Below are 57,671 nucleotides of genomic sequence, written 5' to 3'. Positions count from 1 at the left end.
TCTCCCTCGAGGAGCTCGGCGGCGCCCGCACGCACAACACCAAGTCCGGCGTCGCCCACTACCTCGCCGAGGACGAGGCCGACGCCCTCGACTACGTCAAGGCACTGCTGTCCTACCTGCCCAGCAACAACCTCGACCCCCTCCCGGCGCTGGACGTCGCCCCGGTCGAGACAGTCCTGCCGGACGCGCTGACCGACTCCGACCTCGAGCTCGACACCTTCATCCCCGACTCCGCGAACACGCCCTACGACATGCACACCGTCATCGAGCACGTCGTCGACGACGGCGAGTTCCTCGAGGTGCAGCCGCTGTTCGCGCCGAACATCCTCATCGGCTTCGGCCGGATCGAGGGCCGGCCGGTCGGGATCGTGGCCAACCAGCCCACCCAGTTCGCCGGCACCCTCGACATCGACGCGAGCGAGAAGGCCGCGCGGTTCGTGCGCACGTGCGACGCGTTCAACGTCCCGGTGCTGACCTTCGTCGACGTCCCCGGCTTCCTGCCGGGGACGTCCCAGGAGTGGGAGGGCATCATCCGTCGCGGCGCGAAGCTGATCTACGCCTACGCCGAGGCCACGGTCCCGCTGGTCACGGTGATCACCCGCAAGGCCTACGGCGGCGCCTACGACGTCATGGGGTCCAAGCACCTCGGCGCCGACGTCAACCTCGCGTGGCCGAGCGCGCAGATCGCCGTCGTCGGGGCCCAGGGCGCGGTCGGGATCCTGTACCGCAAGGAGCTCGCCGCTGCCGACGATCCCGACACCCGGCGCGCGGAGCTGATCGCCGAGTACGAGGACACCCTGGCCAACCCCTACATCGCGGCCGACCGTGGCTACGTCGACGCGGTGATCCCGCCGTCGCACACGCGCGTGCAGGTCACCAAGGCGCTCCGGGTCCTGGCGAACAAGCGGGAGACGCTGCCGCCCAAGAAGCACGGGAACATCCCGCTGTGACCGAGGAGCCCCGTCCGCTGCTGCGGATCGTCACGGGCGAGCCCTCCGCCGAGGAGCTCGCGGCGCTGACCGTCGTCGTCGCCGCGCTCTCGCAGCGCCGCGCACGTCGCCGTCCGGCTCCCGTCGGCGCCTGGGCGTCCTACGGAGCGGCCCACCGCCGTCCCCTCCCCGTCGGTGTCGGCGGCTGGCGGGCCGCGGGAGGCGCGCGATGAGCTCCGACCGCAGGCTCGTGCTCGCTTCCGCGTCCCCGGCCCGCCTGTCGCTGCTGCGCCAGGCCGGTCTCTCCCCGGAGGTCGTGGTCAGTCAGGTCGACGAGTCGACCGTGACGGCACCGCGGGTCGCCGAGCAGGTGGCCCTCCTCGCCGCGGCCAAGGCGGCGGCGGTCGCCAAGCAGGAGACCGACGCGCTCGTCATCGGGGCGGACTCCCTGCTCGAGTTCGGCGGCAAGCCGCTCGGCAAGCCGGACGATGCCGCGCAGGCCCGTGACCGCTGGCAGCGGATGAGCGGCCGCTCCGGGATCCTGCACACCGGCCAGGCGTTGTTCGACGTCGTCGACGGGGCGGTCGTCAGCCGCGACATCGCCGTCGCGTCGACGGTCGTGTACTTCACGACGCCGACGGCGGCGGAGATCGAGGCCTACCTGGCCACCGGTGAGCCACTGGCCGTGGCCGGTGCGTTCACGCTCGACGGGCTCGGGGCCCCGTTCGTGCGCCGCGTCGAGGGCGACCCGGCCGCGGTGGTAGGCCTGTCCCTCACCGTGCTGCGCACGCAGCTGGCGAAGCGCGGTCTAGCCATCACCGACCTCTGGCGCCGCTGACCGAGGCCGTCGGCCGAGGAGCTCGGCGTCCGGCGACAGCGCCAGACAGTCGTAGTCGGCATCCGTGGACGCGATGCGCTCCCGCATCCGGTCCGCCGGGGCCGGCCGCGGGCTGTCCCATTCGGGCCGCTCCCCGACGCGGAGCAGGAACTCCTGGTAGCCGCGTTCCGTGAGCAGGTCGAGCACCGCGTCGATGCTCTCGCGGTTGACCTCGAAGAACACCAGGGGCCGGCCGTGGGTCAGCCCCCGGACGACCGCAGCCTCGTGCCCCTCGACATCGATCTTGATCAGGACGGGCCGCCCGTGCTCGCCCACCAGCGAATCCATGGTCCGCAGGGGTACACGGATGCTGGTCGTCCACTCGAGCTCGGCGCCCGCACCGACGGCGCCCCCGGTGGCGCGCGTCTCCTCGAGCGTGGCCAGTGCGTCCGCGGTCGTGCAGTAGAGCGTCGCCTCGCCGTCATGGTCCGAAAGAGCGGTCGCCACCACTGTCACGTCCCGGTCGGACCGATAACGCCGCCGCAGATGGGCGGCCAGGCGGGGCTGCGGCTCCACCGCCACCACGCGGGCGCCGCAGTCCCGGAACGCGGCGGTGAACTCACCGATGTTCGCCCCCACGTCGAAGACGAGGTCACCGGGACGGATCAGGTCCGAGAACAGGGCTCGCTGATTGCGTCTGGTGCCCACGACCTTGCGCCCGACGTTCCGGAGGTGGAAGTACACCCGCGGCGTCCGCGTGAGCAGAATCCGGTGGATGGCAAGCATCCGCGCAGGCTAGACGCGCGTGCCGCGCCGCGGTGCCCCGTCGATCATGAGGTGGGGGGCACGACCCTGTGCGGGGGGTCCCGGCAACCTGGCGGACGCCCGCGCGGGACCACTGACTACAGTCCCACCGGTCCGACTTCGAGGGAGAACGCCGGTGCAGAAGGTCCTGATCGCCAACCGCGGAGAGATCGCGGTGCGCGTGGCTCGTGCGTGCAAGGACGCCGGGCTGACCAGCGTGGCCGTCTACGCCGAGCCCGACCGCGACGCCCTGCACGTCCGCGCCGCCGACGAGGCGTTCGCCCTGGGGGGCACGACGCCCGGCGACTCCTACCTCGTCATCGAGAAGATCCTCGACGCCGCCCAGCGATCCGGCGCCGACGCGATCCACCCCGGCTACGGCTTCCTGTCCGAGAACGCCGACTTCGCCCAGGCCGTCATCGACGCCGGGCTGACGTGGATCGGTCCCTCGCCGGAGGCGATCATCGCCCTCGGGGACAAGGTGCAGGCCCGGCACATCGCGACCAAGGCCGGCGCGCCGCTCGTGCCCGGCACCAAGGACCCGGTCGGTGGGGCCGACGAGGTCGTCGCCTTCGCCGAGGAGCACGGGCTCCCCGTGGCCATCAAGGCCGCGTTCGGCGGCGGTGGGCGCGGCCTGAAGGTCGCCCGCACCAAGGAGGAGATCCCCGAGCTGTTCGACTCCGCCGTCCGTGAGGCGGTGTCGGCGTTCGGCCGCGGCGAGTGCTTCGTCGAGCGCTTCCTCGACAAGCCTCGCCACGTCGAGGCCCAGGTCCTGGCCGACACCCACGGCAACGTGGTCGTCGTCGGCACCCGCGACTGCTCGCTGCAGCGGCGCAACCAGAAGCTCGTCGAAGAAGCGCCGGCCCCGTTCCTCACCGACGACCAGCGGTCCCGCATCCACGAGTCGGCCAAGGCCATCTGCGCCGAGGCCGGCTACTACGGCGCCGGCACCGTCGAGTACCTCGTGGGCGCCGACGGCTCCATCTCCTTCCTCGAGGTGAACACCCGACTGCAGGTCGAGCACCCGGTCAGCGAGGAGACCAGCGGCATCGACCTGGTCCGCCAGCAGTTCCGCATCGCCGACGGCCTGCCGCTGGAGATCACCGAGGATCCGACGCCGCGCGGGCACAGCATCGAGTTCCGCATCAACGCCGAGGACGCCGGGCGCAACTTCATGCCCGCCCCCGGACCGGTGAACCGGCTCGAGATCCCGCAGGGGCCCGGCGTGCGCTGGGACTCGGGGGTGGAGACCGGCGGCGAGGTGGCGGGCGCCTTCGACTCGATGCTCGCCAAACTGATCGTCACGGGGGCCACCCGCGAGGAGGCCCTCCAGCGCGCCCGCCGGGCCCTGGACGAGCTGGTCGTCGAGGGCATGCCGACGGTGATCCCCTTCCACCGGGCCGTCGTCCGCGACGAGGCCTTCACCAGCGAGCCGTTCACGGTCCACACCCGGTGGATCGAGACCGAGTGGGACAACCAGGTGCCGCCCTACGACGCCGCGCCGACCGAGCCGGCCGAGGAGGCGCCCCGCCAGACCGTCGTGGTCGAGGTCGGCGGCCGACGCCTCGAGGTGTCCCTGCCCGCAGGCCTGGCCGCCGGCGGTGGCGGCCCCGCGGGCGCGACCGCCAAGCCGCGCAGGCGCGGAGGCGGCGGCACCGGTTCGGGTGCCTCGGGCGACACCCTGACGACGCCGATGCAGGGGACGATCGTCAAGGTCGCCGTCGAGGACGGCGCCACCGTCGAGGCCGGCGACCTGATCGTCGTCCTCGAGGCGATGAAGATGGAGCAACCGATCGCCGCGCACAAGGCCGGGACGATCTCCGGCCTGAGTGCGGAGGTCGGCGCCGCGGTCACCAGCGGCGCGGTCATCTGCACCATCTCCAACTCCGCGGAGTAGATCGCGGCCGCGGCGGCGGGCCCGATCCGCCGGGCGCGAGGGGTTCCGGGACAGGGCTTCAGTTCGGCCGCGGGACGGCCGATGTGGGTGGGACAGCACACGTCCCGAGGAGCTCCTTCGTGTCCCGCAGCATCGCATCTCCCGCCCGGCCCATCTCGACCGCTGCAGTCCTCCTGGCGGCGGCGCTGGTGGGCACGGCTGTCGGCGGCACGCCCGCCCGGGCAGAGGCTCCCGGTGGCGGCAGTGCCGCGGCCGCTCCCTCCGTCGCCCCCGATCCGGATTCGCTGACCCAGCCGGGCGGAGAGCTGAACAGCGTGTCGGCGATCGTCCTGACCGACGAGGGCGCCGAGGTGATCACCCGCACGGCCGCACCGGCCGAGTTGGACGCGGTGACCGCCGAGCTGGAGGCGCTCCCCGGTGCGATCGAGGTGGCCGTCGACGTGCCGGTCGCGCTCGCCGCCGACCCCCTCCGCTCCCAGCAGTGGGGCCTGACCGACCTGGGCATCGACCGGTTGCCCGTCGGCGCCCCCGACGGGACGGGCGTCGTCGTCGCCGTCCTGGACACCGGTGTCATGGCCGGCCACGAGGACCTCTCCGGCCGGGTGCTGTGCGGCCAGGGAGCCGACTTCGCGCTCGACGCGGCCACGGCCGACCCGGCCGGGGACGGCTGCGTCGACCCGAACGGCCACGGCACCCACGTCGCCGCGCAGATCTCGGCGGTGACCGGCAACGCCGCAGGTATCGACGGCATCAGCAACGCGACGGTCCTGCCCGTCCGCGTGCTCGATGCCGCCGGCAACGGGACCTCCGGAACCGTCGTACAGGGCATCACCTATGCCGTCGACAACGGCGCGGACGTCATCAACATGAGCCTGGCCGGACCGTACAGCGCGGCGTACGACGCAGCCGTGCAGTACGCCGTCGACCACGGCGTCGTGGTCGTCGCCGCGGCCGGGAACAACCGCCAGACCGGCAACGCCGTGAACTACCCTGCCGCCTCCCCGGGGGCCATCGCCGTGGCCGCCACCGACGGCAGCCGGGTCTCCGCCTCCTTCAGCTACCGCGGCCCCACCAACCTCGTCTCCGCACCTGGGGTCGACATCATCTCGGCCCAGACCGGTGGCGGTTACGCCTACATGAGCGGCACATCCATGGCCGCCCCCTACGTCGCCGGGATCCTCGCCCGCTACCGCCAGGCACATCCGGGCAGCTCGCCGGCACAGGTGCGGGCAGCCGTCGCGGCGACCGCGAACGACCTGGAGACGCCCGGGCGGGACAGCAGTACCGGTCACGGCCTGATCGACGTGTACGAACTGCTCGCCTCGGCGGCCCCCGGTGCGCCGGCGTCCGTGACGGCTCAGCCGGGCGTCGGCAGCGCCACCGTGTACTGGACCCCCGCAGCCGACAACGGCAGCCCGGTCAGCAGCTACCGGATCACCATCAGCCCCGGTGGCACGTCGGTGACGCACGCCGGTGCCGGACCCGCCGTGCTCTACGGGCTCGCGCCGGGCGTCGCCCACAGCTTCACCGTCACAGCCACCAACTGGGCCGGGACCGGTCCGGCCTCGCCGGCCAGTGCCTCGGTGGTCCCGCTGTACGCCGACGGGGTGCGGCGGTACGTCACCAAGGTCTACGGCGACCTGTTCCAACGGACCCCGGACGCGATCGGGTTGAACGACTGGACGAGCTCGCTCACCCGGGGGACGCCCTACGGGGCGGTCGCCAACGGCATCACCTACAGCCGGGAGTTCCGGAGCCGCCTCATCACGGGCTCCTACCAGCGCTACCTGAGCCGCGTGCCGGACGCGCCCGGCCTCGAGGGCTGGCTGACCGAGATGGACCGCGGGCTGCACATCGAGCAGATGCAGGCCGGCTTCATCTCGTCGATGGAGTTCTACCTGCAGTCCGGCGCGAACGACCGGCAGTGGGTCGCCAACCTGTACCGGACCGTGCTGAAGCGGCCGGCGGCGCCCAGCGAGGTCGACTTCTGGTCGGCGCAGATCCGCGCCGGCGCCAGTCACCGCGGCGTGGCCCTCGGCTTCCTGTACTCGACCGAGTACCTCCAGTCGGTGGTCGACGGCTACTACCGCACCCTCCTGCAACGCGGCATCGACCCCTCGGGCATCTCCACCTGGGTGACGGCGATCCAACGGGGTGCACGCGACGAGGAGATCATCGCCTTCATCGTCTCCAGCGCCGAGTACCGGATGAAGGTCTGACGCAGGTAGGCCCGAGCCCGCTCAGCGAGCGCGGAGCGTCCTGCCCCTGAGCCGCTGGACCAGGAGCAGCGTCGTGGCCGCCAGCACTGTGGCGGCGCCCGCCGCAAGGAGGCCGTTGCCGTGGCCGCTGCTCGTGGCCGCGGACTCCAGAGCCGAGGCGGCACGCAGGAGCGGGGCCCCCTCCTGGGGCGCCCCTACGAGGCCGGCCGCGTCGGCCGCCTGAGGTGCAGCGGCCGGGCCGGCTGCGGGCATGACGGTGCCGGTCGCCGTCCCGGCCGGGCGGGCGGCCACGCTCGGGCCGTTCGGCGGGGTGGGCGTGACGGTCAGGACCGCGCCCGCAGCGGACAGGCTCTCCACCACGACCGTGAAGTCGCCGCCGGAGACCGGCAGGGATGCACCGACGGGCAGCGCCGAGGCGAAGTCCCCGTCCCAGGCGGCCGCCGCAACCGGGGTGCCGTCCAGGAGCACGGACGTGTCGGGGAACCCCTCGGCGCGGCGCAGCAGCACGCCGGTCTCCAGCCGGTACCGGTTGGCCGCCGTCCCGAGCCAGGCGTCGCGGCCCGTGGCCGTCCGGTACTCGAGCCAGTAGTCGACGCCCTCGGCGTCGGTGAGTCGCAGGGCACGCACCGCGGCGCGGGTGGAGAACGGCGCGAGCGTGACCCTGGTGGCGTTGCCCGCCGTCGTCAACGTCTGCTGCTCGGAGCCCGGCAGCACGCCCAGCCGACTGGCCTGCGGCGCGTTCAGCGAGCCGAGCTGGGACCACGAGACGCCCATGACGTCGTAGAGGTCGCGGTAGGCCGCGGTGCGGCAGGACGCCGACTCGACCGCCGCGTCGCACTGGCGGCCCGAGGAGTGGCCCAGCCCGAAGTTGTGCCCCAGCTCGTGGACGATCACCGAGGTCACGGTGTCCCGCACGTACAGCCGACCGCCCGAGGTCGGGGACGATCCGACCTCCGCCAGCGCGTAGTTGCAGGCCGTGGCCGCACTGCTGACGTAGAGCATGAGGTGCCGACCCGGGCCGGGGACGAAGCCCACCGTTCCGGCCACCTCGGTCCACAGTGCCGTCGGGTCCGCACACCCGGCCACCGGCGTGACCCAGTCGGGCACGGCGGTCGTGACGCCGACCTGGATCGCGCCGTTGCTCTGCTCGTACCAGAAGTCCGCTACCGGCCCGTCGACGGCGTCGACCAGCTGCTGTGCGCTGACGCTGTCCCTGCCGACGCCGTCCGGGTTCACGCGGACGACCGTCACCTGGTTGGTGAGCCCGGCCGGGTTGCGCAGGACCGGGGGAACCGGGGCCCGGGCGACGATCTGCGCGGACTCCACGTCGTGCAGGGGGTCCTCGGTGTCGTCCTCGGCGTCCGGGGCGACGGTGACCTGCAGGGTGGTCCCGGTAGGGATGCCCTCGACGTCCTCGGTGGGGATGCGGACGGCGTCCCCCTCGGCCGTCTGCAGCCAGCTGATCGGCGCCTCAGCCTCGTGGTCGGCCTCGTGGTCCGCCTCGTGGCTCTCGGGCCAGGCCTGCACGAGCTGCCCGACGACCGTGCCGCTGACCGGGGCCTCCGCGTGCGCCACGCCGCCCGGGATGGTGACCGCCGCCACGGCGGAGGCCACCGCGAGTGAGCGCAGCAGACGACGGGAGGGGGCGACGGCGCACCGGACAGAAGGCATCCACTGTTCCATCGGCGGCCCCGACGCCCATCGGCACCGCGACACCGATATTGAGCGGAACGCTCGTCACAGTGGACTCATCCACCGCGCGGCCCACAGGGGACACGCGGAACCGGCCTCAGGCGAGGTGGTCGGCGCCCATCAGGCGTCGCCCGGCCTCGGTGATCGAGCCGGACAGCGAGGGGTAGATCGCGAACGTCTGCGCCAGGTCGGCGACCGTCAGGCCCTTCGTGACGGCGAGCGAGATCGGCAGGACGAGCTCCGAGGCGCCCGGTGAGACGACGACGCCTCCCATGATCACACCGGTGGAGCGCCGGGCGAAGAGCTTGACGAAGCCGTCGTGCAGGTCGCTCATCTTGGCCCGGGCGTTCGTGGCCAGCGGCAGGCGGAGCACCTCGATGTCGGTGTCGTCGGGCAGGCCCTTCTCCTGGACGCCGACGGTGGCGATCTCCGGGTGGGTGAAGACGTTGGCCGACACGGTCTTGAGCCGGATCGGCGCCACCGCCTCGCCCAGGGCGTGCCACATGGCGATCCGGCCCTGCATGGCGGCGACCGAGGCGAGCTGGAAGACGCCGGTGACGTCGCCGGCGGCGTAGATGCCGGGCACCGACGTCCGAGAGACCCGGTCGACGACGACGTGCCCCGACTCGGTGACCGCGACCCCGCAGTGCTCGAGGTTGAGCCCCGCCGTGTTCGGGACCGTGCCCACGGTCATCAGGGCGTGCGAGCCCTCGACGGTGCGGCCGTCGGTCAGCTCGACGAGGACGCCCTTCTCCGTGCGCTGCACCGAAGCTGCCCGGCCTCTCTCGGCGATCTTGCCGCCCCGGGACTGGAAGACCTTCTCGACCACGGCCGCGGCGTCGGCGTCCTCACCGGGGAGGACCTGGTCGCGGGAGGAGACCAGCGTGACGGGCACCCCGGCCTCCAGGTACCCGGACGCGAATTCCGCCCCGGTGACGCCGGAGCCGACGACCACGAGGTGCTCGGGCATCTCCTCCAGGTCGTAGACGTCGCGCCAGTCGAGGATGCGCTCTCCGTCGGGCTCGGCACCGGCCAGCACCCGCGGATCGGCACCGGTGGCGATGAGGACGACGTCGCTCTCCAGCTCCTCGGCGACCTGGCCCTGCGCGTCCACGACCTCGACCTCGTGCGCGGCCAGGCCGCGGATGTCGTCGGAGAGCCGCCCCTGACCGGAGAGGATCCGGACGCCCTCGTTCGCCAGGCGGGCGTGGATGTCGGCCGACTGCGCCATGGCCAGACCCTTGACGCGGTGGTTGACCGACGCCAGGTCCAGGTTGACGGTCGCCAGCTCGGCGCCCTGCAACCCGAGGACGGCGGAGTAGCGGACCGACGTCATGGCGCCGGCCGCGGCGATGAGGGTCTTGGACGGGACGCAGTCGGTCAGCACGCTGGCGCCACCGATGCCGTCCCGCTCGATGACGGTGACCTCGGCACCGAGCTGCGCGGCGACGAGCGCGGCCTCGTAGCCGGCCGGTCCGCCGCCGATGATGACGATGCGGGTCATGGGTCCTTCCCCGGTGCTGGAGCGATGTTCGCCGGTCATTCTCCCCGGTGCCGTCCGCCCGCGCTGTGACGCGCGTCCTTCGGCCTGCCGTCGACAGGGAGTTAGTGTCGGCCCGATGGGTCTCTACGCCGCGTACGGATCCAACATGGATCCCGCACAGATGCTGCGCCGCTGCCCCTCCTCGCCGCACACCGGCACCGGTTGGATCCGCGGATGGCGGCTCACCTTCGGTGCCGAGGAGTTCGGGTGGGAGGGCGCGCTCGCGACCCTCGTGCCCGACGACGAGGGCCGCGACGGCGTGTTCGTCGCCCTCTACGACCTGACCGACGCCGACGAGCGCGCGCTCGACGTCTGGGAGGGCGCCGACCACGACCTCTACCGGAAGCTGCACCTGCGGGTGCACACGCTGGCCGGCGACGTCGTGGCCTACGTCTACGTGCTAGACGCCTTCGAGGGCGGCCTGCCGTCGGCCCGGCACCTGGGCGGGATCGCCGACGCGGCCGAGGCCGCCGGTGCGCCGACCGACTACGTCACCGCCGTGCGCTCCCGGGAGTGCCGCTCCACCGGGATCTAGGTCGCCTCAGCGGGCGACGTGGAACCTCACCAGGCCGAACTCGGTCATGGCCTCGCCCAGGTAGGTCGTCCCCGCGGCGGTGAGGTACTCGGCGCAGTCGGACGTGGTCACGATCGGGAAGAGGGCAGCATCCGGATGGTCCCGGAGCACCCCCGAGGCGGTGCAGAGGACGCCGTCGGCCCCTGGCCCGTACTCCACGTCGAGCGCGTAGTTGAGGTGAGGCGGGAGGAGGAGGTAAACGTCGCCGTACCGCCCGGACAGGTCCTCGACGATCACCGTGGCGTCGTCCGGCACGTCCTCGCGCACCGCAGCGACCGCCGTGATCAGCTCATCCTGAGCGGAAGAGTAGGCGGCCCATCGCAGATATCCGGCGGCCGCGCCCAGCGCGGTTGCGACCAGCGCAACCGCGAGGAGGCCCCGTGCGACGGCCCCGCTGGCCGGGAGGCGGTCCGCCACGCTGCAGGCGACGACCCACAGGAGAACCCCCACGGGAAGGACGACACGTTCGGGATCGTTCAGGTGGAACGTGTTCGACGCGTAGGCCAGCGCCGCCAAGGGCGAGGCTGCGACGAGGCCCAGGAGGCCCCAGACCTGCCAGGGCCGGAGCCGGCCGTGCAGCCCCAGTGCGATGACGGCCACCGCCACGGCGGCCATCAGGATGAGCAGGCCTCCGCCGTGCAGCAGCAGCGTCCGGAGCACGGCGCGCACGGACGCGACCGGGTCCGTGAGCCCGCCCGACATCAACCGCGACTCGTAGGAGTCCGGCACCACCCGTGGGGCGATGATGATCGACCACACCAGGACGGCGCCCACCGCTGCGGTGGTCACGAGAACGAGCTTCGCGCCCAGTCGGGGCATCCCCTGGGACACCGCGAGCACGACCGACGCCATCACGAGAGCAGCCGCCGGCCCCTGGTACGTCAGCAGGCCGACGACGACGGCGATGACGGCCGGCACCGACCAGAGAGACCGCCCCGTCCCGAGGAAGCGGAGGGACGCTCCCAACCAGACCACGACACCGAGCACCGAGACCTGCGCCGGCATGAACCGGAGGACGTCGCCCGCGACCCACCAGGGGTGGAGGGCGATGAGGAGCCCGAGGGCCCAGCGCGTCCACCAGCACTCGACCAGCGGCCTCAGCGCCCACATCGCGACGAAGAACTGGGCTACTCCGACCGCCGCCAGCACCGCGTAGGGACCGAGGACGCCACCGTCCGACAGCACCATGCCGAGGTAGTGCGGCAGGAGGTGGAACGGGCGCCCCAGGGTAGCGGGGAGGCTGGCGTAGAGGCTCGCCAACCCGTCGGCCTCCCAGTTCGCGGCCAGGTTCCAGTCCTCGAGCATCGCCCCCTGCCACGGCCGGAAGTGCAGGCCCGCGACGGCGAGGCCGCCGAGCACGACGAGGACTCGCCGGAGCAGGACCGCCCGCGCGGGTGTCGTCGGAGCGGGCTGGTCCGCGGCGTGGAGTTCCTCGACCTGGAGATCGTTGAGCTCGCGGGACGTGAGACTGGAGGTCATCGGGAAGGCATCCTGTGAGGCTGTCGTGGGGATGGGGGACGGCAGCCGGAACGTGCACTCCGCCGGGCCGCTCGGGACGCGTAGCGGGCGATCCTCATGACGCCACGGGCTGTCGCTCCGCAACCTCGGCGAGGAAGGTCTCGTGGTCACGGATGTAGTCGTCGGCGTCGTAGGGGTCCGACGCGAGCACCAGGAGCACGGCGTCCGACGAATACCGGTACTGCGTGCCCCAGATCATCGGCGCCATGTGCAGACCGATCTCGGGCCGGTCGAGCACGAACTCCTGCCGTTCGTTGCCGTCGTCGACGACCGCGTTGACGCTTCCCTGCACGCAGACGAGGAGCTGATGGCAGCGCCGGTGGGCGTGTGCGCCCCGCACGTCCGTGGAGGGGACGCCGAACACGGTGAAGAATCGACGGGGGACGAACGGCAGCTCCCCGTCGAAGTTGGCGGCGACCAAGCTTCCGCGCAGGTCGTCCGCGCGGGTCATCCGGAGCGCCGTGACGCCCGGTACGCGGCTGACCGGCAGCCCCTGGGCCCCGCCGACCTCGACCTCGGGCTCGCCGCGGTCGGCGTCGATGTAGCCGACGATGCGAGCCGGATTGCCCACCACGATCGCGTTCGGTGGAACGTCCTTCGTCACGACGGCACCGGCGCCGACCATGGCCTGCCGGCCGATGGTGAGCCCGGGAAGTATCGTCGCGTTGGCGCCGATCGATGCGCCGACCCCCACGACGGTCTGTCCGAACGACTCCGGATAGGCCCTGCTGCGGGGGAAGGGATCGTTGGTGAAGGTGGCGTTCGGACCGACGAAGACATCGTCGGCCAGACGGACGCCGTCCCAGAGCTGGACCCCGCACTTGATCGTCACCCGGTCACCGACCACGACGTCGTTCTCGATGAACACGTTGTCGCAGACGTTGCAGTCGGCCCCGATCCGGGCGCCGGGAAGCACGTGCGCGAAGGCCCAGATCCTGGTGCCTTCGCCGATGTCGGAACTCTCGCAGAGGCCCTTGTCGTGGACGAAGTGGTTCACCGGGACATCTCCTGTGCTCGGGCGGGGGGCGTGGCGGAGGCGAAGATCAGGCGGCCGCCGAGGAAGCTCAGCGGTGCGGTGACGGCGACGGTGGCGAGGGCCAGCACGAGCGAGGACCACCGGTGCGTCGAGTCGAGCGCATGCACGACGGCGAGACCCACGCCGTACACCGCGAGGTACCAGGCGACGAAAGCGGCCATCCGCGACCACGAGCGGTCGGCTGAGAACACGTACCGGTTAGTCATCACCGTGGTGAACACGAGTCCCGCGGCGTAGACGATCGAGTACGCGAGCGACGGGTCGATCACCCGGGCGAGCACGGCCAGCAGGACGACCGTGACCGCGGTGTTCAGACCTCCGACGAGGAGGAAGCGAAGGGCCTGGCGGAGGTTGTCAGACCTCGACACGATCCCGCGCCTCGAACTGATCACGTGCCTCGGGGATCAGCGGGAGGACCGGAGCTGCCCCCGCCCGGCCGGGCCGCACCGCCGCGAAGCGCTCGTGGGACATCGACACCGCGCCCGGCCGGCCCTTGCTGTTCTCGTAGGTCCGCCAGACGTAGGAACCGACGACGCCCAGGCCGAACAGCAGCGTGAACGTGGAGAGAAGCACCACGAGCATGAGGGGCGTGTACCCGGCTTCGTCGATCAGGCCGGACATCCGGGCCACGACAAGGAACGCACCCGCGAGGACGGTGAGCACCGCTCCCACGGCGCCGATCATCGTGAGAAGCATGACCGGCACGTCGGTGAACGAGAAGACGCTGTCCAGGAAGTAGCGCATCTTGCGCTTGAGGGACCAGCCGCTCTTCCCCTCACCGCGCGGCGCACGGAGGTAGGGCACCTCGACCCGACGGAAGCCGAGCCAGTAGAGAAGCCCGACCAGGCTCGAGTGGGACTCGTCGAGCGCGACCAGCTGGTTGGCCACCTGGCGGGTGCAGCCGAAGATGTCCACGCCCCCTGCCGGCATCTCGCGGTGCACACTGCGGCGGTACATCGCCCAGAACGCTCGCGACAGGAACATGGTGGTCCGCGGGTCGTCCCGCCCGGCCCGGGTGCCGACGGCGACGTCGTACTCCCCCGTGGCGAGCAGCTGGAAGAACTCCTCGACCAGTTCCACCGGCTCTTGGAGGTCGGCGGCCATCGCGGCGACGAAGTCGCCCTCGGCGGCGGCGAAACCGGTGCGGATCGCGGCGAAGGAGCCGAAGTTCCGCGAGTGGGCGACGAGCTGGGCGTTCAGCGTGGCGGTCTCGAGGAGCCTGCGGAGGACGAGGAGCGAGCCGTCCGGTGAGCCGTCGACGACGAAGACGGCCTCCAGCGGGCCGTCGAGCCGGGTTGCCAGCTGCTCGAGACGGTCGACGAGCGCCGGGAGGGTGGCCTCGTTCCCGTACACCGGGACCACGACCGAGTAGCGGATCGCACTCATGTCACAGCTCCCGCAGCGCCGCGCAGACGCGGTCGATCTCGTCGGTGGTCAGTTCGGGGAAGCACGGCAGGCTGAGGATCTGACCGGACCGCTCCTCGGTCACCGGGAGCGACGCCCCGGCGTAGTCGGCCACGAAGGGCTGCTGCCAGTGGTCCGGGATGGGGTAGTGCACGTCGGTCTGGACGCCGGCCGCCGCCAGTGCTGCGCGCGCCGCCTCGCGGTCCTCTGCGACCAGGACGGCGAGGTGGGCGACGTGGTCGTGCCCCTCAGCCGGCAGGACGCGCACGCTGGTCCCCTCCGCTGCAGCCGCGTAGCGCGCGATCACCGAGCGGCGGGTCTCGTTCCACGAGTCGAGGTGGCCCAGCTGCACCCGCAGGAGAGCTGCCTGCATCTCGTCCAGGCGACTGTTCCGGCCGCCGTCCTCGCCGACCTCGTACTTCGCCGTCCAGCCGTACATGCGCAGCCGACGGGCGCGCTCCGCAACGTCCGCGCGGGAGGTCGTGACGGCACCGCCGTCACCGAACGCCCCGAGGTTCTTGGTCGGGTAGAAGCTGAACGCCGCGACGTCGCCGAGGCTGCCGGCACGCGCGCCTGGTGCGCCTGCACCGGCGGCCTGCGCGCAGTCCTCCAGCAGGGCGATGCCGCGGGCGCGAAGGACCTCACGGATGCCTGCGATGTCGGCCAGCCGGCCGTAGAGGTGGGTCACGACGACGACGGAGACGTCGTCGTCGAGCACCGACGCGACACTGTCGGCCGTCAGCAGCAGCGTGTCCGGGTCGACGTCGGCGTACCGGGGCCGCAGTCCCGCGCGACGGATGGCGGTCGAGCTGTACATGCCGGCGTTGGCAGCCGTCACGACGAGCGAGCCGGGCGCCGGGTCGAGCGACCTCAGCGCGATCTCGAGAGCGTCGGTGCCGTTGGCCACCCCGACGCAGTCCGCGGATCCGACGTAGGCGGCGAACTCCCGCTCGAAAGCCTGGTGCTCCGGCCCCTGGACGTACCAACCGCTGCTCAGGACGCGAGCGGCCGCAGCCTGCAACTGATCACCAAGAGCGTCGAAGCCGCGCTTGAGATCATTGAGCGGGACCGTTGGCCGGGACCGCTTGAGCGCGTTCAGCCGGGTCTCCGGGCGGCGGATTGCCGTGCTGACGCCTTCGCGTTCCAGGGCCTTCGTCATGCATCCTCCCGTGTCGATGAGCCACGAAAAGAAGTGACTGAGCGTAATAACGCGAGCACGTCCGGTGGCAATCGACACGATACCGGCGCCCCTCGGAACACGCCCGGCATGCGCAATGAGCTATGTCCAGACCACCGCTCGAGTCACACGGGTCACACCGAGAAAGGCAGTTCGCTTGCGCACCCGGCAACCATCGGGCCACCGGAGAGACGGAACCGTTCGTCCTCCGTGCGCACAACCCTACCCAAAGTGACGATCCGGTATCCCGCAGGAGAAGCGCTGGACGGCCCGTCAGTGCGTGACGATGGAGCCGCCCCCGGGGGCGGCCAAGAAGGTCGTGAGGATCTGCTGGGCGGCCAGCGCCGGCGTCAGCTCGCCCGCCAGCACCGCTTTCTCCAGCTCCGGGACGGCGGACCGCACGCCCGGGTGCAACCGCAGCTGGTGCTCCAGCGAGTCGCGGACCAGCTGCCACGTCCAACGCACCTGCTGGGTCCGGCGCCGCTCCTCGAACTCCCCGGACGCCTTCATCCGGTCCTGGTGCTCGACGAGCTTCGCCCAGACCGTGTCGAGCCCCTCGCCGGTGAGCCCAGCGCAGGTCAGGACCGGCACGTCCCAGCCACCCTCGGTGTGCCCGCGCAGCATGCGGATCGCCCCGGCCAGCTCGCGCGCCGCCTTGCGCGCGTCCGGCGCCCCCGGCCCGTCGGCCTTGTTCACCGCGATGACGTCGGCGATCTCGAGGATGCCCCGCTTGATGCCCTGCAGCTGGTCGCCGGTGCGGGCCAGGGTCAGGAAGAGGAACGAGTCGACCATCTCGGCGACGGTGACCTCCGACTGCCCGACGCCGACCGTCTCGACCAGGACGACGTCGTAGCCGGCCGCCTCGACGACGACCATCGACTCCCGCGTGGCCTGCGCGACCCCACCGAGGGTCCCGGATGTCGGCGAGGGACGGATGAACGCGTTCGCGTCGACGGCCAGCCGCGCCATCCGGGTCTTGTCCCCGAGGATCGACCCGCCCGACCGCGCCGACGATGGATCCACGGCGAGCACCGCCACCTGCGACCCGCCCGCGGTGAGGTCGACGCCGAGCTGGTCGATGAAGGTCGACTTCCCCACCCCGGGGACGCCGCTGATCCCGACCCGGCGCGCTCCCCCGGCGTGCGGCAGCAGCTCGACCAGCAGCTCCTGCGCCCGCTCGCGGTGGTCGGGCCGACGGGACTCGACCAGCGTGATCGCCCGGGCGACCGCCCGCCGGTCCCCGGCGAGCACCCCTTCCGCGAGGTCGGACGATCGCATCAGTGACCGAGGCGCTCGGCCAGCTGACGCAGCAGGTCCTGCGCCGCCTCGGCGATGACCGTCCCCGGCAGGAACACCGCCGCGGCGCCCATCTCCTTCAGCGTCGGGACGTCGTCCGGCGGGATGACGCCGCCGACCACGATCATGACGTCGTCGGCCCCGAGGTCGGCGAGCGCCTCCTTCAGCGCCGGCACCAGCGTCAGGTGGCCCGCGGCCAGCGAGGAGACCCCGACGACGTGCACGTCGGCCTCCACCGCCTGCCGGGCGACCTCCTCGGGCGTCTGGAACAGCGGGCCCACGTCGACGTCGAAGCCGAGGTCGGCGAACGCGGTCGCGATGACCTTCTGGCCGCGGTCGTGGCCGTCCTGCCCCATCTTGGCGACGAGGATCCGGGGGCGGCGGCCCTCGGCCTCCTCGAACGCCTCGGCCATGCGGCGGGTCTCGTCCAAGGGCGCGGAGCTCCCTGCCTCGTCGCGGTACACGCCGGAGATGGTGCGCACCTGGCCGGAATGCCGTCCGTAGACCTCCTCCAGCGCGTCGGAGATCTCGCCCACCGTCGCCTTGGCGCGGGCTGCGTCGACGGCGAGCTTGAGCAGGTTCGAGTCGAGGTCGTTCCCCCGCCGTCCCTCGGCCGCGGCGCGGGCCGCCTCGGTGAGCCGGCGCAGCGCGTCGGTCACCGCACCCGCGTCACGGGAGGACCGCAGCTCTTCGAGCTTCGCCTTCTGCTGGGCGAGAACGTCGGCGTTGTCCACGCGCAGCACCTCGATGGCCTCGTCGGCCTGGACCCGGTACTTGTTCACGCCGATGACCGGCTGCCGGCCGGAGTCGATGCGGGCCTGCGTGCGGGCCGCGGCCTCCTCGATGCGCAGCTTCGGGATGCCGTCGTCGATCGCCTGGGCCATGCCGCCGTGCTCGGCGACCTCCTCGATGTGTGCCCAGGCGCGGCGGGCCAGGTCGTAGGTCAGCTTCTCGACGTAGGCGGACCCGCCCCACGGGTCGATGACCCGCGTGGTCCCGGACTCCTGCTGGAGCAGCAGCTGGGTGTTGCGCGCGATCCGGGCGGAGAAGTCGGTCGGCAGGGCCAGGGCCTCGTCGAGGGCGTTCGTGTGCAGCGACTGCGTGTGCCCCTGGGTGGCGGCCATCGCCTCCAGGCAGGTGCGCACGACGTTGTTGTAGACGTCCTGCGCGGTCAGCGACCAGCCCGACGTCTGCGAGTGGGTGCGCAGGGACATCGATTTCGGGTTCCGCGCGCCGGCCTCCTTCACCAGCTTCGCCCAGAGCAGCCGCCCTGCGCGGAGCTTGGCGACCTCCATGAAGAAGTTCATGCCGATCGCCCAGAAGAACGACAGCCGGGGCGCGAAGGCGTCGACCTCCATGCCCGCCGCCTGGCCGGCCTTCAGGTACTCGACGCCGTCGGCGAGGGTGTAGGCCAGCTCCAGGTCGGCCGTCGCCCCGGCCTCCTGGATGTGGTAGCCGGAGATCGAGATGGAGTTGAAGCGCGACATCTCCTGCGAGGTGAACGCGAAGATGTCGCTGATGATCTGCATCGAGGGCTTGGGCGGATAGATGTAGGTGTTCCGCACCATGAACTCTTTGAGGATGTCGTTCTGGATGGTCCCGGTCAGCTGATCGGGCTTCACCCCCTGCTCCTCGGCCGCGACGATGTAGAGCGCCAGCACCGGCAGGACGGCGCCGTTCATCGTCATCGAGACGCTCATCCGGTCCAGCGGGATGCCGTCGAAGAGCTGCCGCATGTCCAGGATCGAGTCGATGGCGACGCCCGCCATGCCGACGTCACCCACCACGCGCGGGTGGTCGGAGTCGTAGCCGCGGTGGGTCGGCAGGTCGAAGGCGACCGAGAGACCCTTCTGCCCGGCGGCGAGGTTGCGCCGGTAGAACGCGTTGGACTCCGTCGCGGTGGAGAAGCCGGCGTACTGCCGGACCGTCCACGGCTGGGTCGCGTACATCGTCGGGTAGGGACCGCGGAGGTACGGCGCGATTCCCGGATAGGTGTCGAGGAAGTCCAGCCCGGTCAGGTCCGCCGGCGTGAACAGCGGCGGGACGGCGATGCCCTCGGGCGTCTCCCAGGTCGCCTCCTCGACGCCGCGGCCGGTCGTCTCCTTGAACGCCTTGGCCCAGTCGTCGTCAGTCGTCCGCGCCGCCGGGCGGCCCAGCTCCAGCGAGCCGAAGTCGGGGATCTGGCTCATGCCTTGCCTCCCAGCTCGTCGTGGGCACTGCGCAGTGCCGCGAGTGCGTCGCATCCGGCGTACACGTAGCCGTCCACGCCGTCGACCGCCAGGTCCGGCTTGCCGGCCAGCCAGACCTGCGTCGCACCGGCGGCCCTCAGCCCGGCGGCCAGCCCGGCCGCAGTGTCGGCGTAGTCCTTGTCGGTGCCGCAGATGCACGCCACCGTCGTCCCCGCGTCGGCGAAGCCGTCCACACCGTTCCCGGACGGCGTCTCGAGGCCGCCGGCCTGGAACAGGTTGCCGGCGAACGAGGCACGGGCCGTGTGCTTCGCGATCGGCCCGATGGTCGCGAGGTAGACCTTCGGGCGCTCCGGGGCGGCGTCGGCCGCGTCGCGCAGCTCCTCGAACTCCTGGGCCGCGCGCACGCGGGGCAGGCCACCGGAGGGCGGTGACCAGGCCAGCGGTTCGCGCGACGGCAACTTCTCCGCGAGGTTCGGGAACTCGCTGACGCCGGTGATGGCGTCCTTCCGGGTGGCGATCCGCTTCGCGCGTTCGTCCCAGGCCGCGCCGATCCGGTCCCGGACGAGGCCGGAGTCGAGTGCGGCGACCAGCCCGCCGGCCCGCTCGATCTCGGTGAACCAGTCCCAGGCCGCCTGCGCGATCTCGTCGGTCAGCGACTCGACGTACCAGGAGCCACCGGCGGGATCGAGGACGCGCGCAAGGTGCCCCTCCTCGACCAGCAGGCTCTGGGTGTTGCGCGCGATCCGGCGGGAGAACGAGTCGGGCAGGCCCAGCTCGGCGTCGAAGGGCTGCACGGTCACGACGTCGGCACCGCCCACCCCGGCGGCGAAGCAGGCCACCGTCGTCCGCAGCAGGTTGACCCACGGGTCGCGCTTGGTCGTCATGACCGAGGAGGTGACGGCGTGCTGGCGCTGGGCGCGCAGCTCGGGCGATGCGCCGCTGGCCTCCCCCACCCGGTCCCAGAGCCGGCGGGCGGCACGCAGCCCCGCGATGGTCGTGAACTGGTCGGCGCTCGCGCTGTAGCGGAACTCCAGCTGCCCGAGCGCCTCCTCCACCGACAGCCCGCCCTCGGTGAGCGCGCGCAGGTAGGCGACGCCGGCCGCCAGCGAGCAGCCCAGCTCCTCGACCACCGACGCGCCGGCGTCGGCGAAGACGGTGGCGTCCACGACGACCGTCCGCAGGCCGTCGTGGGCGGCCGCCCGGCGGGCCACGTCGGCGAGGCCGGAGAGATCCTGCGGCTCGCCGGAGGCCGCCTGCAGACCGAGCGGGTCGAGGCCCAGGGAGCTCCCCGGCGCCAGGTCCGTGCGGCCCTCGACGAGGGACAGGAACGCCTCGGCGGCCGGGAGTCCGCCCTGCAGGGTCACCGGCGCGAGGTCGAGCAGGACGTCGGACAGCGCGTCGCCCAGGGAATCGACGGGGACGGCGCCCTCGCCGAGCACCAGCCACAGCGAGGTGACGCCGTTCTCCAGGTCGGCGGCGATCGCCTCCTTGGTGACGGCGACGTCCGGGTGCGCATGGCGCTGGCGGACGTCCCAGCCGCCCGGAACGGCCGGCTCGGCACCGGCCCGGGAGCCGCGCACGAACGGGGCGAGCCCGGGGACGCCGACCGCCGCCGGCAGGTCGGCGGCGTCCTCGGCGGTGTAGAGCGGTGCGACGCGGACGCCGGTGGCCACCGTGTTCGTCAGCGCCTCCTCGACGGGGTCGGGGAGGTCCTCGCGGCCGGCCTTGCGGAGCACCCCCGCGACGAGCTCGCGCCACTGGTCGCGCGTGGCCTGCTCGAACTCCGCAGCGAGCGACAGGTCCTCGGGGACCTCGTGCTCGGCCGGCACCTCGGCATCGGCGTGGGCCGGTGCGTCAGCCCGCTGGTCGGTGGAACTCATCGTCGGGTTCCCGCTTCTCGTCGACTGATCGTCTCGATGCAGTGTCCCCAGGCGCCGGTCGCCGCGTGCGGGCGGGTGGTGCTGCGCCTCCCGCGTCGGTGACCGCGTCGGCCTCGAGGGCGTGCAGCGCGGTGCGGGCCATGAGCCGGATCCCGACCCCGATCGCCCGCTCGTCCACGTCGAAGGTGCCGCGATGCAGGTCGAGCGGTGGACCGCCGCCGTGCGTACCCAGCCGGGCCAGGGCGATCGGCACCACCTCGGCGAACCAGCCGAAGTCCTCGCCACCCATGCTCTGCGGCGTCACGATGACGTGGTCACTGCCCACCGTGCTCAGCGCGGCCGCCCGCATGAGTGCGACCGCGCGGGGATCGTTGACCACGGGGGGCAGTCCGCGCACGTAGTCGACCTCGCACCCGGCGCCGGTGGTCGCCGCCACGCGTGCCACGAGGGAGCGCATGAGGTCCTCGGCGTTCTTCCAGGCGTCCCGGTCGAGCACCCGGACGGTGCCCCGCACCGTGCCGCGCTGCGGGATGGCGTTCGCCGCGACACCGGCGCTGACCGCACCCCAGACCAGCGACATCCCCGAGCGCGGGTCGACCTGGCGGGAGAGCAGGCCGGGGAGATCGGTGATCAGCCTGCCGAGGGCATCGACGAGGTCGACGGTCAGCTGCGGGCGGGCGGTGTGCCCGCCGGGACCGGTGAGCGTGATGTCCACGCGGTCGCAGGCCGCGGTGATGGCGCCCGTGCGCAGGCCGATGGTGCCGACCGGGACCTGGGGATCGCAGTGCAGCGCGAAGGCCCGGGAGGCGCCGTCCAGGATCCCGGCGGCGACCACCTCGGTCGCGCCCCCCGGGATGACCTCCTCCGCCGGCTGGAACACGATCCGGACGGTTCCCGGCAGCCCGTCGAGCGCGGCCAGCGCGTGGCCGACACCGAGCGCGATGGTGGTGTGGACGTCGTGCCCGCACGCGTGGCAGAGGCCGTCCTTGGTCGAGGCGTAGGGCACGTCCTTCGCGTCGGCGAGCGGGAGGGCGTCGATGTCGGCGCGCAGCACCACGATCGGCCCACCGGTCCCCACGTCGCACACGAGGCCGGTGCCGGTCGGCAGCCGCCGCGGCTTGAGCCCGACCTCGCGCAGCCGCCCCTCCAGGTAGGACGTCGTCTCGTACTCGGCGAACGCGAGCTCCGGGTGCGCGTGCAGGTGCCGCCGGGTGGCGACGAGGTGCTCCTCGTTCCTGGCCACCCAGTCGTCGACCGCGGCGCCCAGCTTCTCGACGACGGGGGTCATGCCGCGTGCCCACCTGCGCAGTCCGCCGGACCCGGCACGGGACCTGACCACGCACCGCCCGGCCCGCCGGACGGCAGGCCGTCCCGCATCTCGACGAGGAGGCTGTCCACGACCGGCCTCAGGTCACCGCCCGACGCGGCGGCCACCGCGCGCTGGCGCTGGTAAGAGGCCCCGACGGCCAGGACGCGCTCGACGTCGGCCAGCTCGGCCTCACAGCCGAGCCGCTTCGCCGTCGGGGTGAGGTCCTCGACGAGGTCCAGGATCGCCTGCCGCACCGGCCGGACGGTGCCCTTCTCGTCGACGACGATGTCGGCGCCCAGGCCGTAGCGCGCGGCCCGCCACTTGTTCTCGCGCAGCACCCAGCTGACCGGGGTGGGCAGCGTGTACCCCCGGTCGAGCTGGCTGTCGAACTGCTCGACCAGGCACTGGCTGAGCGCGGCGACGGCACCGATCTCGTCGAGGGTCGGCAGCCCGTCGCAGATCCGCAGCTCGACGGTGCCGAAGCCCGGGTGCGGGCGGATGTCCCACCACACCTCGCGGACGCTCTGGATGGCGTTCGTCGAGATCAGCGTCTCCATGTAGCTCTCGAACTCGTCCCAGCCCGAGAGCTGGTAGGGCAGGCCGGCCGTCGGCATGCTCTCGAAGACCTTGGTCCGGGACGACGCGAGGCCCGTGTCGCAGCCCACCCAGAACGGCGAGGACGCCGAGAGCGCGAGGAAGTGCGGGACGTACTGGCACAGGGCGTTGACGACCGGGATGGCCTTCTCCGGCGCGCGGACGCCGACGTGCACGTGCACGCCGAAGATCTGCAGCCGCCGGGCCAGCCACTGCATGCGCTCGACCAGCTGGAGGTAGCGCTCCTTCGGCGAGATGAGCTGGGTCTGCCAGTCGGTCATCGGGTGGGTGCCGGCGCACATGAGCCCGAGGCCGTGCCGGTCGGCGGCCGCGGAGACCTCGGCCAGGGTGCCGGCGAGGTCGGCCTTCGCCTCCTCCACCGTCGTGCAGATGCCGGTGATGATCTCGATCGTCGACTGCAGGAGCTCGTGCTTGGCCTTGGGGTGCTCGTCGAGGCCCTCGGGGCGGATCTCCTCGAGGATCTCGACGGCACCTGCCGAGAGCTGCCGGGTCTCGCGGTCGACGAGCTGCAGCTCCCACTCCACGCCGAGACTGGCGCGCTCCGAGGACTGGAAGGGAATCTGCACGTCGGAAGTCTAGGTTCGATCAACCCGCTGCACCGGACGGCGGAGCAAGATCACTCCCGCCGGTGACGCCTCCCGGCGGCTGTATCCCCGCATCGCCGCCCCATCTCCTCCAGGCATCGGCAACCGCCGAAGGCCCCGGGCGGAGGCAACCGCTACCGGGGCACATTCCCCGAGGCTCCCTCGACCACCCGCCCTGCGCCGGAGGCGCAGCCCGGACGGCCCGGTTCCTCTCGCTTGGAGGTACGGCTCATGTCCACTCGTCTGTCCCAGCACTCCGGCCGTACGGCCGCCCTCACCCTCGCCGCCGGCGTCGTCTTCGCCGGCATGGTCGGAGGCGTCGCCGCCGCCGACCCCCCCGCGCTGAACCGGGACCAGTGCGGCGCCACGATCGCCGCTGCCGGCGTCTGGCCCGGCACCGTCAGCATCGATGGGGACGAGTACCGGCTCGTCTCCGACAGCTTCACCAGCTACCTGTCCCAGCGGGGCGGTTGCGCCGCGGATCTCGCCACTCGCTGACGAGGCGGGCGGGCCTCGCCCGGACCACGACCGGTCCGGGCGCGGCCGCAACCGGACCACAGCCGGACGGGGTCCGGACCGCAACCGGTGCGCGGTGCGCTGGCGACGTCGCCGGGACCATCCCGGCACCGTTCCCAGGAGACACCGGTCATGTCCCGTTCCCCGTTCAGCCGTCGCACCGCCGTCCTCGCCGCTCTGGCCCCGATCATCACCGCCGCATTCATCGCCACCGCCGCTCCGGCCGGCGCCGTCCTGACCGAAGGCGAGCCGGATTCCGCCAGCTGTCTGCGGATCCGCACCATTCCTGGCGCAGGAGCAGCCGGGAGCACCCTCTTCGTCTCCCACGGGTACGCCGCCGTCCTGGTGCCCCGGGCGGAGTGCTGACGTCGGCTCGTCCCAGCCGCCGCCCCCTGCCGCCCGGCCGGGGGCGGCAGCGGGCGGTCTACCCGAGGTCGCTGCAGGTCGCCCGGTACTCCCGCCCCGCCAGGTACCGCTCCCACTCGGCGCGGGTCAGATCCCGGCTGACGATCGCACAGGCCGTCTCCAGCCAGACGGCAGGATCCATCGGGTACCGGAGCGCCGCGTGCTGGTCGTTCATCACGACGATCGCGTCGTCCGGGTCCGGCACGACGTGCGTGTGGCCGGCTTCGCCGCCGGGAGACGCGGGCAGCCCACCGGCGCGCAGGAGCAGCCGCTCGGGGTCGAACACCGAGACGGTCCCGTCCGCTGCGGTGACGACGACGGTGCGGTCGTCCGGCAGCCACTCGACCTGCAGGAGGGGCAGGTCGCTGATCAGCACCGGCTCGCGCGCCCGCCAGGTCCGGGTGTCGATGATGTGCAGGCCCCCTCGGAAACCCGCACCCGCGAGCAGGTGGCCGTCCGAGGAGAACGACATGTGCACCAACCGGTCGTGCAGACCGAGCGTCACCGTGTCGAGCAGATCGAGGGTCTCGGCGTCCAGGATGTGCACCTCGTTGCCGTTGAGGGTAGACACGGCGAGCCACCGGCCGTCCCGGTCCATGTCGACGTCCTCCGGGAAGACGTCGAGGGGGACCCGCTCCACCTCGGTCCAGGTCGCTGTGTCGTAGACGACGATGTCGCCGCTGGGAAGTTCGTCCTCAGTGCCCGCGGGCGCGTCGCGTTCCACGCCGAGCAGCAATCGCGCGCCGTCCAGCGACCACGCGGCGCTCCACACGGCGACCGGCAACAAGCCTGCGCCGTCCGGGTCATCGGGTCCGTCGGGCGCCATCTCGATGACCTCGACCACCTCGCGGGTGCGCGCGTCGATCACGGTGGCGGCGGAGGCCGACGTCACGACGACCCATCGCCGGTCCGGGCTGACCGCCACGGACGCGCCGAGGGAGGACCACGCCACCGTCTCGCCCACCTGGATCTCGTCGACCACCCCACCGGTCCGCGGGTCGAGGAACGTCGCGGCGACGCCGACCGTGGTCGGGCCGGGCTCGAGGAAGAAGTTGGAGCTGTTCGGGCCCAGCGGACGCGTCGCTGCGACCACCAGCCGCCCCGGCTCGATGACCTCCGGCGGATTGGCCCCCCAGCGCCCCGGAATACCTGGCTGCGGCTCTCCGAACCCGCCGTCCGGTCGGAGGTCCCAGACGATCGCGGTGTCGCGGGACAGCGTGACCAGTCGGCTGCTGTCCGGAGTCGCCTCGGCCTGGAAGGCGCCGATGCCGTGGCGGGGCAGGGACTGGCCCTGCGACCACAGTCCGATCGCCCAATCGACATCCCACAGCACGATCTCGCCCGCGGTGTCGACGGTCGCGGCCCACGTCCCGTCGGGGGCGAGAACCACGTCGTTGACGAGCTCGTCGTGCGCCTCGAGTTGCTGCGTCACGCGGCCCGATCTGTCGTAGATCGTCACGGCACCGTCCGCCCACAGCTGGGCCGCACCGGACGCGAGTGCGCGGTAATCGTCGATCCAGACGTCCCGGGCGGAGAGCGCCAGCGGCACCTGGTTCCCGGACGCGCGGTCGACCAGCAGGACCTCGTCGCCGCCGGTTCCGATCAGAGCGGTCTCGTTGCCGGGAGAGAACCGGGCGAAGACCTCGTCCACGGCACCCGACGAGCCTGCGATGCCCGTGTCGCGGCGGGTGCCGTCGTCGGGGTCGACCTGGACGAGGCGCCAGGTCGATCTGCCGTCCGCGTCGCTCGGTGCGGCGACGATGACGTCGACCAGCCGACCGTCCCCGGTGAAGGAGGCGTCGAGCAGCGCACCGCCGAACTCGTCGCCGCTCAACTCCAGTCGGACGCGCCCGTCCGCGTCGATCACGCGGAGCCACGTGCTTTCCCCCTGCACGCCGCCCACCATGGCCGCCACCGCGCCGGTGGGCGAGACGTCGAGGCCTCCCCCGGCCAGGAAGTTGTCGGCCGGCAGGTGCAGATCGCGCGGGAGCTGGGCCGAGTCGATGTCCCAGGCGTGCAGTCCTTGCGCACCGGCGATGAAGAGGGTCTGCCCGCCGTTGCCGAGCGCGGCGTTCCGCAGCCCCCCGGGAAAGGGCACCGCGCGAACCGCCCGCCGCTGCCCGGCGAGTGCGGCGAGCAGTCCGTCCTGCGACTCCGGGGTGTCTGCGAGCCGGAATCCCTGCGCCGCCAGCAGGAACCTCAGATCCAGCGTGTCGACCGTCGTCGACATGGCGGCCAGCCGGTTGGCATCCGCGACGAGCGACTCCCGGTCCGCGAGCTCTGAGGAACGCTCCGCCGATCGCTGCGCGGCCACGGCCAGCCCGGTCGCGACGAGGGCGACGACGAGCACCATGGCCAACCCGGAGGCCAGGCGGCGGGTGCGCCGACGGGCGGTCACCTCGCGGTGCAGGCGGTCGCGCGCGTCGGTCAGCTCGGCGTCGGACCGTTCTTTGGAGGCGGTGAGGAACCGCTGCTCCACCGGAGCGAGCTCCCCGTCGGCCCCGGCGGCCCAGTCGAGCGCCGCACCCAGGCGCGCGCCGCGGTAGAGCTCGTCCTGCGGCTCGCCGCCGCGCTCCCACTCGCGGGCCGCGGGAACGAGGTGCCGGCGCACCGCCCGGCCGGCCGCGTCATCTTCGAGCCAACGGGCCAGCCGCGGCCACGCGGACAGCAGGGATTCGTGGACGACATCCAGCACGTCGCCGTCGACCGAGAGCAGCCGCCGGCCGACGAACGCGTCGACCACCGCCCGGCGACCAGCACCGTCGAGATCCAGCTCGGTCAGGGGCAGCGGCCGGCGGACGAGCGCGCCGCCGTCGTCGGCGTCGGCCAGTCGCAGGAACAGCCGGCGCGCCGACTCCTGGCTCTTCCCGTCCAGTCCGGTGAAGGCCGCCTCCGCCGAGCGGGCGAGCGCGCCGGAGACGCCGCCGGCCTCCAGGTAGCCGGCGAGGGTCAACTGCCCCCCACGCCGCCGCTCCCACGTACCGACGAGGGCGGTGGAGAGAAGGGGCAGGGCTGCGGGCCGTCCCCCGATGTCGGACAGCACGGCATCCACGAGTTCGGCGTCCGCGGTCAGGCCGACGGCCGCCGCCGGCCCCTCGACGACCTCGCGCAGTTCCCCATCGGTGAGCGGTGGGACGAGCACCATCGCGGAGCCGAGTCGTTCGACGAATCCCGCGTGCTCGGCCAGGCGGCCGACGTGGTCACCGCGCACCACCGCGACGCACCGGACGACGACCCGGTCGTCGAGCAGGCAAAGCAGCGCGTCGAGGAACGCAGTCCGGTCGGCCTGGGACGCTCCCGGTGCCCACAGCTCCTCGAACTGGTCGCAGACCAGGAGCACCGGCGGGCGGCCGCTCCGGCCTCCGGTCAGCTCCGCCAGCGTGTCGAGCGGCCTGCGTCCTGGGGTCACGAGGACGGCCCGCCAGCGCTCGCTGCCGGGGAGCGCGCCGGCCGACAGCGCGGGGACGAGCCCGGCCCGGATCAGCGAGGACTTGCCGGCACCGCTCGCACCCGAGACGACGACGAGTGGCGCGTCGACCAGCCGGGCTACGAGTTGGGTGACGACGCGGTCGCGGCCGTGGAAGAGCGAGGCGTCGGCGGCCTGGTACGCCGCCAGGCCCTTGTAGGGGCAGACCGCGACGGCGGGAGGAGGCCGGGGTCGGGGCACGTCGAGGGCCGGGTCCTGCGCGAGGACCGCTGCCTCGACCGCACGCAGTCGTGGCCCGGGATCGACGCCCAGTTCCTCGGCCAGCACGTTGCGCGCTCGGGCGACGGCCGCGAGCGCGTCGCCTTGCCGACCGCAGCGGTAGAGCGCGAGGGCCAGCAGGCGCCACCACTCCTCCTGGAGCGGGTCGTCGGTCAGCACGCGCTCGGCGTCCGCGACGACCTCCGCGTCCTCGCCGAGGGCGAGCCTCGCCTCCAGCAGGGTCGTCACCGCACCCGTGCGCACCTCGGTCAGGCGGCGCCGCTCCGCGTCGGCGAAGGACGCGTCCGGCCAGTCGCCATATGGCTCCCCCCGCCACAGGGCGAGCCCGGCCGACGCCAACCGCACCGCCTCGCCAGGATCGCCGGCACCCAGCCGGCCGCGCGCGCGGGCAGCCAGTTCCCCGACGAGCAGGGCATCGACGTCGGCGGCCGACGTCGTCAACGCGTAGCCGCTGCCGCGGCGGACGACGTAGTGGCCGGCCTCCCCCCGGGCGCGCTCCGGTTCGAGGGCGGTGCGCAGGTGCACGAGGTAGACCTGCAGCGACTTCTGGGCGCTCGCCGGACGGTCACCGTTCCAGAGCGTCTCTACGATGCGGTCAGTGCTGACGACGTCCGGGGAGCTGGCGGCCAGCACGGCGAGGAGCAGGCGTTCCTTGGCACCCGGCACCGTCACCGGCCGACCGTCGTCGGTCGACACCTCCAGCGGTCCGAGGACCGCAATCCGCATGCGACAACGCTAGACCCGCCGGAGGCAACGAGAACCTTCCTTCGTCATGGCTCCGAGACGGCCCTCGAGCGCCCTGCCCTCATGTGGTCAGGCAGCCGGGACGGGCGTTGTGCAGCGGCGGGACGGGCCCCGTTCCACAGCGCCTCCGTCAGGCGGTCGGTGCTGACCACTCCGGGCGACTCCCGCGTGAGCACCGCCAGGAGCAGACGTTCCTTCGCACCCGGCACCACGACGGGTGCGAGTTCATCGGTCAGGACCTCGAGCGGTCCGAGGACCGCGATCCGCATGGATCGACGCTAGCCCCCTTCCCCCCGCCGTACAGGGCCCTTCCGCGCGGCCGCGGCCCCTCCAACCGGATCACAACCGTTCGGGACCGGACCTCAACCGCTCCCCGGTGTGCTCGGAGCGTCGCCGGGGACCCCCGGTGCGACTCCCCGGAGGTAACCGGTCATGTTCAGCCCCCGCACATCGCTGCAGCGCACCACCATCCTCGTCGTGAGCGTCGCCACCGCGACCGCGCTGGCCTTGGCCGGCTCCGCCACGGCGTCCGCCCACCCCGGCGTCTTCGACTCCGAGACCTGTGCCGAGTCCCTCACCCGCGTCTGGAGCTGGCCCGGCTCCATCTCGGAGGAGCCGGGCGGCCACCTGATCTTCTCGGACGCCTACGAGAGTTACCTGCTCCGTCAGCCGCCCTGCAACGGGGAACCCACCGGCGCCGTCACCCCGCGCTACAACGAGGACCACATCGGCCACCAGCATCCACAGTGACCGCGCGGTCGTCGACCCCGGGAACTGACCACTCCCGGCCCGGTCCTGGCCCGTCGCAGCCTGCGGCGGGTCAGGGCAGGTCGGTGCAGGTGGGCGCGCGTTCCCGCTCCGGCAGGTAGCGCTCCCACTCGGCAGCCGTGAGGTCCCGACCGACGATCCCGCACGCCTCGTCCAGCCACACCGACGGGTCCAGCGGGTAGCGCCAGCCGGGGCGCTCACCGGAGAGGACGACGAGCTCGTCGGTCGCGTCCGGGACGAGGTGGGCGTAGCCCTGACCCGCCTGGCCGGACGTCGTCAGGGGCCGCGCCCGCACCATGCCGCGTTCGGCGTCGAAGAGCGAGACGGTCCCGTCGATGCCGGACGTCGCGACCGTTCGACCGTCGTCCAGCCACTCGACCTGCAGCACACCGGTGTCGTGCACCGCGGCCGGCCCCCATTCGGCGTCCCAGGTGGCGGTGTCGAAGACGTACAGCAAGCCGAACGAGCCGCCGGAGGCGAGCAGTCGCCCATCGCGTGAGAACGACAGGTCGCCACCACGGTCGTCCGCGGCCAGGGAGAGCTTCCTGTCCACCCTGAAGGTCTCCGCGTCCAGGAGCACGATCTCCGCCGCCGACGCGCTCGTGACAGCGAGCAGCCGGCCGTCGGGACTGGTCTCGATCGACTGCGCGGCACCCCCGTACTCGATCTGGTCGTCGTCGAACTCCCACGTCGCGGTGTCGACCGCCTCGAGATACCCGCGGGTCGGCTCCAGTGCGGTGCCCTCACTGGCACAGAGCAGCAGGGTCGAGCCGTCCGGTGTCCACCCGGCGCACCACACGAACGTGGGCGGCAGCTCCTGCGCGTCCTGGTCGGCGACGGCGTTGGCCGGCAGCTCGAGCTCCGCAACCACCTCCCGGGTGCGGGTGTCGAGCACGGTCGTCCCCAACCCCCAGGTGACCGCGACCATGCTGCCGTCCGGGCTCACCGCCACGGAGGAGCCGAAGGCGGTGTCCGGCACGGTGTCACCGACGACGACCTCATCCACCACCTTCCCGTTCTCGGGATCGAGGAACGCGGCGGCGACGCTGACGGTGTCCGGGCCGGGACCCGTGCCGGCCTCGTCCCGACTGCCGCCGGGCCTGGTCGGTGCGACCAGCAGGCCGAGTGGCTCGACCAGTTGTGGACGGTTGGAGATCCATCGCTCACCGAGGCCCGGGTAGGACTCGCCCAGCCCGCCGTCGGCGGTCATGTCCCAGCTGATGACGGTGCGATCCCGGGACATCGTGACGAGCCGCCGTCCGGCGGGGTCGATGGATGCCTCGACGACGTCGCCCTCGTGGCCGGTCAGGGCGTCCCGCTGGAGCCAGCTGCCAGTCTCCGGGTGAATGTCCCAGATGACGACCGCCGCCGCGTCGCCGACGGTCACCGCCCAGGTCCCGTCCGGTGCGACGACGACGTCCCGAACCGGTTCTCGGTGCGCGGCGAGCTGCTGGACCGGCGCCCCACCGCCGTCGTAGCGCGTGACCGCGCCGTCCTCCCAGATCTGCGCGGCGCCGGACGGGATCGCCCGGACGTCCAGGCTCGCGACGGAGCGTCGCTCCGGTCGAGCCGCGGCCGTGCGTCCACCGGTCAGGTCGATCAGCACCGGCGCGGCGGTTCCGCCGGTGTCCCACAGCACCGCCGAGCTGCCGTCGTCCGTGAAATGACCGGACAGCGCGTCGACCGGCGCCGGGAGGTATCCCCCGATGCCGGTGTCCCGCACCGTTCCGTCCGCTGCGTCGATGTCGGTGAGGCTCCACCGCGAGGCGAACTGCGGGTCGGCCTCGTCGGTGAGTGCCACGAGCAGATGGATCCGGCGACCGTCCGCGCTGAACGCGCCACCCACCGGGAACCCGCCGACGGCCGCTCCTTCCAGGATCAGCCGGGTCGACCCGTCCGGGTCGATCGTGCGCACCCACTCGAACGCGTCGTCGTCCGGGCCTCCGTTGTGGTCCCACCCCGCGGCCAGCAGCACGTCCTGCGTCGGCGAGGGTGCGGTCACCCGCCACCCGAGTTCCGTCAACTCCTCGGTGCCGTCCACGACGACCGGCGGCGCGCTCCCCGGATCGGTCCGCCCGGACATGAGCTGGTCGCCGGCGTAGAAGAACAGGCCCTGGCCGCGGGCGGCGAGGTGCAACGCGAACGGGTCGCCCTCGAACGCGACCACGCGCTCCGCCCGCCGGTGCTCGGTCAGGGCGGCGAGCAACCCGTCCTGGGTCTCCGGCGTGCTCGCGAGACGCACCGCCTGGGCGGCGAGCAGGAGCGAGACGTCCGGCCGTCCCGCGGTGGTCGACAGGGCGGCCAGCCGATTGGCGTCGGCGACCAATGAGGCCTGCTGGGCATTCCCCTGGGCACGGACCGCCAGCCCGGTGGCGACGAGCGCGACGACGAGCACGGAGGCCAGTCCCGCGGCCAGTCGCCGCGTGCGGTGCCGGGCCGCCGCCTCGCGATCGGCGCGGTCCCGGGCCTCCGTGAGGTCTGCCTCGGCGCGGGCCCGCGACGCGTCGAGGAACTGCTGCTCCTGCGGGGTCGGGGCCCCGTCGGCGCTCGCGGCCCAGTCCAGTGCTGCGGCGAGACGCGCTCCGCGGTACAGCTCACCCGGCGCGCGCCCGCCCTCCACCCATTCGCGGGCCGCGGGAGCCAGGTTCCGGCGCACCACCCGACCCGCAGCGTCGTCCTCGAGCCATCGCGCCAGCCGGGGCCACGCCGTCAGCAGCGCCTCGTGCGTGACCTGGAGCCGCTCCCCGTCCACCGCGAGAAGCCGGCGTCCGACGAAGACCTCCACCACCTCACGCCGCGCCGATCCGTCACCCCCGTCCAGCCCGAGCTCGCCCAGCGGAACCGAGCGACGGACGAGTGCCCCTGCGTCGTCGACGTCGGCCAGGCGCACCAACAGCCGGCGAGCCAGCTCCTGACCCGCCGCGTCCAGCGCCGTGTACGCACCTTCGGCGGACCGCGTCAGTGCGCCCGCGACACCCCCGGCCTCCAGGTAGCCGGCCAGGGTGAGGAGGTTCCCGCGGCGGCGCTCCCAGGTGCCGACGAGCGCCGTCGACAGCAGGGGCAGGGCCCCTACCTCACCCAGGACGTCGGCCACGACCGCGTCGAGCAGTTCGGGGGCGACGTCCAGCCCGACGGAGTGGGCAGGGTCCCGCACGATCGCGCGCAGCTCCGGGGCGGTCAGTGCGGGGACGAGGACGATCGCGGCTCCGAGCCGCTGGGTGAATGCGGTGTGCTCGGCGATCCGTCCGACATGGTCACCGCGGACGACGGCGACGCAGCGGACGACGATCCCGTCGTCGATCAGGCCGAGGACGGCGTCGAGGAAGGCGGCCCGCTCGGCGGGGTCCACCGCGGGCGACCACAGCTCCTCGAACTGGTCGCAGACCAGCAGGACCGGACCGGCGGGCGGCGACTCCCCGGTCAGCTCGGCGAGCACGTCGACCGGATGCTGGCCCGGCGTGACGATCACCGGCAGCCATGCTCCGCTGCCCGGGAGCGCCCCGCGGGCGAGGGCCGGGACGAGGCCGGCCCGGACGACGGAGGACTTGCCGGCCCCGCTCGGTCCGGAGACCACGACCACCGAAGCGTCGACGATCCGGGCCACCAGCGCAGCTACCAGTCGCCGCCGGCCGTGGAAGAGGGGTGCGTCATCCACCTGGTAGGCGGCCAGCCCCTTGAAGGGGCAGGCTCCCGCGAGGACCGGCAACGGCTCCGACAGCTCAGGCTCCGACTCGAGGGCCGGGTCCTGCGCGAGAATGGCGGCTTCGGCCTGCCGCAGCCCTGGGCCGGGCTCCGTCCCGAGTTCCTCGGCCAGCAGCGCCCGAACGCGCCGTCCGGCGGCGAGTGCGTCGGCCTGCCGGCCGGCACGGTAGAGCGCCAGCATGAGCAGCCGCCACCAGTCCTCCCGCAGGGGTTCTGCGGTGACCAGTGCCTCGAGCTCGGGCAGGACGTCGGCGTGCCGGCCCAGCTCCAGCCGCGCCTCCAGGAGTCCGGCTACCGCGCCGGCGTGGATGCCGTCGAGCCGCTGCCGCTCGGTCTCGGCGAAGGTCGCCTCGGGCCAGTCGGCGTACGGCTCCCCGCGCCACAGGTCGACGGCGGCGCACAGCTGCCGTTCGGCCTCCCCGGGGTCACCCGAGGCGAGCCGGGCGCGGCCGCGGGCGGCGAGATCGGCGATGTGGAGCGCGTCGATGGAGCTGCGGTCGACCGTCAAGGCGTAGCCCGTGCCGCGCCGCACCACATAGCGCCCCGTCGAGCCCTTGGGGCGCTCCGGCTCCAGCGAGCTGCGCAACCGGACGACGTGGGCCTGCAACGACTTCCGGGCCGAGGCGGGCGGGGCGCCGTCCCAGAGGGTCTCGACGAGGGAGCCGGTGCTCACCACACCGGGCGCACGTGCCGTGAGTGCGGCCAGGAGCAGGCGTTCCTTCGCCCCTGGCACGGCCACGGGGGCGAGGTCGTCGGCCTGGACCTCCAGCGGTCCGAGGACCGCGATGCGCATGGCGCGACGGTAGGCCCGTTCCGTCCCCGGAAGAGCGGTTCGCGGCCTCCCGGCTCAGCGGACGCCCGCGCCCACCGGCGCCTCGCCGAAGGTCGGCGCCGGCGCCTGCACCCACACGTGCTGGGGCAGACGAGCCCGCACCGCGTCGACCGCGCGGCGGCCGTAGACGTCCTCGTGGACGTCGATGCCGCACAGGTTCCGGCCCACGACGAACACGCCGTTCCCCGTGAGGGCCGGCACCGCGGCCTCGACGTCCGGCCACGGGATCACGTGCCCGTCGCCGTCGGAGTCCCCGTGCGCCAGGTAGGTGTCGGTGACGACGAGCTGGATGCGGGCCTCCTTGTGCAGCGCACGTGCCAGGAGGGACGGCCGGAACGTCGTCCCCTTCGGCAGGACCGGCACGTAGTTGCACAGGTAGGTACGCTCGATGCCGCCCGGCAGCGGACCGGGGTCGACCTTCTCCGGAAGGGCCAGGACGGCGCTCGGCCGGCACGACCGCAGTGCCGCCGCGACCTGTTCCGGGGTCACGGACCGCCAGGCCGGCACTCCCTCGGCCGCGGGACGGAACGGCAGCCCGAAGACGTCGGCGAAGGCGGCGCGGCTGAGATCGGCCAGGGTCACGTCGTCACCGCTGTCGAGGTGCTCCGCGAACCCCTGGACGGAGTGCTCCAGTTCGGCCGGCGAGGGGCCGCGCTCGCAGAGGTCGAGGTACTGCTCCCACAGGACGCGCGCGACTTCGGCCTCCTGACCCTCCCGCGCATCGACGACCACGGCGACCTCCCGGTGCCCCGGCGCGATGTCGACGATCTCCAGATCGGCGTGGTAGCTCAAGCCCCGCTCCATGCGGGCGACGTCGCGCATCCGCTCCGTCAGCACGTCGACGCCGACCCCGGTCGCGGCGTCGAGCGCATCCGGGACGGTCAGGAGCAGCCCCGCACCCGCCGTCGGGCCCTGGAGCCAGAGCGGACCGGTCTGCACCCGGACCGCCGGCCGCCGCCGCGCGGGGCGGGGACCCTCGGGCAGGACCAGGCGCAGGTCGTCGGGCCGCTCGCCGTGCCAGAGGGCGGCGGCGTTGTCGCGGACGAACCAGGTCCGGGCGTGGTCGCGCACCGCGGCCTCGGTCAGCCACTCCGGCACACCGCCGCCCGCGAGGGCGAGACCCGGACCGTCCAGGCGGAACCGGGCGGCCCACAGGACGGCGGCCGTCGGGTGGGAGCCCGTGCAGTTCTCGGCCTGCAGGACGCCGATCTCCTTCTCCATGCGCTCGACCGGGAGGTCGGACAGCGCGGCGCAGACACCCGTCAGGAAGGCAGCCACCGCGGCCGGCTTGCCGGTCGCGTAGAAGACGGTCGACTCGACGTCGACGGTGGCGTTGCAGTCGAGGTGCGACTTCGGGAGCGTCCCCATCACCAGGTGCTCGATGAGATGGGTGATCCCCAGGGTCGCGTAGGTCTCGTCCCGGAGGCCGACGCCGAAGACGAGCGCCCCGGTGGCGCGACCCGGGCCGGGCGACGTGAACAACGGGACGCCGTCGAGCTCGATGCGCTGCACGGCGACAGGGTGGGGGTTGCCGCGGACCGGACGGTCGCGGACACGCCCGCCCCCGGGACAACTGGGGCGGAAGTGCCCCGGGCCTCCTCCTGAGCCGCTGCGTTAGCGTCGCCCGCGTGAGCGAGCTTGCGAGCGAACCAATCGGACACGCCGGTGCCACGAACACGGCCGACGAGCGCCAGCGAGGAGTTGCCGCGTGAGTGCGCCCGCCAGCCCCGATTCCGTCGCCGCCGAAGCGGCCCAGGCCTTGACCACCGCCGTCGGTGGATCCCACGACGTCGCGGTGGTGATGGGGTCCGGCTGGGCTCCCGCCGCCGACGCGTTCGGCGCCCCCGAGGCCTCGGTCGCCATCGGCGACCTCCCGGGGTTCGCCGCCCCGACCGCCGTCGGTCACGGCGGCGAGGTGCGCTCGGTCCGGGTCGGCGACCGCAGGGCGCTGCTCTTCCTCGGTCGCACGCACCTGTACGAGGGCCGCGGGGTCGAACCCGTCGTGCACGGCGTGCGCACCGCCGCAGCAGCGGGCGTGAAGACCGTCATCCTCACCAACGCCGCCGGCGGCCTGGCGCCCGACCACCGGGTGGGGCAGGCAGTGATCGTCTCCGACCACCTGAACCTGACGGCCCGCTCGCCGCTGGTGGGCGCGAACTTCGTCGACCTCACCGACCTGTACTCCGCGCGGCTGCGGTCGCTGGCCCGCGAACTGGATCCGAGCCTCGTCGAGGGCGTGTACGCGGCGCTGCCCGGACCGCACTACGAGACACCGGCCGAGATCCGCATGCTGCGGACCCTCGGCGCGGACCTGGTCGGCATGTCCACCGCGCTCGAGGCGATCGCCGCCCGGGCCGTCGGTCTGGAGGTGTTCGGCCTGTCGATGGTCACGAACGCCGCGGCCGGCATCACCGGCGAGGTGCTCGACCACCAGGAGGTCCTGGCGGCCGGCAAGGCGGCGGCGGGCCGGCTCGGGCAGTTCCTGGCCGAGTTCATCGGACGGCTCCCGTGAGCCTGGTCCTCCTCACCGGTGCGGCGGGGCGGATCGGCACGGTGCTGCGAGGCGGCCTGCCCGAGCGCGGCTGGGCCGTGCGCTGCCTCGACGTCGTCCCCGTGCCCGACGAGCGCCCCGGCGAGGCGCAGGTGGTCGCGGACGTCACCGATCTCGCGGCGATGGAGGACGCCACGGATGGCGTGGACGCGGTCGTGCACATGGCCGGCATCTCCGGTGAGTCCACCTGGGCGGCGATCAGCCACGCCAACATCGAAGGCACGTACTGCGTGCTGGAGGCAGCCCGGCGCTCGGGCGTCCCCCGTGTGGTCCTGGCGAGCAGCAACCACGCCACCGGTTACACGCCCCGCCCTGGCGCCTCCCTGCTGACGGAGGCGGACGCGCCGCCCCGCCCCGACACCTACTACGGAGTCTCGAAGGTCACGATGGAGGCCCTCGGTTCGCTGTACGTCGACCGCTACGGCCTGGACGTCGTCTGCTTGCGCATCGGCAGCGCCTTCGCCGAGCCGACAACCACTCGGCACCTTTCGACCTGGCTGTCGCCAGCGGACACGGTGTCCCTGGTCGACGCGGCGCTCAACGCGCCTGACCCCGGCTTCTCCGTCGTGTGGGGCGTCTCCGCGAACACTCGCACCTGGTGGGACCTGACCGCAGCCCGCGCGCTCGGCTACGAACCGGCCGACGACGCCGAGGTCTATTCCGAGGCGCTCGTCGAGGTGCACGGCGAACCCGACCTCGCAGACCCCGTGCACGCACGGGTGGGCGGGGAGTACACCACCGCGGAGTTCGACGCCGAGAACTTCGAGAAGCCGTGAGCGCCGAACTTCTGGTCACCGCCCGGGAGTGGGCCGACGCCGATCCGCACGCTGGCGACCGCGCCGAGATCGAGGCGCTCATCGAGGCGGAGAACGTCGAGGAGCTGGAGCGGCGCTTCTCCGGGCCGCTCACCTTCGGGACGGCGGGACTGCGGGGCCCCCTGCGCGCCGGTCCGGCCGGGATGAACGCCGCCGTGGTCACCCGGGCCGCCGCGGGGCTGGGGCGCTGGCTGGCCGACTCCGGGCATGCGGGTGCCGGCGTGGTCATCGGGTACGACGCGCGCCGCCGGTCCGACGAGTTCGCGCACATCTCCGCCGCGGTGCTGTCGGGCGCGGGCTTCGCCGTCCAGGTGCTGCCGAAGGCCCTCCCGACGCCGGTCCTCGCCTTCGCCGTCCGGCACCTCGGCTGCGCAGCCGGGGTGATGGTCACCGCCAGCCACAACCCGCCCGAGGACAACGGCTACAAGGTCTATCTCGGTGACGGCGGGCAGCTCGTGCCGCCGGCCGACCGGGAGATCGAGGCCGCGATCGCGGCGACCGCGCCGGCCCGCGAGGTGCAGCTCAGCGACGACTGGCTGACCCTCGGGGACGAGATCGCCGCGGACTACGTGGCCGCGATCGTCTCCGCCCTCGAGCCGGAGGGGGTGCCGTCCCGCGGTTCGCTGACCGTCGCCTACACCGCCATGCACGGCGTGGGCGCCGAGACGACGCGCGCGGTCTTCGCCGCCGCCGGTCTCGCAGCGCCGCACGGCGTCCCGGAGCAGGAGACGCCCGACCCGGCGTTCCCGACCGTGGCGTTCCCCAATCCGGAGGAGCCCGGCGCGACCGACCTGCTGAAGGCGCTCGCCGAGCAGGTGGACGCGGACTTGGCGATCGCGCAAGACCCGGACGCCGACCGCTGCGCCGTGGTGTGCGACGGCCGTCAGCTCACCGGCGACGAGGTGGGGGCGCTGCTCGCCGACTGGCTGCTGCGGCGCGGAGTTCGTGGCACGTACGCCTCCTCGCTGGTCAGCGGCTCGCTGATGCACGTGCTCGCCGGCGCGCACGGGATGCGGTCGGAGGAGACGCCCACCGGCTTCAAGTGGATCATGCGGGCGGGCGCGTCGGAGGCGCCGCTCGTGTTCGGGTACGAGGAGGCGCTCGGGTACTCGGTCGCGCCGTCGGTGGTGAAGGACAAGGACGGCATATCGGCGTCCCTGGCCGTCGCCCTGCTGACCGCCGAGCTCAAGGCCGAGGGACGCACGCTGATCGACCGGCTCGACGAGCTGGCCCGCGAGCACGGGCTGTTCGTCAACGGCCAGCTCTCCGTCCGCGTCGAGGACCTCTCGCTGATCTCCGACGCGATGACCCGGCTGCGGGCCGACCCCCCTGTCCAGCTCCTCGGGCGCGACGTGGCCTACGCCGACCTGGCGCTGGAGGACCCATCCGTCGACGCGGTACGGCTGCTCGGCGACGGCGTCCGGGTCATCGTCCGCCCGAGCGGCACCGAGCCGAAGCTCAAGGCGTACCTGGAGACGGTCGTCCCGGTGCACGACGACGCCGGGATCATCGCCGCCCGCGGCCGTGGTGAGGACGAGCTCGACCAGCTGCGCGCGGAGGTGTCGGCGGCCCTCAGGCTGTAGTGCGCGGCAATGCCATCGGGTGGTTGTCCACAGGTCCCGATGCCGCCCGGTAACTGGCCTGCGTAGTCTCCGAGATCCGGTGATCAACACGGAGGTGACGACGTGACGCGGCCCTGGACCGTGCGACTGGCGGCGGGTCTCGTCGCGGCGACCGCCGTGCTCACCGGGTGCTCGGAGAAGCAGGAAGCAAACGAGACCCTGCCCACGAACGGCGCCGCCGAGACGACCCCGGAGCTCCCGCCACTCGGGCCGGAGGACTTTCCGGTCCCCGCAGAGGCCCGGGAAATGACCCCCGAGGGAGCGGTCGCATTCGTCCGCTATTACGTGGGCCTGACGAAGTTTGTCGCGGAGAACTCCCTGGACCCGGAACCCCTGTTGCAGCTGAGTCAGGATTGCCGCACCTGCATTAGGATCGCCCAGTCCCTTGACGAAGATCGGGCGGCCAACCGCAGATACACCGAGTACGCATATGAGTTCACCGGCTACGGGCCGGCGATGCTCGATGGAGAAACGGCGCAGATGGGTTTCCTGTACGTTCAGGGCCCCATAACCGTCGTCGATCAAGCTGGCAAAGTTGTCACCGATCGCTCTGCCCCGACGCCTGTAGAACTGCAGTCAGGGGCCGTCCTGCTGTGGAAGCCCGAGCAGGCAACATGGGTCATCACCGGCCTAACGGTGGGCTGAGATGCGCCGCCTCGTCCCCGTACTTTTCAGCGCGTTGGTGTGTTGGGTGGGGCTGTCGATTCCGGCACTCGCGTGCGTGGGTCTTGACTGCGATGAGAGCCCTCAGGTCGAGACGGGGCGGGGCTCACTCACTGCCTCCCTGGTCGAGCAGAACGCCGGCGGCTTCTGGGTCGCCTCGAATGCCGCTCCCGTCGAGCACCCCTTCACATATCAGCTCTCGCATCCGTGTGTGGTGGACGATCGCGAGAACGGAGGGTGCAGGGCGACCGACTTCTTCGAGTGCCCAGTCGTGCCCGGCCGGGTCATCGAGGACCTCATCATCGAGCGGCGGCGACTCGTCATCTCGGACGAGACGGGAACGGGAACAACCACGGAGGACGGATTCCCATCGGGCGGATCCCCTGTCGGCACGCCGGTCGGTCCATGGATCAGCGGAACTCGCGCGTGCATCGACATCACGGCGCTCAATCCGCCGCCGTCGCCAGCGGAGATCTTCCGGTACTTCCAGGAACTGCCGCTGCCGCAGCTGACCACCCAGCAGCAACCACCGGGCAACGGGCTGGTCGGCCTGCCGGTCATCTTCTACACGGACAGCCCGACCACCCAGACGTTCAACGTCGACATCCGCGGCTTCGCGGTCGAGATCGTCGCCGGCGCCACGGCCTTCACCTGGCACACCGGCGACGGCACGGACATCCCGACGACCGACCCCGGCGCCCCCTACCCGGACCAGACGGTGACGTACGACTACTCCAGCGGCACCTATACCGCCTACCTGACCACCACGTGGGGCGCGACCTTCAGCGTGAACGGCGGCGCGAGCGTCGCCGTCCCCGGCACCACGACCACCGACGGGCCGCCGGTCACCTTCTCCGTGCTGCAGGCACGCCCGGTCCTGACGAACCCCTTCGACTGACGCGTCGCTCCAGGGGTGTTCCTCGCGCTCCAGGGGTTCTGCAGGACTCCGGGAGCGCGGACAACACCCCGAGAGCGGTCACCGAGCGACGGACTCCCGGCAGCCAGACGCCAGCGCCCGTGCCGCCGTCTCCAGCACCGCGACGACATCACGTCCGAACTCGATGCCGCACGGGTGCGTCCCGCCGCTGACCGCGGCAGCGATGAGCTCGTCGACCGCCACCGGGAACGCTTCCTCCGCGGCGCCGGTGTCGGGCAAGAGCACGAGCCGGCCGGCGTCCCCGTGCACGAAGAACTCGATGCCCGACGACAGCGGCGCCACGGTGTGCGAGAGAGTGACGGTGGAGGCGGTGCCCGACTCGTGCTGCAGTACGAGGTGGACGGTGTCGCGCAACCCAGGGCCGGCCTGCACCGAGACGACCGGACCGAGCGTGGGCACCAGCAGCGAGAGCGCGTGCGGCCCGATGTCCCACAGCGCCCCGTGCTGGTCCCGCCACGGGGAGGCCTCGAAGGGGCTGTTCTCGCGCGACCCCAGCCAGGAGCCGTGCCCGCCCGCCAGCGTGGTGCGGGCCGCCTGGGTGAGCCAGGTCGAGGTCGCGGTCAGGAATCGGAAGGTGAAGAAGACGAGCGAGGCCACCCCCGCGTCGTGGACCGCCGTCACCAGCCGGTCGGCGTCCGCGAGCTTCAGGGCGATGGGCTTCTCGAGCAGCAGGTGCTTGCCCGCCGCGGCGCACCGTTCCGCGAGCCCGACCTGCACGTCCGGCGGAACGGCGAGCGAGACCGCGTCGACCTGCGCGAGCAGCTCGTCGAGGTCGGCGAACCCGGGGACGTCGTACTGGGCGCCGACCGCCTTGGCCTTGGCGACGTCCCGCCCCCACACGCCCACGAGCTCCCCGGACGGGTGCCCGGCGAGCGAGGCGGCGTGCACCTTGTCCGCCCAGAAGCCGGTGCCGAGCACCCCGAACCGCATCGTCAGACCGCGCCGAACTGGCGGTCACCCGCATCGCCGAGGCCCGGGACGATGTAGGCCTTGTCGTTGAGCCCCTCGTCGACGCTGGCGGTGAAGACGCGCAGCGGCAGGCCGCTCTCCTCCAGCCGGCGGATGCCCTCGGGTGCCGCGAGGGCGCACAGCACCGTGATCGACGTGGCGCCCCGCGCGGTCAGCAGACCGCAGCAGTGCACCAGCGAGCCACCGGTCGCCAGCATCGGGTCGAGCACGAACACCTCGCGGTCGACCAGGGACGCCGGCAGGGAGGCCATGTAGGCCTCGGGCTGGAAGGTCTCCTCGTTGCGCGCCAGCCCGACGAAGCCCATCTGCGACTCAGGCAGCATCCCGTGCGCGGTGTCGGCCATACCGAGCCCGGCCCGGAGCACCGGCACGATCAGCGGCGGCGCGGCCAGCCGGAAGCCGGTCGTCGCCGTCACCGGTGTCTGGATGGGCTCCTCGGCCAGGGCGAGGTGGCGCGTCGCCTCGTAGACGAGCATCTGGGTGAGTTCGCGCAGAGCGGCCCGGAAGGCGGCGTTGTCCGTCCGCTCGTCCCGCATGCGGGTGAGTCGGGCACGGGCCAGCGGATGGTCGACGACGGTGAGCTGCACGCGCGACACCGTAGCGGCACGGCGCGCCGGGCAGTCCCGCCCGGCGACCGAAGCCGTGTCCCTCGCAGAGCCGCGCCGATAGCCTGGCGCCGTTCGCCGCCCCCGCCCCGGAGGACATCGCATGGGAGGACATCGCATGCGCCGAACCCTCGTCCGCTCGGCGATCGTCGGGTCTGCCGTCCTCGCGGCGGCCGTGGTCTCGGCCGGCCCGGCCGCTGCCGCTCGCGGGAACCCTGGCGTCCCGGCCGGAGCCGCCCTGGAGGCCGCCGACGCGCGCAGCGTCGTCACCTTCTGCCTGAACGACTCGACCAGCGAGCACCCGGGCGAGCACGCCGGGTGGGACGAGGACTCGCCGGTCGTCGAGCGCCGCAACGTCGGCGGCATCTGCGGGGGGCTGGTCCCCGGAGGCTGACACCGGCGCCCTCCTCACTCCCTCGGGCCAGCGGGCATCGGGACCCTTCGTCCCTAGGGGGAGAATGGCCGCATGACCCACGTCCTCGATCCCGACGCGCTGTCGGACGGCGACCGGCTGCTGGCTCCCCCGGTGGACCCGTTCAGCGACGTCACACGATCCGACGCGGCGTTCCGCGCCTTCCTCCACGGCCTCCCCGGCGTGGACCAGGTGGGTGCCGAGGCCCGCGTCGCCGTGCTCGGCACCCGGTCGATCAAGACCACCGCGAAGGCCTGGGCCATCGACATGGCGATCTCGATGGTCGATCTGACGACGCTCGAGGGCTCGGACACCTCCGGCAAGGTGCGCTCGCTGGCCGCCAAGGCGCGTCGTCCCGACCCCGGTGACCCGAACTGCCCGCCGGTGGCTGCCGTCTGCGTCTACGGCGACCTGGCCGGCGTGGCCCGCGAGGCCCTCGGCACCAGCGGCATCCACGTGGCCGCAGTCGCCACCGCGTTTCCCAGCGGCCGCGCCAGCCGGGCGGTCAAGATCGCCGACGTGAAGGACGCCGTCGCCAACGGCGCGGACGAGATCGACATGGTGATCGACCGGGGTGCCTTCCTCGCCGGCCGCTACCTGGACGTCTACGAGGAGATCGTCGCCGTCAAGGAGGCCTGTGGGTCCGCCCACCTCAAGGTCATCCTCGAGACCGGCGAACTGGTCACGCTCGACAACGTCCGCCGCGCCTCCTGGCTGGCGATGCTCGCCGGCGGCGACTTCATCAAGACCTCCACCGGCAAGATCTCCCCGGCCGCGACGCTGCCGGTCTGCCTCGTCATGCTCGAGGCGGTGCGCGACTTCCGCGTCGCCACCGGCACGCAGGTCGGCGTCAAGCCCGCCGGCGGCATCCGGACGACGAAGGACGCGATGAAGCACCTCGTCCTCGTCAACGAGACCGCCGGGCCGGACTGGCTCTCCCCCGACTGGTTCCGCCTCGGTGCCTCCAGCCTCCTCAACGATCTCCTGCTGCAGCGGCAGAAGCTCCGCACCGGCCACTACAGCGGCCCCGACTACGTGACGGTGGACTGACCGACGATGAGCAGCCTCTTCCAGTACGCGCCTGCCCCCGAGTCGCGCTCGATCGTCGACATCAAGCCGTCCTACGGCCTGTTCATCGACGGCGAGTTCGTCGACGGCACCGGTGAGGCGTTCAAGACCGTCAACCCGGCGACCGAGGAGGTCCTCACCGAGGTCTCCGCCGGCAGCGCCGCGGACGTCGACCGCGCCGTCGCCGCCGCCCGCAAGGCCTTCACCCGCGTGTGGGGCCCCATGCGCCCTGCCGACCGCGGCAAGTACCTGTTCCGCATCGCCCGGCTGCTGCAGGAGCGCGCACGCGAGTTCGCCGTCCTCGAGTCGCTCGACAACGGCAAGCCGATCCGGGAGTCCCGCGACGTCGACATCCCCCTGGCCGCGGCGCACTTCTTCTACCACGCGGGCTGGGCCGACAAGCTCGATCACGCCGGCCTGGGGCCGAACCCCCGGCCGCTCGGCGTGGCCGGTCAGGTCATCCCGTGGAACTTCCCGATGCTGATGCTGGCGTGGAAGGTCGCGCCGGCCCTCGCGACCGGCAACACCGTCGTCCTCAAGCCGGCCGAGACGACCCCCCTGACGGCGCTGCTGTTCGCCGAGGTCTGCCAGCAGGCAGACCTGCCGCCGGGTGTCGTCAACATCGTGACCGGCGCCGGCGAGACCGGTCGGGCCGTCGTCGAGCACGGGGACGTCGACAAGGTGGCCTTCACCGGCTCGACCGAGGTGGGCAAGCAGATCGCCCGAGCGGTCGCCGGGACGCGCAAGTCGCTGACGCTGGAGCTCGGCGGCAAGGCGGCGAACATCGTCTTCGACGACGCCCCCATCGACCAGGCCGTCGAGGGCATCGTGCAGGGCATCTTCTTCAACCAGGGCCACGTGTGCTGCGCCGGCTCGCGGCTGCTGGTGCAGGAGAACGTGCACGACGAGGTGATCGCCTCGCTGCAGCGGCGGATCAGCACGCTGCGCGTCGGCGACCCGCTCGACAAGAACACCGACCTCGGGGCCATCAACTCCGCGGAGCAGCTGGCCCGCATCCGCGAGCTCACCGACATCGGGGACGCCGAGGGTGCCCAGCGCTGGCAGCCCGTCTGCGAGCTGCCCGACCGCGGCTACTGGTTCCCGCCGACGGTCTTCACCGAGGTCTCCCCCGCCCACCGCATCGCCCGCGACGAGGTCTTCGGCCCGGTGCTGTCGGTGCTGACCTTCCGCACCCCCGACGAGGCCGTCGCCAAGGCGAACAACAGCACCTACGGGCTGTCGGCCGGCATCTGGACCGAGAAGGGGTCGCGGATCCTGAAGATCGCCGATCAGCTGCGCGCCGGGGTCGTGTGGGCCAACACGTTCAACAAGTTCGACCCGACGTCGCCCTTCGGCGGCTACAAGCAGTCCGGGTACGGCCGCGAGGGCGGCCGGCACGGGCTCACCGGCTACCTCAAGGGAGCGACGCACTCATGAGCGACCGGCTCGCAGTCCGCAAGACCTACAAGCTCTACGTCAACGGCGCGTTCCCGCGGTCGGAGTCCGGCCGCAGCTACGAGGTGACCGACCACAAGGGCCACTTCCTCGCCAACGCCGCGTGGGCCTCGCGCAAGGACGCCCGGGACGCCGTCGTCGCCGCCCGGGGCGCCTTCGGCACGTGGTCGGGGACGACCGCCTACAACCGCGGCCAGGTGCTCTACCGCGTGGCCGAGGTGATGGAGGGCCGGCACGTCCAGTTCTGCGAGGAGGTCGCGGCCGGCGAGGGCCTCTCGGCCTCCAAGGCCCGGGCCGCCGTGGACGCCGCCATCGACCGGTGGGTCTGGTACGCCGGGTGGACCGACAAGCTGGCCGCCGTCCTCGGGGGTGCCAACCCCGTCGCCGGCCCGTACTTCGACTTCTCGATGCCGGAGCCGACGGGGGTCGTCGCCGTCCTGGCACCGCAGCAGTCCTCGCTCCTCGGACTGGTCAGCGTGCTCGCGCCGGTGCTCGCCGGCGGCAACACGGCTGTCGTCGTGACGTCGAAGGAGCGCCCGCTGCCCGCCGTGACCCTCGCCGAGGTGCTGGCCACCAGTGACGTGCCCGGCGGCGTCGTCAACCTGCTCACCGGCGACGCCGAGGAGCTCGGCACGTGGCTGGCCGAGCACGCCGACGTCGACGGCATCGACCTGACCGGCGCGCCGGCACGGCGGGCGCTGGAGTTCGAGCGGGAGGCGGCCGGGACGGTCAAGCGCGTCGTGCGCCCGCCGGCGGCCGAGCCGGACTGGACCGCGGATCCCGGTCTCGGCCGGATGACGCCGTTCCTCGAGACGAAGACGGTCTGGCACCCCATCGGCGTCTGAATCGCGGGTTCGTCGGGCACCGCCTGGCCGATGCCGGAAAGATCGGGCGTCCGCACCCGCGCTGGACGCCGAAACGAGGGACTCGTGGCCGAGACCGGCACCACCACAGTCGACGAAGACAGCGGTCTCAGGCGATCCATCACCGGGAAGCAGTTGTTCTTCTACACGCTCGGTGACGTCCTCGGCTCCGGGATCTACGTCCTGATCGGCCTGGTCGCAGCCGCTGTCGGCGGAGCGTTCTGGATCGCGTTCGCCCTCGGTGTCACCGTCGCGGCCATCACCGGGGCGGCCTACGCCGAGCTGGTGACCAAGTACCCCCAGGCCGCCGGTGCCGCGCTGTACGTCAACAAGGCCTTCGGCAACACGGCGCTGACCTTCCTGACGACCGTGTCGTTCCTGGCGGCCAGCTTCGCGGCGACGGGCTCGCTGGCGACCGGTTTCTCCTCCTACTTCGCCACGCTCTGGGACGGCCCGCCGGCGCTGCTGGTGTCGCTCGTCTTCCTGCTCGCCCTGGTGGTCGTCAACTTCATCGGCATCACCGAGTCGGTGGTGCTGAACATGCTGATGACCTTCGTCGAGGTCGCCGGCCTGCTCATCGTGATGATCATCGGCATCTGGTACATCGCCCAGGGTGACGCCGACTTCGGCGTTCTCACCGACATCAGCGTCTCCGGCAACCCGGCGCTCGCAGTCCTCGCCGGTATCGCCTTCTCGTTCTTCGCGATGACCGGTTTCGAGAACACGGCCAACGTCGCGGAGGAGACGATCGACCCGCACCGCGCCTTCCCGCGGTCCCTGGTCGGCGGCATGGTCGTCGCAGGCGTGGTGTACGTCCTGGTCTCGATGGCCGCCGCCCTCACCGTGCCCACCGACCAGCTCGCGAACTCGGATGCAGCGCTGCTCGAGGTGGTCAAGCAGGGCATCCTGCCCTTCTCGACCGACGTCATGACCACGCTCTTCTCGATCATCGCGCTGATCGCGATCACGAACACCACACTCGTCACGGTCGTCACCCAGCCGCGGATCCTCTACGGGATGGCCAAGGAGGACGTCGTGCCGGGCGTCTTCGCCAAGGTCCACGCCACCCGCCGCAGCCCATGGGTCGGGCTCCTCTTCAGCGCCGCTGTCGTCGCGACCCTGCTGATCACCGGTTTCTTCTTCCAGACCGGTGGTGGCATCGACCTGGTCAACCGGCTCGCCCTGGTGACCGTCGTCTTCCTGCTGGCCATCTACGCGCTCGTGATCGTCGCGTGCCTCAAGTTGCGCGGTCAGGACGAGGACGAACGCACCTTCCGGGCCAACACCCCCCTGCTGGTCATCGGGCTGGCCGGCAACCTGGCCATCCTCGGGTTCTCCATCTACGACGACCCTTCGTCGCTGCTCTGGTGCGCGGGCCTCATCGCCGTCGGCGTGGTGCTGTTCCTGATCGAGTACGCCGCCGGATCGCGGAACCGTCCCCCGGGCAGCAGGCGCGGCGATCCCGAGGCCGCCGACCGGAGAGGCGCCTGAGATGCACGTCATCGTCGCCACCGACGGGTCGCCGCAATCCCTGGCGGCGGCCCGCCACCTGAGGTCCTTCGCGGACCCGCAGAAGATCACCGCGATCTCGGTGGTCGCGGTGATCCGGCCGCTGGCCGCGGTCGCCTTCGCCGACGAGATCTCCGAGGCGGATCCGCCCGGCCCCGGCGAGGGGGCAGGGAGCTTCCGGGAGGCGGCGCAGGGTGCCGTCGACGCGGTGGCCGCGGTGTTCGACGACTGGGGTCCGAGGATCGACAAGGAGATCCGCAGCGGGTCCCCTGCTGCGGAGATCATCAAGGCGGCGAATCAGTACGACGCCGGGCTGGTCGTGGTGGCAGCCGGAGGTCGCGGGATCAGCGATGCGATCCTCGTCGGCAGCACCGCTCAGCGTGTCCAGCACTACGCGCCGTGCCCGGTCCTCGTGGTCCGCCCCGCCCCCCGGTCGAGGAAGACCAGCTAGCCGAAGACCTGCGCCGCGGCCTGCCGGCCATCGGTCGGTTCCAGCGCACCGCGGAGCCCCGGTCGCCGGGCGAGGATCGCCGTCGCGGTCCGAACCCGGAGGCGCGCCCGCAGAGGGACCGGGCAGGATGGGGCCGTGGCCAGGCCCAGCATCGTCCCGATCGCACTCACCCTCGACGACCGAACCGGCTACACCCTGTGGGCTCCGCCGTGGGAGGAGGACGGGGAGGAGTGGCAGGCGTTCCTCGGCACCACCGAGGACGACGTCGCCAAGGTCCATCTGTTCCCGACCCCGGCGGCGCTCGCGGCGTACTGCCGCACCAGCACCGACCACGACCTCGCCGACCACCCGGTCTGGCCCGTCGTGGTCGGCCTCGACGCCGCCGACCTCACGCCCGACGACGACCACCGCTTCGACCTCGACGGCGTGTACGACATCGCCGCAGACAGCCCCGACCGCTGGGCCGTCGAGGAGCTCGCCGCGACGATCGACATCGTCAGCCGGCTGGCCGAGTGCCTCGACACCGGTGGCGACGAGGACGACGACGACGAGGACGGCGGCCAGTTCGAGGCGGTCGCGGAGCTCGCCGGGAAGCCCGAGATCGGCTCGCTGGGCCTCGGCGTGGACGCCTTCGTCGGCCGGTCCGGCGAGGACGCCTGGCTGGGTGTCGGTGGCGCGCTCGACGACCTCTGGGAGGACGTCGTCGAGGAGCTCAACGAGCACTTCGACTGGACCGGCGCCGGCTCGGCGACGCTCGAGGACTACCCGCCGGCGTCGGAGGTCGAGGAGGTCGACGCCGACGAGCTGCCGGACGACGTCGTTCTCGTGGACGACGAGCCCGCCGGTGCCGCTGCGGCGCCGGTACGGACGATCGCGCGCGGCGGCCGGATCAGCGCCACCCCCGCCGAGGTCGCCGAGGCCGGCCGGTTCTGGGAGTCGGTCGGCATCCTGCCGGTCGAGGTGGTCGTCCCGGACGGCGCGGGCGTCACCCTGCGCTGTTACGTCGAGGACGTCGCCCGGTTCCTCGGCCGCGACGGCGAGGTGTTCCTCTTCGACTCCCCGGCCGCCCTCGCGCGCTTCTGCAAGGGAACCGAGGAGCACGACCTGATCGAGATCGCGTCCTGGCCGGAGGTCGCCGACACCGACGTCCCGCCGCTGCCCGCGGACCAGGACCGCTACGACCTCACCGAGCTCTCGGAGGTCCTCACGGAGGTGGCCGACGGCGCCGCCGGCCTGGTCGACCACCGCGGGTTCGCACAGCCGGTCGAGGGAGTGCGCGATCTCGCCGAGTACGGCGGCCTCAAGCGGGTCGACGAGCTGCTGGCCCCCACCGCTCCCCTGGGCCAGGTCGTCGCCCGCGGCGAGGGGAACCCGGACGCCGTCCTGCGGGCCGAGGACGCGGCCGTGCTGCGGCCGCTCTGGGACGAGGTCGTCACCCAGGTGAGCGGCACGCTGGTCTTCCGCGACTGAAACGACAGCGGCCGGCCCCGGGATCTCCCGGGGCCGGCCGCTGTCGTTGGTGCGGGTCGCTCAGCTGGAGTAGCGGGACGGCCGGCTGGGCCGCCCGCTCGAACGGGAACCCCGCTCGCCGTACGAACCACCCGAGGAGCGCTCGCCGTACGAGCTGCCGGAGGACCGCTCACCGGCGGGCCGCGGCTTGTCGCCGAACGAGCGGCGCGGGCCACCGCGGTGCCCGCCCGTGGGACGGTCGCCGTCCCGGCGGGGACGCCCGCCGGGGCCGCCACCGCCGCGACGCATGTCGCGCTGAGTGCGCTCCTTGGGCTCCACGGGGACGCCCGTGGCGACGAGGTCGAGGATCGGCTGGTCGCCCGGACGGATCCGGTCGATCGCCGGATCCACCTTGGCGGTGCGGAAGCGGCGCTTCGCCTGGCCGACCTGGTCGGGCAGCAGCAGCGAGACGACGACACCGGCGGCACCGGCGCGGGCGGTGCGGCCCGAACGGTGCAGGTAGGTCTTGGCGTCCGTCGGCGGGTCGTAGTGCAGGACCAGCGAGACGTCGTCGACGTGGATGCCGCGCGCAGCGACGTCCGTGGCGACGAGCACCGGCGAGCGGGCGTCGGTGAACTCCTCCAGCGCACGCTTGCGCGCGGACTGCGGGAGCCCGCCGTGGATCGCCTCGGCCTTGATGCCGGCGGCCTTCAGGTTCTCGGCCAGCCGGTCCACACCCAGCTGGGTGCGGGCGAAGACGATCGTGCGGCCGGGGCGGCCGGCGAGTTCGGTGGCCACCTGCAGCTTGTCGCGGAAGGCGAGGCTGTAGGCCAGGTGCTCGGCCGGCGGAGCCTCGCCGCCGGGGCGGACGACCTCGTGCCGGGCCGGGTCCTTGAGGTACCGGCGGACGAGCGAGTCGACCTCGCCGTCGAGGGTGGCCGAGAAGAGCAGCCGCTGGGCGTTGCGGTCGGTCTGGTCGAGCAGCTCCTTGACGACCGGGAGGAAGCCCAGGTCGGCCATGAAGTCGGCCTCGTCCAGGACGGTGACGACCACCTCGGTGAGGCTCGCCTCGCCCTGGCTGATCAGGTCCTGCAGCCGGCCGGGGGTGGCGATGATGACGTCGACGCCACGACGGAGCTGCTGGATCTGGCGGTACATCGGGGCACCGCCGTAGACGGTGGCCAGCTGGACACCGATGGCCTGACCGAGCGGGGCCAGGGCATCGTGCACCTGCTGGGCCAGCTCACGGGTCGGGACGAGCACCAGGCCGCGCGGAGAGCGACGACCCTGCTTGGCGTCGGCGCCGATGCGGGCCAGCAGCGGCAGGCCGAAGGCCAGCGTCTTGCCCGAGCCGGTGGCAGCCTTGCCCAGCACGTCGCGACCGGCCAGGGCGTCCGGCAGGGCCGACGTCTGGATGGCGAACGGGTGGCGGATGCCGCGGCGCTCGAGCGCCGTCACCAGCGGCTGGGGCAGGCCCAGCTGGTGGAAGGTCGGGCCAGTCGGCTCGGCCGGGGCCTCGGCGAGGTTCTCGGTGGTGATGTTGTCGGACGCGCTGTTCTCAGTGACGTCTGCGATCGAGTTGGACTCGAACGCGACAGGGTGGACCAAAGTCATGCGGGGTGGGGCTCCGATACAGCTCGGAGCGCGGCCCGTGAAAAGGAGGGGCGCGGCCGGTAGCCGGCGTCCTCACTGGCGATCATCTGCGCCCAGGATGGAACGCGGGATCTGCACGGATGCGCTCATGCCCAGACGTTCCGTCCGGGAGGATGACCGGCCGTTGTGCCGGTACGCCTAGGTTAGCAGCGAAGATCGCTCCGGGATTCCCGGGAGCGGGGTGTGCACCGTCACCCCTGCCCCCGAAGGGCTGCATAGCCGGGCCGCACGAGCTCGTCGAGCACCTGCTTTCGCTCGCCGTCCGGAGCGAACCCCGCGGCCAGCGCGCGCTCGGTGACCGTCTGGACGTCGTCCCAGGTCCAGCCGAACGTCGCGGCGACGTCGGTGAGCTCGCTGCTGGCCGAGACCCCGCTCATCAGGCGGTTGTCGGTGTTCATCGTCACCGCGAAGCCCAGTCGGTGCAGCCGGTCCACGGGATGCTCGGCGAGCGACGGGAAGGCGCCGGTCTGCACGTTGGACGTCGGCGCCACCTCCAGCGGCACCTGCTCGTCGCGGACCCGCTGCCCCAGCGACCCCAGCGAGCCGTCCTGGGCGACGTCGTCGATGATCCGGACGCCGTGCCCCAGTCGTTCGGCGTGCGCCCCGTCGAGGGCCGACCGGATGCTGTCGAGGCCCGCCGCCTCACCGGCGTGGATCGTGCGGTGGGCCTGCTCGCGGTCCAGGAGCGCGATCGCCGCGGGCACCCGGTCGGGCGGGAAGCCGATCTCGGGGCCGGCGAGGTCGAACCCGACCACCCCAGCGTCCCGGTAGCGGAGGACGAGACCCGCCACCTCCTCCCAGCGGTCGTTCTGCCGCATGGCGCACAGCAACGAGCCCATGGTGATCGGCGTCCCCGCCGAGGATGCCTCGGCACTGCCGGCCCGGAACCCGTCGAGGATCGCCTCCACGGCCTCCTCGATCGGCGTCCCGCCGGCGGTCAGCAGTTCCGGCGCCATGCGCACCTCGGCGTACACCACGCCGTCGGCCGCGAGGTCGAGCGCGCACTCGCGGGCGACGCGGTGGATCGCCTCGGGCCGCTGCATGACGCCGACCGTGTGCGCGAACGTCTCCAGGTACCGCACGAGCGAGCCCGAGTCCGCTGCTTGCCGGAACCAGCGGCCCAGGCTCTCCGCGTCGTTCGCGGGCAGGTCGCGGTAACCGTGCTCGTCGGCGAGCTCGAGCACCGTCTCGGGCCGGAGGCCGCCGTCCAGGTGGTCGTGCAGCAGCACCTTCGGCGCGCGACGGATGGCTTCGGCGTCAAGGGGGACAGCGCGGGGCACGGTGCGGACGGTACCCAGACGATCGCGCCGAGTGGGCCCCGGAGGGGTCCGCGCAGGCGTGACGCAGCGGCTCAACGCCGCCGGGGGAACGGCTCCCGGTCGCGGTCGGAGTCCGGAGGACGACAGGTCATGGAGTGCCGCGGTCCTGCCAGCGGAAGGTAGCCACGCAGAGCACGAGCCCCGCGACGCACCACAGCCCGAGCACGAGAGCGACGCGGCCGAGTTCCCAGGTGCCCGCCGGCTCCTGGGCAGCCAGGAAGTCAGGCAGGAAGACCGAACGCAGGCCCTGTGCCATCCACTTCAGCGGGAAGAACGACGCGACCGTCTGCATCCACGTCGGCACCTGGCTGAACTGGAAGAAGACGCCGGAGATGAACTGCAGCACCAGCGCGATCGGGGTGACCATCGCCGACGCCGAGCGGCCGTTCTTGGCGAGGCTGGACACCGCGATGCCGAGCAGCGTGCAGGACGACGACCCCAGTGTGGCCACCCACGCGAAGGTGAACCAGTCGCTGCCGGACGGCAGGTCGACGCCGTAGGCGAGGGCACCGACGGCCAGCAGGATCACGATGATGAGCACCGTGACGACGAGGACCTGCACGATCTTCCCGACGAAGTAGGCGCTCCTCGGCATCGGCGTGCCGGCCAGCCCCTTGAGCGTCCCGTCGGATCGCTCGGTGGCGATGCTGATCGCCATGTTCTGCAGGCTGGCACCGAGGATGCCGGCGGCGATGATCCCGGCCATGAAGTACTGCGTGAAGGTGACCCCGTTACCGATGTCGTAGTCGAGGACCGCGCCGAACACCACGAGCAGGATCACCGGGAACAGCAGCGTGAAGACGACCGACTCCCGCTGCCGGAAGAACTCCTTGAGCTCGACCGATGCGCGGGTGCGGTAGACCGACGCCAGGGACGGCAGTGCGACGTCCGGGCGGGCGCTCGTCGTCGTCATGAGGACTCCCCGATCATCCGCAGGTAGACGTCCTCGAGCGTGGGACGTCATGAGGACTCCCCGATCATCCGCAGGTAGACGTCCTCGAGCGTGGGCCGGGCGACCGCCAGGTCGGGCACCTCACCCGGGAACCGGCCGGCCAGCTCGCGGAGGAACGCGGTCGGCGTCGCCGTTGCCTCGCTCCGCCGGGCGCCGTCCTCGGACCAGCTGACGACGGCGGGTGCGGTCTCCCGCCCGCCCAGCAGCGAGGGGACGGCGACCTCGACCAGCCGGCCACGCGCGATGACGCCGACCCGGTCGGCGAGCGCCTCCGCCTCGTCCAGGTAGTGGGTGGTGAGCAGCATCGTGGTGCCGAGCTCGCGCAAGGAGCGGATCAGCGACCAGAACTGCCGCCGGGCCTCGGGGTCGAACCCGGTCGTGGGCTCGTCGAGGAACAGCAGCGTGGGCCGGCCGACGATGCCGAGTGCGACGTCGAGCCGGCGCCGCTGACCGCCGGAGAGCAGGCGCCCGCGGGACTTCGCCTTCTCGGTGAGCCCGACCAGTGCGAGCACCTCGTCGGGGTCGCGCGGATCCGGGTAGTACGACGCCTGGGCCTGCAGCAGCTCGCGGCAGGTGAGCTGGCTGTCCCCCGCACCCGACTGGAGGACGATGCCGAGCTGGGCCTTCCAGTGCCGTGCGCCGTCCGCCGGGTCCTCGCCGAGCACCCGCACCTGACCGGCGTCCGGGCTGCGGTAGCCCTCGCAGATCTCGACCGTCGTGGTCTTGCCGGCGCCATTGGGGCCCAGCAGGGCGAAGATCTCGCCGCGGTGGATGTCGAGGTCCAGCCCGTCGACGGCGACGAAGTCGCCGTATCGCTTCACCAGGCCCCGGATCGAGATCGCGGCATCCGGGTCGAGGGGATCACCGTGCTGCGGCCCGCTGCGCGCAGCGGTGGCCGCGGAGGTCGACGTCACGGGAGAAGAGTCTCCCCCTCGCCCCTGAGTGCGCTGCACCACTCTCGTCGGGAGCGAGCTCACGCCGTGATGCGGTCGAGCACCAGCGGCAGCGGCTCCTCGCCGGTGTCCACCCCGATCGCGCCCTCCAGGGCCTCCAGCGCGCGGGGGATGCGCGCCGCGTCGTCGGTCTGCAGCTCGAGGAGCGGCTGGCCGGCGGTCACCCGCTCCCCCACGCCGGCGGTCCAGACGACCCCGGCAGCGGCCGACACCGGGTCCTCCTTGCGCGCCCGCCCGGCACCGAGCCGCCAGGCCGCGACGCCGAGGGAGAACGCGTCCAGGCGCGTCAGGGTGCCCGTCGCCGGCGCCGTGACGACGTGCGTCTCCGCAGGCTTCGGCAGCGGCGCGTCGGGGTCCCCGCCCTGGGCGGCGATCATCCGGCGCCACACGTCCATGGCGCGGCCGTCGGCCAGCGCCTCGGCGGGATCGACGTCCGATCGGCCGGCACCGGCGAGCATCTCGCGGGCCAGGGCCAGCGTCAGCTCCACGACATCGGCGGGACCGCCCCCGGCCAGCACCTCGACCGACTCCGCCACCTCGACGGCGTTGCCCGCGGCGCGGCCGAGCGGTCGGTCCATCGCGGTCACCAGAGCCACGGTCTTCACGCCCGCTGCCTCACCGAGGCCGACCATCGTGCGCGCGAGGGTCCGGGCGTCGTCGGCGTCCCTCATGAAGGCGCCCGACCCCGTCTTGACGTCGAGCACCAACGCGTCGGCGCCCTCGGCGATCTTCTTGCTCATGATCGAGCTGGCGATCAGCGGGATCGACTCGACGGTGCCGGTGACGTCGCGCAGCGCGTACAGCTTCTTGTCCGCCGGGGCGAGGTCGTTGCCCGCCGCGCAGATGACGGCGCCGACCTCCCGCAGCTGCCGGAGGTAGGCCTCCTCGTGCACGTCGGCACGCCAGCCCGGGATCGCCTCGAGCTTGTCCAGCGTCCCGCCGGTGTGGCCGAGCCCCCGCCCGGACAGCTGCGGCACCGCCACCCCGCAGGCGGCCACGAGCGGCGCCAGCGGGAGGGTGATCTTGTCGCCGACCCCGCCGGTGGAGTGCTTGTCCGCGGTCGGGCGGCCCAGCGAGGTGAGGTCCTTGCGCTCGCCGGAGTCGATCATCGCCTGCGTCCACACGGCGAGCTCGTCGGCGGACATGCCGCGGAAGAACACCGCCATGAGCAGGGCGCTCATCTGCTCGTCGGGGACGGTGCCGTCGGTGTAGGCGCCGATGATCCAGCGGATCTGCTCGGCCGACATCGTCCCGCCGTCCCGCTTGGTGCGGAGGACGTCGATCGCGTCCATCAGGCGTTCCGCTCGGCGGCAGGCTGGTCTCTGAGGGCTGCCGCCGCCAGGTCCTCGGGACCGAAGGCGTCGGGCAGCACCTCGCGCATCGGCACGATCCCGAGCGACACCGTCTCGATGAGCAGGTCGGCGCCGCCGTGCTCCCACAGCAGCTGGCGGCAGCGCCCGCAGGGCATCAGCGGCTGCCCGTCGCCGCCCACGCAGGCGACGGCGACGAGGCGGCCGCCGCCGGTGCGCGCGAGGTCGCTGACCATGCCGCACTCCGCGCACAGCCCCAGCCCGTAGGAGGCGTTCTCGACGTTGCAGCCGGTGACGACCCGGCCGTCGTCGACGAGGCCGGCCACGCCCACCGGGAACTTGGAGTACGGCGCGTAGGCATGCGTCATCGCCTCCCGGGCCGCCGTCCGCAGCGCGTCCCAGTCGATCGCGGGCACTAGTGCTCTCCTCGTCGGTAGACCAGACCGTCGGCCTTGGGCATCCGCAATCGCTGCGAGGCGAGCGAGAGCACCAGCAGCGTGGTCAGGTGCGGGGTGAAGGAGACGATGCCCGGGGGCAGCTCGTCGATGGTCAGGAAGCCGATCAGGGCGGCCCCCGCGACCGCGGCAGCGAGCACGGCCTGCAGGGCCTTGCGACGCGTCGCCTGCCAGATCGCCACCCCCGCCAGCAGGACGGCGACCAGCAGCAACAGCGCGACCACGGCCGTGCGGCTGCGCAACTGCAGGGCGTCGGCGAAGCCGAACAGCCCCGCACCTGCGGCCAGGCCGCCCGGACGCCAGTTGCCGAAGATGAGGGCGGCGAGACCGATGTAGCCACGTCCGTTGGTCTGGCCTTCGCGGTAGATGCCGGCGATGAACACCAGGAACACACCCCCGAGGCCGGCGAGCCCGCCGGAGATGACCACCGCGATGTACTTCAGCCGGTAGACGGGCACGCCGAGGGAGTCCGCGGCCGCAGGGTTCTCGCCGCAGGACCGCAGCCGCAGCCCGAACGCCGTCCGCCAGAGGAGCAGGTAGGTCGCCGGGATCAGCAGGACGGCGAGGATCGTCACGACCGCCACGCCGCTCGTCACTCCGCGCAGGACGCCGGCGACGTCGCTGATCAGGAACCAGTGCCTCTGCTCCAGGTCGCCCAGCACGTCCGGCCCCGAGGACAGCACCGGCAGGGAGAAGGAGGGCGGATCGCTGGACACCGGCGGCGACTGCGTCACACCACCACCGGCCTCGTTGTCGGTGTAGAAGAGCTCGGAGAGGAACCGCGCCAGACCCATGGCCAGGATGTTGATGGCGACGCCGGACACCACGTGGTCGACGCCGAACGTCACCGTGGCCAGCGCGTGCAGCAGACCGCCGAGCGCCCCGAACAGGACACCGCCGACGATCGCGGCGGCCCACCCCCACTGGTAGCCGGCGAACCCGGCCCCCCAGGTGCCCAGGATCATCATTCCCTCGAGGCCGATGTTCACCACGCCCGCACGCTCGGAGAACAGTCCGCCCAGGGCGGCCAGCCCGATCGGCACGGCCAGCAGCAGGGCGGCGGACATCGTCGAGGACGACGTCAGCGCCTCCTCGCCGCTGATCGCACGGACCATGGAGAACAGCACCAGCGCGGCGAGCGCCAGCCAGGCCGCCCGGCGGACCGGCCCGCCACCCGTGAGGAGATCGGTGAGGGGCCCGCGGCTCGGCCGCGTGCCCGGCGTGTCCACGACGCTGCTCATGCGCGGGGCCCCCGTCCGTCCGTGTCGACCTGTCCGGCACCCGCGGTGCGGCTGACGCCTGCCCCGGTGCCCCCCACGACGGCTCCGTCGTCCTCGACCGACTGGCCGACCCCCGTGCCACCGTCCCCGGGGACGATCCCGCCCACGGGCGGCGCGGTGCCGCGCTCCGCCGAGCGGCGGGTCACCCGCCGCGCGATCTCGTTGGCCACCACCACGGCCAGCACGATCGTGCCCTGCACGATGATCACCACAGACGACGGATA

At 72.6% G+C, this 57,671-nt stretch carries 47 protein-coding genes and 1 pseudogene (1 of these 48 running past the window's edge); 21 read left to right on the top strand and 27 right to left on the bottom strand.

Going from position 1 to position 57,671, the window contains the following annotated elements; genetic code table 11:
- The 3 genes in view from E4P40_RS05965 to E4P40_RS05955 are tightly spaced (each overlapping or abutting the next) and all read left to right on the top strand, a layout consistent with a single transcriptional unit that may run on beyond the window.
- Positions 1-950: the 3' portion of an acyl-CoA carboxylase subunit beta gene (locus E4P40_RS05965; RefSeq protein WP_135157983.1), read on the top strand. It extends 679 nt beyond the left edge of the window; only the last 950 of its 1,629 coding nucleotides appear in the window; its start codon lies beyond the left edge, outside the window; the stop codon is at positions 948-950.
- Positions 947-1,162: an acyl-CoA carboxylase subunit epsilon gene (locus E4P40_RS05960; protein ID WP_135157982.1), complete on the top strand. Its 216-nt coding sequence runs from the start codon at positions 947-949 to the stop codon at positions 1,160-1,162. The genes E4P40_RS05965 and E4P40_RS05960 overlap by 4 nt, the downstream gene beginning before the upstream one ends.
- Entirely contained in the window at positions 1,159-1,767 is a 609-nt protein-coding gene (locus E4P40_RS05955) for a Maf family protein (protein ID WP_135157981.1), read from the top strand. Before E4P40_RS05960 ends, E4P40_RS05955 begins: the two co-directional genes overlap by 4 nt.
- On the opposite strand, the gene E4P40_RS05950 is transcribed toward E4P40_RS05955, so the two are convergent.
- Complete coding sequence (locus E4P40_RS05950; RefSeq protein ID WP_135157980.1) at positions 1,738-2,532, bottom strand: FkbM family methyltransferase; 795 nt, start codon at positions 2,530-2,532, stop codon at positions 1,738-1,740. The genes E4P40_RS05955 and E4P40_RS05950 overlap by 30 nt on opposite strands.
- Positions 2,533-2,686: 154 nt before the next feature.
- On the opposite strand from E4P40_RS05950, the gene E4P40_RS05945 reads away from it, so the two are divergent.
- On the top strand, positions 2,687-4,447 hold the full coding sequence (locus E4P40_RS05945) for a biotin carboxylase N-terminal domain-containing protein (RefSeq protein WP_135157979.1): 1,761 nt from the start codon (positions 2,687-2,689) through the stop codon (positions 4,445-4,447).
- A gap of 119 nt (positions 4,448-4,566) precedes the next feature.
- Positions 4,567-6,666: a S8 family serine peptidase gene (locus E4P40_RS05940; RefSeq protein ID WP_135157978.1), complete on the top strand. Its 2,100-nt coding sequence runs from the start codon at positions 4,567-4,569 to the stop codon at positions 6,664-6,666.
- A gap of 21 nt (positions 6,667-6,687) precedes the next feature.
- On the opposite strand, the gene E4P40_RS05935 is transcribed toward E4P40_RS05940, so the two are convergent.
- Together E4P40_RS05935 and E4P40_RS05930 are read right to left on the bottom strand one after the other, a co-directional pair.
- A complete protein-coding gene (locus E4P40_RS05935; protein WP_135157977.1) occupies positions 6,688-8,280 on the bottom strand; it encodes a hypothetical protein in 1,593 nt (530 codons plus the stop codon).
- Positions 8,281-8,455: 175 nt separating this feature from the next.
- Positions 8,456-9,862, bottom strand: coding sequence for an NAD(P)H-quinone dehydrogenase (locus tag E4P40_RS05930; RefSeq protein WP_135157976.1), 1,407 nt, complete (start codon positions 9,860-9,862; stop codon positions 8,456-8,458).
- A 115-nt stretch (positions 9,863-9,977) separates the two neighbouring features.
- On the opposite strand from E4P40_RS05930, the gene E4P40_RS05925 reads away from it, so the two are divergent.
- Positions 9,978-10,436: a gamma-glutamylcyclotransferase family protein gene (locus E4P40_RS05925; RefSeq protein ID WP_135157975.1), complete on the top strand. Its 459-nt coding sequence runs from the start codon at positions 9,978-9,980 to the stop codon at positions 10,434-10,436.
- Between the two features lie 6 nt (positions 10,437-10,442).
- Here E4P40_RS05925 and E4P40_RS05920 read toward each other — a convergent pair whose 3' ends face one another.
- From E4P40_RS05920 to E4P40_RS05875, 10 genes are all read right to left on the bottom strand, one after another.
- On the bottom strand, positions 10,443-11,954 hold the full coding sequence (locus tag E4P40_RS05920; RefSeq protein WP_135157974.1) for a hypothetical protein: 1,512 nt from the start codon (positions 11,952-11,954) through the stop codon (positions 10,443-10,445).
- 94 nt (positions 11,955-12,048) lie between these two features.
- On the bottom strand, positions 12,049-12,990 hold the full coding sequence (locus tag E4P40_RS29305; RefSeq protein ID WP_135157973.1) for a WxcM-like domain-containing protein: 942 nt from the start codon (positions 12,988-12,990) through the stop codon (positions 12,049-12,051).
- A complete protein-coding gene (locus E4P40_RS05910; RefSeq protein WP_167762122.1) occupies positions 12,987-13,397 on the bottom strand; it encodes a GtrA family protein in 411 nt (136 codons plus the stop codon). Before E4P40_RS05910 ends, E4P40_RS29305 begins: the two co-directional genes overlap by 4 nt.
- Entirely contained in the window at positions 13,384-14,415 is a 1,032-nt protein-coding gene (locus E4P40_RS05905; protein ID WP_209305206.1) for a glycosyltransferase family 2 protein, read from the bottom strand. Before E4P40_RS05905 ends, E4P40_RS05910 begins: the two co-directional genes overlap by 14 nt.
- A 1-nt stretch (position 14,416) precedes the next feature.
- Positions 14,417-15,592 (bottom strand): DegT/DnrJ/EryC1/StrS family aminotransferase, encoded by a 1,176-nt coding sequence (locus E4P40_RS05900; protein WP_135157971.1) that lies wholly within the window; start codon positions 15,590-15,592, stop codon positions 14,417-14,419.
- Positions 15,593-15,883: 291 nt separating this feature from the next.
- Entirely contained in the window at positions 15,884-16,888 is a 1,005-nt protein-coding gene (meaB, locus tag E4P40_RS05895) for a methylmalonyl Co-A mutase-associated GTPase MeaB (RefSeq protein WP_135157970.1), read from the bottom strand.
- Positions 16,888-19,095: a methylmalonyl-CoA mutase gene (scpA, locus tag E4P40_RS05890; protein ID WP_135157969.1), complete on the bottom strand. Its 2,208-nt coding sequence runs from the start codon at positions 19,093-19,095 to the stop codon at positions 16,888-16,890. Before scpA ends, meaB begins: the two co-directional genes overlap by 1 nt.
- Complete coding sequence (locus E4P40_RS05885) at positions 19,092-20,975, bottom strand: methylmalonyl-CoA mutase subunit beta (RefSeq protein ID WP_135157968.1); 1,884 nt, start codon at positions 20,973-20,975, stop codon at positions 19,092-19,094. Before E4P40_RS05885 ends, scpA begins: the two co-directional genes overlap by 4 nt.
- Positions 20,950-22,263, bottom strand: a complete 1,314-nt coding sequence (locus tag E4P40_RS05880) for an amidohydrolase (RefSeq protein ID WP_135157967.1) — start codon at positions 22,261-22,263, stop codon at positions 20,950-20,952. Before E4P40_RS05880 ends, E4P40_RS05885 begins: the two co-directional genes overlap by 26 nt.
- Positions 22,260-23,465 (bottom strand): glutamate--cysteine ligase, encoded by a 1,206-nt coding sequence (locus E4P40_RS05875; protein WP_135157966.1) that lies wholly within the window; start codon positions 23,463-23,465, stop codon positions 22,260-22,262. Before E4P40_RS05875 ends, E4P40_RS05880 begins: the two co-directional genes overlap by 4 nt.
- Positions 23,466-23,714: 249 nt before the next feature.
- On the opposite strand from E4P40_RS05875, the gene E4P40_RS05870 reads away from it, so the two are divergent.
- Entirely contained in the window at positions 23,715-23,981 is a 267-nt protein-coding gene (locus E4P40_RS05870) for a hypothetical protein (RefSeq protein ID WP_135157965.1), read from the top strand.
- Positions 23,982-24,131: 150 nt separating this feature from the next.
- Positions 24,132-24,365, top strand: coding sequence for a hypothetical protein (locus tag E4P40_RS05865; RefSeq protein ID WP_135157964.1), 234 nt, complete (start codon positions 24,132-24,134; stop codon positions 24,363-24,365).
- 58 nt (positions 24,366-24,423) lie between these two features.
- Here E4P40_RS05865 and E4P40_RS05860 read toward each other — a convergent pair whose 3' ends face one another.
- Entirely contained in the window at positions 24,424-28,836 is a 4,413-nt protein-coding gene (locus E4P40_RS05860) for a BTAD domain-containing putative transcriptional regulator (protein ID WP_135157963.1), read from the bottom strand.
- 44 nt (positions 28,837-28,880) lie between these two features.
- The gene (locus tag E4P40_RS05855) at positions 28,881-29,123 is read right to left on the bottom strand and encodes a hypothetical protein (protein WP_135157962.1); all 243 of its coding nucleotides are present in this window, start codon (positions 29,121-29,123) and stop codon (positions 28,881-28,883) included.
- A gap of 163 nt (positions 29,124-29,286) precedes the next feature.
- Here E4P40_RS05855 and E4P40_RS05850 point away from each other — a divergent pair, with 163 nt between their 5' ends.
- Positions 29,287-29,604, top strand: a complete 318-nt coding sequence (locus tag E4P40_RS05850; RefSeq protein ID WP_135157961.1) for a hypothetical protein — start codon at positions 29,287-29,289, stop codon at positions 29,602-29,604.
- Between the two features lie 70 nt (positions 29,605-29,674).
- On the opposite strand, the gene E4P40_RS05845 is transcribed toward E4P40_RS05850, so the two are convergent.
- The gene (locus tag E4P40_RS05845) at positions 29,675-34,117 is read right to left on the bottom strand and encodes a BTAD domain-containing putative transcriptional regulator (protein ID WP_135157960.1); all 4,443 of its coding nucleotides are present in this window, start codon (positions 34,115-34,117) and stop codon (positions 29,675-29,677) included.
- A gap of 54 nt (positions 34,118-34,171) precedes the next feature.
- The gene (locus E4P40_RS05840; protein WP_135157959.1) at positions 34,172-35,668 is read right to left on the bottom strand and encodes a hypothetical protein; all 1,497 of its coding nucleotides are present in this window, start codon (positions 35,666-35,668) and stop codon (positions 34,172-34,174) included.
- A 196-nt stretch (positions 35,669-35,864) separates the two neighbouring features.
- Between E4P40_RS05840 and E4P40_RS05835 the strand changes: the two genes are divergently transcribed.
- The 5 genes from E4P40_RS05835 (at position 35,865) to E4P40_RS05815 (ending at position 40,705) form a co-directional block, all read left to right on the top strand.
- On the top strand, positions 35,865-36,668 hold the full coding sequence (locus E4P40_RS05835; protein ID WP_135157958.1) for a purine-nucleoside phosphorylase: 804 nt from the start codon (positions 35,865-35,867) through the stop codon (positions 36,666-36,668).
- Entirely contained in the window at positions 36,665-37,483 is an 819-nt protein-coding gene (locus E4P40_RS05830; RefSeq protein WP_135157957.1) for an NAD(P)-dependent oxidoreductase, read from the top strand. Before E4P40_RS05835 ends, E4P40_RS05830 begins: the two co-directional genes overlap by 4 nt.
- Positions 37,480-39,105, top strand: coding sequence for a phospho-sugar mutase (locus E4P40_RS05825; RefSeq protein ID WP_135157956.1), 1,626 nt, complete (start codon positions 37,480-37,482; stop codon positions 39,103-39,105). The genes E4P40_RS05830 and E4P40_RS05825 overlap by 4 nt, the downstream gene beginning before the upstream one ends.
- Before the next feature lie 102 nt (positions 39,106-39,207).
- Entirely contained in the window at positions 39,208-39,789 is a 582-nt protein-coding gene (locus tag E4P40_RS05820) for a hypothetical protein (protein ID WP_135157955.1), read from the top strand.
- A gap of 1 nt (position 39,790) precedes the next feature.
- Positions 39,791-40,705 carry a hypothetical protein gene (locus E4P40_RS05815; RefSeq protein ID WP_135157954.1) on the top strand — a complete coding sequence of 305 codons (915 nt, stop codon included), beginning with the start codon at positions 39,791-39,793 and terminating at the stop codon, positions 40,703-40,705.
- Positions 40,706-40,783: 78 nt separating this feature from the next.
- On the opposite strand, the gene E4P40_RS05810 is transcribed toward E4P40_RS05815, so the two are convergent.
- Both E4P40_RS05810 and upp read right to left on the bottom strand, forming a co-directional pair.
- A complete protein-coding gene (locus tag E4P40_RS05810) occupies positions 40,784-41,674 on the bottom strand; it encodes a Gfo/Idh/MocA family oxidoreductase (protein WP_135157953.1) in 891 nt (296 codons plus the stop codon).
- 2 nt (positions 41,675-41,676) lie between these two features.
- Positions 41,677-42,300 (bottom strand): uracil phosphoribosyltransferase, encoded by a 624-nt coding sequence (gene upp / locus E4P40_RS05805; RefSeq protein WP_135157952.1) that lies wholly within the window; start codon positions 42,298-42,300, stop codon positions 41,677-41,679.
- A 136-nt stretch (positions 42,301-42,436) separates the two neighbouring features.
- Here upp and E4P40_RS05800 point away from each other — a divergent pair, with 136 nt between their 5' ends.
- From E4P40_RS05800 to E4P40_RS05770, 7 genes are all read left to right on the top strand, one after another.
- Positions 42,437-42,712 carry a hypothetical protein gene (locus tag E4P40_RS05800; RefSeq protein WP_135157951.1) on the top strand — a complete coding sequence of 92 codons (276 nt, stop codon included), beginning with the start codon at positions 42,437-42,439 and terminating at the stop codon, positions 42,710-42,712.
- Positions 42,713-42,784: 72 nt separating this feature from the next.
- Positions 42,785-43,780: a deoxyribose-phosphate aldolase gene (gene deoC / locus E4P40_RS05795; protein WP_135157950.1), complete on the top strand. Its 996-nt coding sequence runs from the start codon at positions 42,785-42,787 to the stop codon at positions 43,778-43,780.
- A 6-nt stretch (positions 43,781-43,786) separates the two neighbouring features.
- On the top strand, positions 43,787-45,235 hold the full coding sequence (locus E4P40_RS05790) for an aldehyde dehydrogenase family protein (RefSeq protein ID WP_135157949.1): 1,449 nt from the start codon (positions 43,787-43,789) through the stop codon (positions 45,233-45,235).
- Positions 45,232-46,098 (top strand): aldehyde dehydrogenase family protein, encoded by an 867-nt coding sequence (locus E4P40_RS05785; RefSeq protein WP_135157948.1) that lies wholly within the window; start codon positions 45,232-45,234, stop codon positions 46,096-46,098. Before E4P40_RS05790 ends, E4P40_RS05785 begins: the two co-directional genes overlap by 4 nt.
- Positions 46,099-46,182: 84 nt before the next feature.
- Positions 46,183-47,607 carry an APC family permease gene (locus E4P40_RS05780; RefSeq protein WP_209305205.1) on the top strand — a complete coding sequence of 475 codons (1,425 nt, stop codon included), beginning with the start codon at positions 46,183-46,185 and terminating at the stop codon, positions 47,605-47,607.
- Between the two features lies 1 nt (position 47,608).
- Positions 47,609-48,076 (top strand): universal stress protein, encoded by a 468-nt coding sequence (locus tag E4P40_RS05775; RefSeq protein WP_135157946.1) that lies wholly within the window; start codon positions 47,609-47,611, stop codon positions 48,074-48,076.
- A 135-nt stretch (positions 48,077-48,211) separates the two neighbouring features.
- On the top strand, positions 48,212-49,546 hold the full coding sequence (locus E4P40_RS05770) for a hypothetical protein (protein WP_135157945.1): 1,335 nt from the start codon (positions 48,212-48,214) through the stop codon (positions 49,544-49,546).
- A gap of 60 nt (positions 49,547-49,606) precedes the next feature.
- Here E4P40_RS05770 and E4P40_RS05765 read toward each other — a convergent pair whose 3' ends face one another.
- The 8 genes and pseudogenes from E4P40_RS05765 to E4P40_RS05730 form a co-directional block, all read right to left on the bottom strand.
- Positions 49,607-51,139, bottom strand: a complete 1,533-nt coding sequence (locus tag E4P40_RS05765; RefSeq protein WP_135157944.1) for a DEAD/DEAH box helicase — start codon at positions 51,137-51,139, stop codon at positions 49,607-49,609.
- Positions 51,140-51,369: 230 nt separating this feature from the next.
- Complete coding sequence (locus E4P40_RS05760) at positions 51,370-52,458, bottom strand: adenosine deaminase (RefSeq protein WP_135157943.1); 1,089 nt, start codon at positions 52,456-52,458, stop codon at positions 51,370-51,372.
- Between the two features lie 127 nt (positions 52,459-52,585).
- Positions 52,586-53,410: an ABC transporter permease gene (locus E4P40_RS05755; RefSeq protein WP_135157942.1), complete on the bottom strand. Its 825-nt coding sequence runs from the start codon at positions 53,408-53,410 to the stop codon at positions 52,586-52,588.
- Between the two features lie 47 nt (positions 53,411-53,457).
- Positions 53,458-54,363 (bottom strand): ABC transporter ATP-binding protein, encoded by a 906-nt coding sequence (locus E4P40_RS05750; RefSeq protein WP_135157941.1) that lies wholly within the window; start codon positions 54,361-54,363, stop codon positions 53,458-53,460.
- Positions 54,364-54,422: 59 nt separating this feature from the next.
- Complete coding sequence (locus tag E4P40_RS05745) at positions 54,423-55,694, bottom strand: thymidine phosphorylase (protein ID WP_135157940.1); 1,272 nt, start codon at positions 55,692-55,694, stop codon at positions 54,423-54,425.
- Positions 55,694-56,128 (bottom strand): cytidine deaminase, encoded by a 435-nt coding sequence (locus E4P40_RS05740; protein ID WP_135157939.1) that lies wholly within the window; start codon positions 56,126-56,128, stop codon positions 55,694-55,696. Before E4P40_RS05740 ends, E4P40_RS05745 begins: the two co-directional genes overlap by 1 nt.
- Positions 56,128-57,408: an ABC transporter permease gene (locus E4P40_RS05735; protein WP_135157938.1), complete on the bottom strand. Its 1,281-nt coding sequence runs from the start codon at positions 57,406-57,408 to the stop codon at positions 56,128-56,130. The genes E4P40_RS05740 and E4P40_RS05735 overlap by 1 nt, the downstream gene beginning before the upstream one ends.
- A pseudogene (locus E4P40_RS05730) lies at positions 57,405-57,671 on the bottom strand (hypothetical protein); the annotation flags it as partial. The pseudogene E4P40_RS05730 and the gene E4P40_RS05735, both read right to left, overlap by 4 nt.

The organism is Blastococcus sp. CT_GayMR20, from assembly GCF_004570345.1.
The sequence above is the reverse complement of the archived record's forward strand: the minus strand, read 5'-3'. Positions and strand labels throughout refer to the sequence as shown.

Coding starts and splice junctions, on each gene's coding strand:
- E4P40_RS05955 (WP_135157981.1), top strand. CDS start 1,159: ATGAGCTCCGACCGCAGGCTCGTGCTCGCTTCCGCGTCCCCGGCCCGC.
- E4P40_RS05950 (WP_135157980.1), bottom strand. CDS start 2,532: ATGCTTGCCATCCACCGGATTCTGCTCACGCGGACGCCGCGGGTGTAC.
- E4P40_RS05930 (WP_135157976.1), bottom strand. CDS start 9,862: ATGACCCGCATCGTCATCATCGGCGGCGGACCGGCCGGCTACGAGGCC.
- E4P40_RS05925 (WP_135157975.1), top strand. CDS start 9,978: ATGGGTCTCTACGCCGCGTACGGATCCAACATGGATCCCGCACAGATG.
- E4P40_RS05920 (WP_135157974.1), bottom strand. CDS start 11,954: ATGACCTCCAGTCTCACGTCCCGCGAGCTCAACGATCTCCAGGTCGAG.
- E4P40_RS05905 (WP_209305206.1), bottom strand. CDS start 14,415: ATGAGTGCGATCCGCTACTCGGTCGTGGTCCCGGTGTACGGGAACGAG.
- E4P40_RS05900 (WP_135157971.1), bottom strand. CDS start 15,592: ATGACGAAGGCCCTGGAACGCGAAGGCGTCAGCACGGCAATCCGCCGC.
- meaB (WP_135157970.1), bottom strand. CDS start 16,888: ATGCGATCGTCCGACCTCGCGGAAGGGGTGCTCGCCGGGGACCGGCGG.
- scpA (WP_135157969.1), bottom strand. CDS start 19,095: ATGAGCCAGATCCCCGACTTCGGCTCGCTGGAGCTGGGCCGCCCGGCG.
- E4P40_RS05885 (WP_135157968.1), bottom strand. CDS start 20,975: ATGAGTTCCACCGACCAGCGGGCTGACGCACCGGCCCACGCCGATGCC.
- E4P40_RS05880 (WP_135157967.1), bottom strand. CDS start 22,263: ATGACCCCCGTCGTCGAGAAGCTGGGCGCCGCGGTCGACGACTGGGTG.
- E4P40_RS05870 (WP_135157965.1), top strand. CDS start 23,715: ATGTCCACTCGTCTGTCCCAGCACTCCGGCCGTACGGCCGCCCTCACC.
- E4P40_RS05865 (WP_135157964.1), top strand. CDS start 24,132: ATGTCCCGTTCCCCGTTCAGCCGTCGCACCGCCGTCCTCGCCGCTCTG.
- E4P40_RS05860 (WP_135157963.1), bottom strand. CDS start 28,836: ATGCGGATTGCGGTCCTCGGACCGCTGGAGGTGTCGACCGACGACGGT.
- E4P40_RS05855 (WP_135157962.1), bottom strand. CDS start 29,123: ATGCGGATCGCGGTCCTCGGACCGCTCGAGGTCCTGACCGATGAACTC.
- E4P40_RS05850 (WP_135157961.1), top strand. CDS start 29,287: ATGTTCAGCCCCCGCACATCGCTGCAGCGCACCACCATCCTCGTCGTG.
- E4P40_RS05845 (WP_135157960.1), bottom strand. CDS start 34,117: ATGCGCATCGCGGTCCTCGGACCGCTGGAGGTCCAGGCCGACGACCTC.
- E4P40_RS05815 (WP_135157954.1), top strand. CDS start 39,791: ATGCGCCGCCTCGTCCCCGTACTTTTCAGCGCGTTGGTGTGTTGGGTG.
- E4P40_RS05810 (WP_135157953.1), bottom strand. CDS start 41,674: ATGCGGTTCGGGGTGCTCGGCACCGGCTTCTGGGCGGACAAGGTGCAC.
- E4P40_RS05800 (WP_135157951.1), top strand. CDS start 42,437: ATGCGCCGAACCCTCGTCCGCTCGGCGATCGTCGGGTCTGCCGTCCTC.
- deoC (WP_135157950.1), top strand. CDS start 42,785: ATGACCCACGTCCTCGATCCCGACGCGCTGTCGGACGGCGACCGGCTG.
- E4P40_RS05790 (WP_135157949.1), top strand. CDS start 43,787: ATGAGCAGCCTCTTCCAGTACGCGCCTGCCCCCGAGTCGCGCTCGATC.
- E4P40_RS05785 (WP_135157948.1), top strand. CDS start 45,232: ATGAGCGACCGGCTCGCAGTCCGCAAGACCTACAAGCTCTACGTCAAC.
- E4P40_RS05775 (WP_135157946.1), top strand. CDS start 47,609: ATGCACGTCATCGTCGCCACCGACGGGTCGCCGCAATCCCTGGCGGCG.
- E4P40_RS05765 (WP_135157944.1), bottom strand. CDS start 51,139: ATGACTTTGGTCCACCCTGTCGCGTTCGAGTCCAACTCGATCGCAGAC.
- E4P40_RS05755 (WP_135157942.1), bottom strand. CDS start 53,410: ATGACGACGACGAGCGCCCGCCCGGACGTCGCACTGCCGTCCCTGGCG.
- E4P40_RS05745 (WP_135157940.1), bottom strand. CDS start 55,694: ATGGACGCGATCGACGTCCTCCGCACCAAGCGGGACGGCGGGACGATG.
- E4P40_RS05735 (WP_135157938.1), bottom strand. CDS start 57,408: ATGAGCAGCGTCGTGGACACGCCGGGCACGCGGCCGAGCCGCGGGCCC.